The 57,671-nt window shown below is 71.8% G+C and carries 48 protein-coding genes and 1 pseudogene (3 of these 49 only partly in view); 16 read left to right on the top strand and 33 right to left on the bottom strand.

Annotation, left to right across the window (positions count from 1 at the left end):
* The 10 genes from OG788_RS17570 to OG788_RS17525 form a co-directional block, all read right to left on the bottom strand.
* A protein-coding gene (locus OG788_RS17570) for a hypothetical protein (protein WP_351546913.1) crosses the window boundary here: on the bottom strand, nt 1-1,209 show its 5' portion. It extends 126 nt beyond the left edge of the window; 1,209 of the gene's 1,335 nt are visible here — the first part of the coding sequence; it begins with the start codon at nt 1,207-1,209; its stop codon lies off the left edge, out of view.
* 78 nt (nt 1,210-1,287) lie between these two features.
* A complete protein-coding gene (locus tag OG788_RS17565; protein ID WP_406371887.1) occupies nt 1,288-2,304 on the bottom strand; it encodes a glutamate ABC transporter substrate-binding protein in 1,017 nt (338 codons plus the stop codon).
* A 14-nt stretch (nt 2,305-2,318) separates the two neighbouring features.
* Nucleotides 2,319-3,809, bottom strand: coding sequence for a hypothetical protein (locus OG788_RS17560; protein ID WP_406371885.1), 1,491 nt, complete (start codon nt 3,807-3,809; stop codon nt 2,319-2,321).
* A gap of 285 nt (nt 3,810-4,094) precedes the next feature.
* Entirely contained in the window at nt 4,095-5,054 is a 960-nt protein-coding gene (locus OG788_RS17555) for a BadF/BadG/BcrA/BcrD ATPase family protein (protein ID WP_351546992.1), read from the bottom strand.
* A 59-nt stretch (nt 5,055-5,113) separates the two neighbouring features.
* Nucleotides 5,114-6,379, bottom strand: coding sequence for a 6-phospho-beta-glucosidase (locus OG788_RS17550; protein WP_406371883.1), 1,266 nt, complete (start codon nt 6,377-6,379; stop codon nt 5,114-5,116).
* 2 nt (nt 6,380-6,381) lie between these two features.
* A complete protein-coding gene (locus OG788_RS17545; protein WP_351546934.1) occupies nt 6,382-7,275 on the bottom strand; it encodes a carbohydrate ABC transporter permease in 894 nt (297 codons plus the stop codon).
* Nucleotides 7,276-7,278: 3 nt separating this feature from the next.
* A complete protein-coding gene (locus tag OG788_RS17540; RefSeq protein WP_356755266.1) occupies nt 7,279-8,220 on the bottom strand; it encodes a sugar ABC transporter permease in 942 nt (313 codons plus the stop codon).
* A gap of 7 nt (nt 8,221-8,227) precedes the next feature.
* Entirely contained in the window at nt 8,228-9,565 is a 1,338-nt protein-coding gene (locus OG788_RS17535; protein WP_406371881.1) for an ABC transporter substrate-binding protein, read from the bottom strand.
* A 59-nt stretch (nt 9,566-9,624) separates the two neighbouring features.
* A complete protein-coding gene (locus tag OG788_RS17530) occupies nt 9,625-10,836 on the bottom strand; it encodes an ROK family transcriptional regulator (RefSeq protein WP_351546943.1) in 1,212 nt (403 codons plus the stop codon).
* A 222-nt stretch (nt 10,837-11,058) separates the two neighbouring features.
* Nucleotides 11,059-11,892: a hypothetical protein gene (locus OG788_RS17525; RefSeq protein WP_406371879.1), complete on the bottom strand. Its 834-nt coding sequence runs from the start codon at nt 11,890-11,892 to the stop codon at nt 11,059-11,061.
* A 478-nt stretch (nt 11,893-12,370) separates the two neighbouring features.
* On the opposite strand from OG788_RS17525, the gene OG788_RS17520 reads away from it, so the two are divergent.
* Complete coding sequence (locus OG788_RS17520) at nt 12,371-12,976, top strand: hypothetical protein (RefSeq protein WP_406371878.1); 606 nt, start codon at nt 12,371-12,373, stop codon at nt 12,974-12,976.
* A 171-nt stretch (nt 12,977-13,147) separates the two neighbouring features.
* Here the strand turns inward: OG788_RS17520 and OG788_RS17515 are convergent, their stop codons facing one another.
* On the bottom strand, nt 13,148-14,245 hold the full coding sequence (locus tag OG788_RS17515) for a mechanosensitive ion channel family protein (protein ID WP_406371876.1): 1,098 nt from the start codon (nt 14,243-14,245) through the stop codon (nt 13,148-13,150).
* Nucleotides 14,246-14,516: 271 nt separating this feature from the next.
* Here OG788_RS17515 and OG788_RS17510 point away from each other — a divergent pair, with 271 nt between their 5' ends.
* Nucleotides 14,517-15,053 (top strand): HNH endonuclease, encoded by a 537-nt coding sequence (locus OG788_RS17510; RefSeq protein WP_266758820.1) that lies wholly within the window; start codon nt 14,517-14,519, stop codon nt 15,051-15,053.
* 118 nt (nt 15,054-15,171) lie between these two features.
* On the opposite strand, the gene OG788_RS17505 is transcribed toward OG788_RS17510, so the two are convergent.
* The 4 genes from OG788_RS17505 to OG788_RS17490 all read right to left on the bottom strand — a co-directional run bounded on the left by OG788_RS17505 (nt 15,172) and on the right by OG788_RS17490 (nt 21,096).
* Nucleotides 15,172-16,512 (bottom strand): FtsX-like permease family protein, encoded by a 1,341-nt coding sequence (locus tag OG788_RS17505; protein WP_406371874.1) that lies wholly within the window; start codon nt 16,510-16,512, stop codon nt 15,172-15,174.
* Nucleotides 16,509-17,219 (bottom strand): ABC transporter ATP-binding protein, encoded by a 711-nt coding sequence (locus OG788_RS17500; protein WP_406371872.1) that lies wholly within the window; start codon nt 17,217-17,219, stop codon nt 16,509-16,511. The genes OG788_RS17505 and OG788_RS17500 overlap by 4 nt, the downstream gene beginning before the upstream one ends.
* Entirely contained in the window at nt 17,216-17,749 is a 534-nt protein-coding gene (locus OG788_RS17495; RefSeq protein WP_356755254.1) for a PadR family transcriptional regulator, read from the bottom strand. Before OG788_RS17495 ends, OG788_RS17500 begins: the two co-directional genes overlap by 4 nt.
* Before the next feature lie 107 nt (nt 17,750-17,856).
* Nucleotides 17,857-21,096: a beta-N-acetylglucosaminidase domain-containing protein gene (locus tag OG788_RS17490; RefSeq protein ID WP_406371870.1), complete on the bottom strand. Its 3,240-nt coding sequence runs from the start codon at nt 21,094-21,096 to the stop codon at nt 17,857-17,859.
* A 297-nt stretch (nt 21,097-21,393) separates the two neighbouring features.
* Between OG788_RS17490 and OG788_RS17485 the strand changes: the two genes are divergently transcribed.
* From OG788_RS17485 to OG788_RS17475, 3 genes are read left to right on the top strand one after another with little or no spacing between them, the layout of a single operon-like run.
* Nucleotides 21,394-21,663, top strand: coding sequence for a hypothetical protein (locus OG788_RS17485; RefSeq protein WP_351546964.1), 270 nt, complete (start codon nt 21,394-21,396; stop codon nt 21,661-21,663).
* On the top strand, nt 21,663-23,810 hold the full coding sequence (gene malQ / locus OG788_RS17480) for a 4-alpha-glucanotransferase (protein WP_406371868.1): 2,148 nt from the start codon (nt 21,663-21,665) through the stop codon (nt 23,808-23,810). Before OG788_RS17485 ends, malQ begins: the two co-directional genes overlap by 1 nt.
* A gap of 57 nt (nt 23,811-23,867) precedes the next feature.
* Nucleotides 23,868-24,107 (top strand): hypothetical protein, encoded by a 240-nt coding sequence (locus OG788_RS17475; RefSeq protein ID WP_351546969.1) that lies wholly within the window; start codon nt 23,868-23,870, stop codon nt 24,105-24,107.
* Between the two features lie 138 nt (nt 24,108-24,245).
* Here OG788_RS17475 and OG788_RS17470 read toward each other — a convergent pair whose 3' ends face one another.
* Nucleotides 24,246-24,974 carry a TetR family transcriptional regulator gene (locus OG788_RS17470; protein ID WP_406371866.1) on the bottom strand — a complete coding sequence of 243 codons (729 nt, stop codon included), beginning with the start codon at nt 24,972-24,974 and terminating at the stop codon, nt 24,246-24,248.
* Nucleotides 24,975-25,076: 102 nt separating this feature from the next.
* Between OG788_RS17470 and OG788_RS17465 the strand changes: the two genes are divergently transcribed.
* Complete coding sequence (locus OG788_RS17465) at nt 25,077-26,582, top strand: FAD-dependent monooxygenase (RefSeq protein WP_406371864.1); 1,506 nt, start codon at nt 25,077-25,079, stop codon at nt 26,580-26,582.
* On the opposite strand, the gene OG788_RS17460 is transcribed toward OG788_RS17465, so the two are convergent.
* On the bottom strand, nt 26,579-27,076 hold the full coding sequence (locus tag OG788_RS17460) for a MarR family winged helix-turn-helix transcriptional regulator (protein WP_406371862.1): 498 nt from the start codon (nt 27,074-27,076) through the stop codon (nt 26,579-26,581). The two genes, OG788_RS17465 and OG788_RS17460, sit on opposite strands and share 4 nt — an antisense overlap.
* A gap of 267 nt (nt 27,077-27,343) precedes the next feature.
* On the opposite strand from OG788_RS17460, the gene OG788_RS17455 reads away from it, so the two are divergent.
* Nucleotides 27,344-28,381 (top strand): EamA family transporter, encoded by a 1,038-nt coding sequence (locus OG788_RS17455; protein WP_406371861.1) that lies wholly within the window; start codon nt 27,344-27,346, stop codon nt 28,379-28,381.
* Here OG788_RS17455 and OG788_RS17450 read toward each other — a convergent pair.
* Nucleotides 28,378-28,854, bottom strand: coding sequence for a DUF1203 domain-containing protein (locus OG788_RS17450; RefSeq protein WP_406371859.1), 477 nt, complete (start codon nt 28,852-28,854; stop codon nt 28,378-28,380). The genes OG788_RS17455 and OG788_RS17450 overlap by 4 nt on opposite strands.
* Nucleotides 28,855-28,966: 112 nt before the next feature.
* Between OG788_RS17450 and pepN (OG788_RS17445) the strand changes: the two genes are divergently transcribed.
* Nucleotides 28,967-31,549, top strand: coding sequence for an aminopeptidase N (gene pepN / locus OG788_RS17445; RefSeq protein ID WP_351546983.1), 2,583 nt, complete (start codon nt 28,967-28,969; stop codon nt 31,547-31,549).
* Nucleotides 31,550-31,907: 358 nt separating this feature from the next.
* Here the strand turns inward: pepN (OG788_RS17445) and OG788_RS17440 are convergent, their stop codons facing one another.
* The 3 genes from OG788_RS17440 to OG788_RS17430 all read right to left on the bottom strand — a co-directional run bounded on the left by OG788_RS17440 (nt 31,908) and on the right by OG788_RS17430 (nt 34,231).
* Nucleotides 31,908-32,684, bottom strand: coding sequence for an SDR family NAD(P)-dependent oxidoreductase (locus tag OG788_RS17440; RefSeq protein WP_406371857.1), 777 nt, complete (start codon nt 32,682-32,684; stop codon nt 31,908-31,910).
* 60 nt (nt 32,685-32,744) lie between these two features.
* Nucleotides 32,745-33,050, bottom strand: a complete 306-nt coding sequence (locus OG788_RS17435) for a hypothetical protein (RefSeq protein WP_406371855.1) — start codon at nt 33,048-33,050, stop codon at nt 32,745-32,747.
* A 164-nt stretch (nt 33,051-33,214) separates the two neighbouring features.
* Complete coding sequence (locus OG788_RS17430; RefSeq protein ID WP_351548119.1) at nt 33,215-34,231, bottom strand: aspartate-semialdehyde dehydrogenase; 1,017 nt, start codon at nt 34,229-34,231, stop codon at nt 33,215-33,217.
* 305 nt (nt 34,232-34,536) lie between these two features.
* On the opposite strand from OG788_RS17430, the gene OG788_RS17425 reads away from it, so the two are divergent.
* Nucleotides 34,537-35,064: a sigma-70 family RNA polymerase sigma factor gene (locus tag OG788_RS17425; protein ID WP_266758790.1), complete on the top strand. Its 528-nt coding sequence runs from the start codon at nt 34,537-34,539 to the stop codon at nt 35,062-35,064.
* Nucleotide 35,065: 1 nt separating this feature from the next.
* The gene (locus OG788_RS17420; protein WP_406371853.1) at nt 35,066-35,833 is read left to right on the top strand and encodes a hypothetical protein; all 768 of its coding nucleotides are present in this window, start codon (nt 35,066-35,068) and stop codon (nt 35,831-35,833) included.
* Between the two features lie 199 nt (nt 35,834-36,032).
* Here the strand turns inward: OG788_RS17420 and OG788_RS17415 are convergent, their stop codons facing one another.
* Together OG788_RS17415 and OG788_RS17410 are read right to left on the bottom strand one after the other, a co-directional pair.
* On the bottom strand, nt 36,033-39,341 hold the full coding sequence (locus OG788_RS17415; RefSeq protein WP_406371851.1) for a S8 family serine peptidase: 3,309 nt from the start codon (nt 39,339-39,341) through the stop codon (nt 36,033-36,035).
* Between the two features lie 243 nt (nt 39,342-39,584).
* The gene (locus OG788_RS17410) at nt 39,585-40,190 is read right to left on the bottom strand and encodes a CGNR zinc finger domain-containing protein (RefSeq protein ID WP_406371849.1); all 606 of its coding nucleotides are present in this window, start codon (nt 40,188-40,190) and stop codon (nt 39,585-39,587) included.
* 128 nt (nt 40,191-40,318) lie between these two features.
* Between OG788_RS17410 and OG788_RS17405 the strand changes: the two genes are divergently transcribed.
* From OG788_RS17405 to OG788_RS17390, 4 genes are all read left to right on the top strand, one after another.
* Entirely contained in the window at nt 40,319-40,780 is a 462-nt protein-coding gene (locus OG788_RS17405; protein WP_406371847.1) for a VOC family protein, read from the top strand.
* Between the two features lie 14 nt (nt 40,781-40,794).
* Complete coding sequence (locus OG788_RS17400) at nt 40,795-41,814, top strand: pyridoxamine 5'-phosphate oxidase family protein (RefSeq protein ID WP_406371845.1); 1,020 nt, start codon at nt 40,795-40,797, stop codon at nt 41,812-41,814.
* A 258-nt stretch (nt 41,815-42,072) separates the two neighbouring features.
* Nucleotides 42,073-43,857, top strand: a complete 1,785-nt coding sequence (locus OG788_RS17395) for a TIGR03767 family metallophosphoesterase (protein WP_406371843.1) — start codon at nt 42,073-42,075, stop codon at nt 43,855-43,857.
* A 90-nt stretch (nt 43,858-43,947) separates the two neighbouring features.
* Nucleotides 43,948-45,099 carry a serine hydrolase domain-containing protein gene (locus OG788_RS17390; RefSeq protein WP_406371842.1) on the top strand — a complete coding sequence of 384 codons (1,152 nt, stop codon included), beginning with the start codon at nt 43,948-43,950 and terminating at the stop codon, nt 45,097-45,099.
* Nucleotides 45,100-45,164: 65 nt separating this feature from the next.
* On the opposite strand, the gene OG788_RS17385 is transcribed toward OG788_RS17390, so the two are convergent.
* From OG788_RS17385 to pepN (OG788_RS17375), 3 genes are all read right to left on the bottom strand, one after another.
* On the bottom strand, nt 45,165-45,731 hold the full coding sequence (locus OG788_RS17385) for an isochorismatase family protein (protein WP_406371840.1): 567 nt from the start codon (nt 45,729-45,731) through the stop codon (nt 45,165-45,167).
* A 184-nt stretch (nt 45,732-45,915) separates the two neighbouring features.
* On the bottom strand, nt 45,916-46,974 hold the full coding sequence (locus OG788_RS17380) for a hypothetical protein (protein ID WP_406371838.1): 1,059 nt from the start codon (nt 46,972-46,974) through the stop codon (nt 45,916-45,918).
* A 254-nt stretch (nt 46,975-47,228) separates the two neighbouring features.
* Complete coding sequence (gene pepN / locus OG788_RS17375) at nt 47,229-49,835, bottom strand: aminopeptidase N (protein WP_406371836.1); 2,607 nt, start codon at nt 49,833-49,835, stop codon at nt 47,229-47,231.
* 192 nt (nt 49,836-50,027) lie between these two features.
* On the opposite strand from pepN (OG788_RS17375), the gene OG788_RS17370 reads away from it, so the two are divergent.
* Nucleotides 50,028-50,696, top strand: a complete 669-nt coding sequence (locus OG788_RS17370) for a DsbA family protein (protein ID WP_406371834.1) — start codon at nt 50,028-50,030, stop codon at nt 50,694-50,696.
* 61 nt (nt 50,697-50,757) lie between these two features.
* Here OG788_RS17370 and OG788_RS17365 read toward each other — a convergent pair whose 3' ends face one another.
* On the bottom strand, nt 50,758-50,961 hold the full coding sequence (locus OG788_RS17365) for a hypothetical protein (RefSeq protein ID WP_351548159.1): 204 nt from the start codon (nt 50,959-50,961) through the stop codon (nt 50,758-50,760).
* Nucleotides 50,962-51,318: 357 nt separating this feature from the next.
* Here OG788_RS17365 and OG788_RS17360 point away from each other — a divergent pair, with 357 nt between their 5' ends.
* On the top strand, nt 51,319-51,945 hold the full coding sequence (locus OG788_RS17360; protein WP_406371832.1) for a histidine phosphatase family protein: 627 nt from the start codon (nt 51,319-51,321) through the stop codon (nt 51,943-51,945).
* 105 nt (nt 51,946-52,050) lie between these two features.
* Here the strand turns inward: OG788_RS17360 and OG788_RS17355 are convergent, their stop codons facing one another.
* Complete coding sequence (locus tag OG788_RS17355; protein ID WP_406371830.1) at nt 52,051-52,692, bottom strand: superoxide dismutase; 642 nt, start codon at nt 52,690-52,692, stop codon at nt 52,051-52,053.
* 188 nt (nt 52,693-52,880) lie between these two features.
* Nucleotides 52,881-54,275 carry an amino acid permease gene (locus OG788_RS17350; RefSeq protein WP_406371828.1) on the bottom strand — a complete coding sequence of 465 codons (1,395 nt, stop codon included), beginning with the start codon at nt 54,273-54,275 and terminating at the stop codon, nt 52,881-52,883.
* 175 nt (nt 54,276-54,450) lie between these two features.
* On the bottom strand, nt 54,451-55,341 hold the full coding sequence (locus OG788_RS17345; RefSeq protein ID WP_406371826.1) for a TauD/TfdA dioxygenase family protein: 891 nt from the start codon (nt 55,339-55,341) through the stop codon (nt 54,451-54,453).
* Between the two features lie 68 nt (nt 55,342-55,409).
* A complete protein-coding gene (locus tag OG788_RS17340) occupies nt 55,410-56,774 on the bottom strand; it encodes an LLM class flavin-dependent oxidoreductase (RefSeq protein WP_406371824.1) in 1,365 nt (454 codons plus the stop codon).
* A gap of 185 nt (nt 56,775-56,959) precedes the next feature.
* A pseudogene (locus OG788_RS17335) lies at nt 56,960-57,671 on the bottom strand (ABC transporter ATP-binding protein); its annotated part runs 17 nt beyond the window's last position; the annotation flags it as partial.
* Nucleotides 57,664-57,671, bottom strand: the end of a protein-coding gene (locus OG788_RS17330) for an ABC transporter permease (protein ID WP_406371823.1). The gene runs 1,087 nt beyond the window's last position; only the last 8 of its 1,095 coding nucleotides appear in the window; the start codon falls outside the window, past its right edge; the stop codon is at nt 57,664-57,666. The pseudogene OG788_RS17335 and the gene OG788_RS17330, both read right to left, overlap by 25 nt.

Genomic DNA, 57,671 nt, shown 5'->3' with positions numbered 1-57,671 from the left:
ACAGGGAGCGCTCCACAGCATGCGCCGGGCCGCGTCGTAACGCTCCACCAGGAACGGGTCCTCGGCGAGGCCGTGCCGGGCGACCTTCGCCTTGTACGCGTCGAGACGGCCGCGCAGCTCCGCACGGACCGCCAACGGCTGGGTGACCGCCGTCAACGACTCGCGGGCGCGCAGGAGTTCGTCCTCCGCCTTCTCCTCCAACGCCTCCAGGAGCGGCGACAGACGGTGCCACTGCGCGTGCCTGCGGTACTCCGCGGCCGCCGCCAGCTGCTCCTGCAACACCGTCGGCGGCCCGCTGACCGCCGGCACCTCGGACGCGGCGATCTTGGCGAGGACCTCACCGCGGGCACTCCTCGCCTCGGCGAGCGTGCGGTCCGCGCGGCTGAGCACGTCCCGCAGCTTCACCAGCCGCGCCTCCGCGTCCTGCCGCACGGTGAGCACCGCGTCGATCTCCCGGCGCACCTCCTCCAGGGCGCGCGCCTCACGGTCGTACACCGTGGTGTCCGGTCGTCCGCCGCCCGGGGCCGAACTCCCCTGCGCGGGAACCCAGAAGGCGAGCGGGTCGGAGACGACCCGCTCGCGCAGGGTGGTCAGCGTCCGGGTGATCCGCTCCAGGTCGTCGCCGGAGGGGTGCTCGCCGGGGCGCACACCCACGGAGTGCGCGAGCGTGCGGGTGCGCTGGAGCTCCGCGGCCAGTAAATCTATCCGGGCGGGCAGCGCGGACCACACGGCGTCCGCGGTGACGACCATGTCGAGCGAGGACGCGTACAGCTCGTTCATCCGGTCCACCAGGGCGGCCAGCGAGAACCGCTCGCTGAGCTTGCCGGTGCCGGCCAGGGTCGGCGCGTTCGCGGTGGCCGTGGTGGAACCGGCGACCGTGATGCCCGCACCGCGCAGCAGCTCGGTCAGCTCGACCAGGTCCTCACGGCTGGACCAGCGTCTGCGGGAACGGATCTCGCGCGCGGAGCGCAGCGCGTCCGTGTACGCGTCGAAGTACGCCCACAGCAAGGTGATCGAGGCCTCCGCGGAGGTCCAGCGCTCCTTGGTGGTGCCGGTGAGTTCGGCGCCTTCCAGGAGCCTGCGGCCCGCGTGGTCCTGCAGCGCGAGGAGCGAGGTCTCGATGGCCTCGTACTCCGCGCCGAGACGCGCCAGCGCACGGTCCGCCTCGTCCCGGTCCATCACCGGCCCGGAGGGTCCCGTGACGCCCATCGATCACCTCTCGTTCTCGTGCGTTCCCCGCGCGCTCGATGTGCGCGCCCGGGCAACTCTCCAGTGGTATCAGGTCGGTCACTTGTACTGGGCGGGGGGCGGGTTCTCCGAGGGGGAGTTCGCCCCGAGGGTCGGAGCGAGCCACTTGTCGTACGACTTCCGCCAGCCGTCCTCGCGGTAGTCCGCGAGGATCCGGTTGACCCGGCGTACCAGATCGTCGGGGCCCAGTTTCATCGCCACGCCGTAGTACTCGGTGGTGAAGGTGCGGCCCTTGAGTTCGACCGTGGGGTCCTGGGCGGCCTGGCTCGCGGCGAGCGCGCCGTCGGTCACCACCGCGTCGGCCTCGCCCAGCTGGAGGCGCACCAGACAGTCGAGCTGGTTGGGCACGGGAGGGGCGATGATGGCGGAGGAGACGAGCTTGCGCGCGTTCCGGTCCGCCGTGAGCCGCTCGTACGCGGTGGAGGTCTTCGCCGAGCAGATCCTCTTCTTGGCGAGGGTCTTGTCGTACCCCTTGATGTCGGACGTCGTCGGGGCCAGCACTTGCTGGCCGGTCTTGAAGTAGGGCGCGGAGAACGCGACCTGCTCGAGACGGTCACAGGTGATCGTCATGGTGCGCACCACCATGTCGACCTTGCCGTGCTGGATCGCGGGGATGCGCTGGCTGGTCGGGACGGCCCGGAACTGGACGGCGTTCGCGTCTCCCAGGATGTCCTTGGCGATCGCGTGGACCAGGTCGATGTCGAAGCCCTCCAGGTCGCTGCCCTCCGGGTTGTTCGGGTCGCGGTAGCCCCAGTGGTAGCTGTTCTGGTCGACGCCGACGATCAGCCGCCGGTCCTTGCGGTTCTTGATGGCCTCGATCGTCGGCCCGTCCGCGCCCGACGGGGCGGGACTCCGGTTCTGCGGGTCGGTGCACTCGGCGGCCCTGGCCTGGGTACCCCGGGCCAGGCCCTGCCCGCCGACGCCGGTGCTCCCGTTCCCGTGCGCGTCGCCGAGCGGGAGCGTCAGGGCGAGGACCACGGCCATCACGCAGGCCACGGCCATCGCGCCCACGCCGCCCCAGCCCTTCAGGCGTGTCCTCAGGCGTCGTGCGGTCATCGCCGCTCCCCCTCTCACCGGTACTCCGAAAGCCTGCGTCCGACGCCGAGCACCGCGCCCGCGGCGGCCAGCACGGCGAGGACCGCCGCACCGGCCGGGAGCCCCGTCATGGCGCCCAGTCCGTCGCTCGCCGCCCGCTGGAACTCGCTCTCCTCATGCGTCAGCGCGAGCGTCAGGTTGTGGTCGACGCCGTCGAAGCACTGGCCCGTGGGCTCCTTGTCGGCAGTGCCGATCACCCGGTCCAGGGCGAGCTGGTACTTGCCCTCGTCGTCGGCCTTGCGGGCGTCCTTGTGGCGTAGCTTCCATTCCTTCATGTTGGACGTCGCGGCCTGTACGGGCTTCGTGCCCGACTGGTCGTCCGCGAGGTCCGCCGCCTCCGCGAGGCGCTTGGTGAGCGCCTTCATGTCCCGTTCGAAGTCGTAGTCGTACAGGTCCACGGACGTCTTGTCGGCCAGGGTCTTGGTCTCGGCGCCCCGGCTGACCAGGGTGAGGTTCTCGTTGCCGCGGGCCTTCAGGGACGCGATCTGGGCCTGGTGCAGCACGTTCAGGGAACGGACCCCGTGGTCGTAGGACTCGCTCAGCCCGGCCCGGGCGACGCTGTGCCCGACGACGAGCCACAGCAGCACGACCACGGACGCCGCGGTGGCGGCGGCCATGCCCTGGTTCAACACCCGGTTCGTACGGTGGTAGTTGCGCCGCTGGGCCCACAGGAGGCCGCCGAGAGCGACGACACCCAGGGCGATCGCGGCCCACGGATAGGGCTTCGCGTCGGCGTAGTCGGCGCTCAGCCGCTGGTTCTCCCGCTGGTAGAGCTTCTCGGCCTTCGGGAGCATCTCGTGCTGCATCTTCTCGTTCGCGTACCGCAGATACGCGCCGCCCAGCGGATAGCCCTGCCGGTTGTTCGCGCGGGCCCGCTCGATCAGGCCCTTGTACTCGGGCAGCAGCTTGTTCAGCTGGGAGATGGTCTCGGCCGAAGGAGAGCCCGGCTCCGAGCTGCCGGCCGCGGTGATCAGCTTCGCGGCCGCCGTCCTGATGTCCTGCTCATAGCGGTTGCGGGAGTCCTTCGTCTCCTGACCGCCCGCCAGGAAGCCGCTGGAGGCGACGGTGTTGGCGTCGGCGAGGGAGCGGTAGATGTCCGCCGCGCTCGCGCTCAGCGGCTGGCTGCTGTGCAGCACGTTGTCCGCGGCGTCCGAACGCTGTGTCATCTGCAGGGCGGTGACCGCGCCGAACGCGACGACCAGCAGGGCGAGGACGGCACCGATGATCCGCAGCCGCCCAGGCTCCGTCGTCGCCGCGGCCCGCAGTCGGTCCACACCCTCCGCCCACGCCGTACGCCGCGGCGCCGCGCCGGGGGACGGGGCGAGGCCCTGCGGGGCACCGAACTCGGCCTGCGGCACGACGGATCCGCCCGGCGGCGCGGGAGGCCCGGCCTGCGACGGCACGGCAGGCATCGTCGGCGCGCCCCGCCCCGGTGGCGCCGCGTTGCCCTTCGGCGGGTGTGTCACTTTTGACCTCCCCCATGGTCATCCGGTCGGTCACGCTCGCCGCGGGCGCGGGAAGCGCGGCCGGCCGGCGTACGTGCACGGCGGCAAGTATCGCCGCCGGGACCGGCATCCGCACAGGCCTTGCCTGGATCTTGTTCGGATCACGGCGCAGCACGATTCCCCCGCGCCACCCCCCTGCCCATGAACACGTGTTCCGGTTCTGTTTGGTTCCCGCCCCTCACGGCAGGTCATGAACGGTCCGGGAGCCTCCGCGCACCGGCGTCGGCCCCCCGCGTCCCGCGGGCCTCACCGGCCCCGTTCGTAGAACGCCCGCACCCGCGCGTGGATCTCGTCCCCGGCCCGGACATGGTCCAGGCCCAGGAGCGCCGCCCCCAGCACCGGAGGGACCGTGACCACCCGGGGGACCGCCTTGGGCGCGCGGGCGGCCAGGAGTTCGTGGATGCGGTCGTCGAGCTGGGGATGGCGGGCGGCGAGGATGCTGCCGCCGAGGAGGACCGGGGTCTCCTCGGCGAGGAGGCCGAGGCGGGTCAGGGCCACGGCCGCCATCGCGACCACCTCGTCCGCGAGCCGGTCGACGAGTCCGCGGGCCACCGGATCGCCGTCCACCGCCGTGGCGAACAGCACCGGGGTCAGCTCGTGGCGCCGCGCGTTGCCGATGTGTTCCAGGTGGAGCGCCTCGATGAGCGCGTACATGGAGTCCAGGCCGAAGTGCGCGGGCAGGGTGCGGGCCAGGGCGGTCGGTCCGCCCCGGCCGTCCTCGGCCCGCGCCGCGTGCCACAGGGCCTCCTCCGCCAGACCCCAGCCGCCGCCCCAGTCGCCGGAGATACGGCCGATGGCGGGGAAGCGGGCGGTGCGGCCGTCGGGCCGCATGCCGACGCAGTTGATGCCGGCCCCGCAGACGACGGCGACACCGCGCGGTTCGGCGATCCCGGCCCGCAGGATCGCGAAGGTGTCGTTGCGCACCTCCACTCCGGCGCCCCACGCGCGCGCGTGCAGCGCGGCCGCCAACTGCTCCTCCTCCACGGGCAGGTCGGCGTTGGCGAGGCAGGCGGAGACATGGTCGACCGAGGTGACGCCCGCCTCGGCGAAGGCCCGTCGTACGGCGTCGGCGACCGCGTCCACCGCCGCCTCCACGCCGACCGCCGGAGGCCGGAACCCGCCCCCGCGCGCGGTGCCGGTCACCCGGCCGTCCGCGGCCACCACGGCGACGTCGGTCTTGCTGTTCCCCGCGTCGATGGCCAGCACGAGGCCCGCGGTCGCGGGGCCGGACCCGGCGGCCGTCCCGGCGCCGGATTCCGTTGACGTCATGCCCACGCGAGGTGCTCCCGGTTGTGCGCGATCAGCTGGTCGGTCAGGGTGTCGGCGTAGGCGTACTGGCCGACAAGGGGGTGGGCGAGCAGGGCCCGGAAGACCCGGTCGCGGCCGCCGCGCAGGGCGGCCTCCAGGGCGAGGTCCTCGTACGCCGTCACGTTCGCCATCAGGCCCGCGTACAGCGGGTCCACGGCCTGCACCGGCAGAGGGGCGGGGCCCTTGGCGTTGATCGCGGCCTGCACCTCGATCACCGCGTCGTCCGGCAGGAACGGCAGGGTTCCCCGGTTGTACGTGTTGACCACCTGGTAGGGGCTGCCGCCCCCGCCGAGCAGCGACGCGGCCAGGTCCACGGCGGCCTCCGAGTAGAAGGCGCCGCCGCGGCGGGCCAGCAGCTCCGGCTTCTCGTCGAGCGCCGGGTCGCCGTACATCGTCAGCAACTCCCGCTCCATGGCGTCGACTTCGGCCGCGCGCGAGGGCTTGGTGCGCAGCTCCTCGACCACGGCGTCGTGCGCGTAGAAGTAGCGCAGGTAGTACGAGGGGACCACGCCGAGGCGGTCGACGAGGCTGCGGGGCAGCCGGAGGTCGTCGGCGACGGCGTCCCCGTGCTCGGCGAGCAGCTTGGGCAGGACGTTCTCGCCCTCGGGGCCGCCGAGGCGCACCCCGGTCTCCCAGGTGAGGTGGTTGAGGCCCACGTGGTCGAGGTGCACGTCGGCGGGGGAGACGCCGAGCAGGCCGGCGAACTTCCGCTGGAAGCCGATCGCCACGTTGCACAGGCCGACCGTCTTGTGGCCCGCCTGGAGCAGGGCGCGCGTCACGATGCCGACCGGGTTGGTGAAGTCGATGATCCACGCGTCCGGGTTGGTCCGGCGGACCCGCTCGGCGATGTCCAGCACCACCGGAACCGTGCGCAGCGCCTTGGCCAGGCCGCCCGCGCCCGTCGTCTCCTGTCCGACGCAGCCGCACTCCAGTGGCCAGGTCTCGTCCTGCTGTCGCGCGGCCTGGCCGCCGACGCGCAGCTGCAGGAGCACCGCGTCGGCGCCCTCCACGCCCGCGTCCAGGTCGGAGGTCGTGACGATCTTGCCCGGGTGGCCCTGCTTGGCGAAGATGCGCCGGGCCAGGCCTCCCACCAGCTCCAGGCGTTCGGCGGCCGGGTCGACGAGGACCAGCTCCTCGACGGGCAGGGTGTCCCTGAGCCGTGCGAAGCCGTCGATGAGTTCGGGGGTGTAGGTCGACCCTCCGCCGACCACGGTGAGTTTCATGGTTAACCCTTCACTCCGGTGAGCGTGACACCCTCGACGAACGCCTTCTGCGCGAAGAAGAACACGAGGATCACGGGGGCCATGACCAGGACGGTCGCGGCCATGGTGAGATTCCAGTCGGTGTGGTGCGCGCCCTTGAACGACTCCAGGCCGTAGGAGAGGGTCCAGGCGCCCTGGTTCTCGGAGGCGTAGATCTGCGGGCCGAAATAGTCGTTCCAGGCGTAGAAGAACTGGAACAGCGCGACGGCCGCGATACCCGGCTTCGCCATCGGCAGGACGACCTTCAGCAGGGTCCGCAGATCCCCGCACCCGTCCACCTTGGCCGCGTCGAGGTACTCGTTCGGGATGGTCATCAGGAACTGGCGCAGCAGGAAGATGGAGAACGCGTCCCCGAACGCCATCGGGATGATCAGCGGCCACAGGGTGCCGGACAGGTCGAGCTGCTTCGCCCAGAACAGGTACATCGGGATGATCACGACCTGCGGCGGCAGCATCATCATCGAGATGACCAGCATCAGCGACAGATTCCGGCCGCGGAAGCGGAACTTGGCGAGCGCGTAGGCGACCGGGATCGACGAGACGACCGTCAGAACGGTGCCGAAGCCGGCGTAGAGCAGGGTGTTCTTCCACCAGGTGAGGAAGCCCGGGGTGTCGAAGACCTTCTTGTAGTTGCCCCACTCCCAGGTGTGCGGGATCAGGTCGCGGCTGAGGGCCTGGGTGTCGCTCATCAGCGAGGTCAGGAACACGAACACGAAGGGCAGCACGAAGAAGAGGGCGGCCGCCACGCCGAGCGCGTGGACCGCGACCCACTCCAGGAGGGCCTTGCGGCGAGCGGTGCGCTCGGCGGGGGAGACCTGTGCGGCCAACTCCACGGGCTTGTCGAGTACTTGAGTCATCGGTCAGTCACCTGCCTGGATGAGACCGCCCCGGCGCCGCATCAGGAACGCGGTGAACACCATGGACAGGGCGAACAGCACGAGCGCGACCACACAGGCGGAGCCGTAGTCGAAGCGCTGGAAGCCGAGGTTGTAGACGAGCTGGGGCAGGGTGAGCGTCGACTTGTCGGGGTAGCCGGGCTCGAACTGCGTACCGGCGCCCTGGATGACGCCCGAGGCGACCTTCCCGGCGATCAGCGGCTGTGTGTAGTACTGCATGGTCTGGATCACGCCGGTGACCACGGCGAACATCACGATCGGCGAGATGTTCGGCAGGGTGACGTACCGGAAACGCTGCCAGGCCGAGGCGCCGTCCAGCTCGGCGGCCTCGTACTGCTCGGTCGGCACGTCGAGCAGCGCGGCCATGAAGATGACCATCAGGTCGCCGATGCCCCACAGGGCCAGCAGGGTCAGGGCGGGCTTGGACCAGGTGGGGTCGTTGAACCAGCCCGGAGCCGAGATGCCGGCCTTCTCCAGGAGCGAGTTGACCGGCCCCGTACCGGGGTTGAGCAGGAAGGCGAAGGCCATGGTGGCCGCCACCGGCGGGGCGAGGTAGGGCAGATAGAACAGGGTGCGGAAGACACCCGTGCCCGTCTTGATCTTCGTGATCAGGAGACCCACGCCGAGCCCGAACAGGACCCGCAGGGTGACCATCACGAGGACCAGCCACAGGGTGTTGCGCAACGCGGGCCAGAACAGCGGGTAGTTCTCGAAGACGTAACGCCAGTTCTTCGTCCCGGTCCACGTCGGCGGCTTGAAGCCGTCGTAGTGCATGAAGGAGAAGTAGACGGTCGAGATCAGCGGGTAGGCGAAGAAGACCGCGAAGCCGATCAGCCAGGGCGACATGAAGGCGAGGGTCCGAAGCGCCGACCTGCGGCGCTTCGAAGCCGGCGTGACAGTGCTCATCGTGTGGCTACTTCGCCTGCGCGATGTCCGTGTCGATCTGCTTGGCGGTGGACTCCAGGCCCGCCTTCAGATCCTTGGTCTTGCCGCTCTCGTAGTCGTATCCGAACTGCTGGAGCGTCACGAGGTAGGTGCCGCCGTTGATGGACGCCGGAGTCGTCGTCGAGTTCGGGTTCGAGGCGATGTCCAGGAACGTCTTGAACCGCGGGTCGTACTTCAGCTTCGGCGACTTGAGGGCCGCGAGCGTGGAGGGCACGTTGTGGATGTCGTTGGCGAAGCCGACCACCGCGTCCGTGTTCGTGGTCATGTACTTGACCAGCTCCCAGGCCGCGTTCTGCTTCTTGCTGGTGGCGGCGACGCCCGCGATCGTGCCGGTGATGTAGCCCTTGCCGTACTGGTCCGCCTGGTCGTCCGGGACGGGCAGCGGGGCGACGCCGATCTCGAAGCCGGGCTTGGCCTCCTCGGCCATCCCGAGCCGCCACTCGCCGTCCAGCTGCATGGCGACCTGACCGGTGTGGAAGGGGTGCTTGGGGCCCCACTCGTCACCGAGCTTGGAACGGTAGGTCTCCAGCTTCTTGTAGCCGCCGAGTACGTCGACCAGCTTCTTCTGGAGGGTGAACCCGGCCGTGAAAGCGGGGTCCTTGGCGATGTTGGACTTGCCGCTGCTGTCGAAGTACGTCGGCGAGAACTGCCCGAAGTAGTGCTCGGTGGTGGACTCCCAGCCGTGGTAGTTCGGCATGAAGCCGAGCTGGGAGTAGGAGTCGCCCTTGGCGACGGTGAGCTTCTTGGCGTCCTTCTCGAACTCCGACCAGGTCTTCGGAGGGGAGGCGATCCCGGCCTTCTCGAAGGCGGTCTTGTTGTAGTAGAGCCCGTACGCGTCACCCAGGAGCGGCACCGTGCAGCGGTTGCCGTCGAACTGGGTGTACTCGTTCATCGCCTTCGGGAACGTCGTCTCCGGGTCGATGCCCGCCTTCTTGAAGAAGGGGTTGAGGTCGACGAAGGCGCCGGACGAGCAGAACTTGCCCACGTTGTTGGTGGTGAAGGAGGACACGACGTCGGGGGCCTTGTCGCCGCCCGCGCGCAGCGCCTGGTTGATCTTGTCGTCCGTCATGTTGCCGACGACGTTGACGTGGATGTTGGGGTGCGCCTTCTCGAAGCCCGCGACCAGCGACTTCACTGCCTTGACCTCGTTCGGCGCGCTCCAGGCGTGCCAGAAGTTGATCGTCTGCTCCTTGGACGCGTCGTCACTCGCGCCGGAGTCGGACTGGCCGGTACAGGCGGTGGCGAGGAGGGCTATCGAGGCGGAGGCGGCGAGCGCGACAGCCGCCTTTCGGGACATTCCGGGCATGACGAGGTCTCCCTGCGAAGGACGGGGCGGGACGGGGGAGTTGCGGGCTTGGGACGGGTTCAGCGGGAGGTGTCGAAGACCTCGTCGCGGGTGGCTGCCAGGGCGCTCTCCAACGCGCCGCGCAGCACGGGGTGTTCGTGTACGTCGCCGACGACGAGCCGTGGCCGGGACGCGGCCAGCTCCTCCAGTTCGGCCTGGACCAGGGCGCGCAGCGGTTCCCCGCCCGCGGTGAGCGACGATCCGCTGAGGACGACGAGTTCGGGGTCGAGCACGGAGACGAGGGAGGCCAGACCGGTGGCGAGCCCGGTCGCGTACGTCTCCAGGAGCTGCCGGTAGGGGCCCTCGTCGACGGCGGCGGCCCGTTCGACGACGGCGGCCGCGACCTCGGCGTACGGACCCGTGGGCAGGTCCTTGATGCCGAGTTCGCGCGCCAGCTTGGGGACGGCCTGCGAACCGGCCAGTTCCTGGTAGCCGCCGCTGTTGGCCTTGGTCACCTGGCGCACCAGGGGCGCGCCGGGCACCGGCAGGAAGCCGACCTCGCCCGCGCCGCCGGTCCAGCCGCGGTGCAGCCGGCCGCCGAGCACGAGCGCGGCACCGAGACCGCCCTCGTTCCACAGCAGGACGAAGTCCTCGTGGCCCCGGGCGGCACCGAGCCGCTGCTCCGCGATGGCGACGAGGTTGACGTCGTTCTCGTACTCGACGGGCATCGGCAGCGCGGCCGCCAGCTCGTCGAGGAGGGTGGGGGTGTGCCAGCCGGGCAGGTGGGAGGCGTAGCGCAGCCGGCCGGTGTTGGGGTCGAAGGCGCCGGGGGTGCCGATGACCAGGCGGCGGACGTCGTCCCGGGCGAGCCCGGCCGCCTTCACCGCGCCGTCGAGGGCGTCGGTGACCTGGCGCACGACGGGCTGGGCCGGGCGGCGGCCCGGGGTGGGCAGCTCGTACTCGCCGATCGTGCGGCCGGTGATGTCGGCGACGGCGGCCAGGATGCGTTCGGGGGTGACGTCCAGGCCCGCAGCGTGACCGGCACCCGGATTGACCACGTACAGCTGGGCGTTGGGGCCGGGCCGGCCCTCGCTCGTGCCGGTGGCGAGCACGAGTCCCGCCGCTTCCAGGCGGGCGAGGAGCTGCGAGGCCGTGGGCTTGGACAGCCCGGTGAGCTTCCCGATCCGGGTCCGTGAGAGCGGGCCGTGCGCGAGCAGCAGATCGAGAGCGGCGCGGTCGTTCATCGCGCGCAGGACGCGCGGAGTGCCCGGCGTGCCGGCGGATCCTGCCATGTCTGTCGCCACCTGCCCTTCTTGGCCGACCAGCTTCCCAGGGGTGCCTTCGGGAAGTCCACCGCAAGATCATTGTTAGGAAAGTTTCCTATTGCTGGTGCGAGGAAAGTAGGCCGGTGGAGGCGGGGGCGTCAAGAGAAACCGCCCCCGAGGCAACAGAGTCGTTACCTGCGAGGGCGGTGTGTCGGTGCTGGACAGCGCGCGTTCGTGGCGCGCCGCGGCCTACTTCACGTCGACGTAGTCACCGGTGGCCGCCTTGGCCCCGGTGGTGGACGTTCCGGCGAAGGAGAAGCGGTAGGTGCCGTCGGCCGAGGCCTTGACGGTGGTCTTGAGTGCGCCGGAGGTGCCGGACGTGACCGTCTTGACGGTCGTGTAGGTGCTCGCGCCCTTGGCCTTGAACTGGAGGGCGACCGGCTGGCCCGTGTAGCCCGCGTACTCGCTGCTGTACCAGTTGGCCCGGGTCAGGCTGCCGGTGACGGTGAGGGTCTTGCCCTTGGTGACCGGCTCCGGGCCCGCGTTGACGGTGAGCTTGGCGGCCCGCTTGATCTGCACGGAGGCCAGGGGACCCCACAGGTCGTCGGCGTAGTTGACGCTGACGTGGCCGTCGGAGTCGTCCTCGTCCAGGTCGAGGCGCCCGTAGTAGCCGGCGGCGTGCCAGGTGGTGGCGTCCGCCGCCTCGTACAGCGAGGCCCACGGGTCGAGGTCGATCGTCTCCTTGCACGACTCCGTCACCGTCGTGGCGGTCGTGGCGGTCGTGGTGCAGACGGGGAGTTCGCCGTTCTCGATCGTGTTGAGGCTGTGGGCGAGCGTCCCCCGGTAGAGCAGGACGCCGGCGGCCTTCGTCTTGTTGTCGAGCACGATGTCCGAGGGGCGGGTCAGGGTGTACGTGACCGGAATCTTCACCACGTTCGTGGTGCCGACGACGATCGGCTTGCCGCCGTTGACGACCACCTTCGAGAAGGCGAAGTCCGGAGTGGTGGCCGACGCGGCCGGCACGGCCAGGACGGACAGGGCCAGGGCGCCGGAGACGACGGCGCCTATGGCGAACTTGCGCATGGATTACCCACCTTCGAAGCGGACCCCTGGGCGTTGCGCTCCAGAACAAGGGCCCCGCTGTTGAGGGTGACCATATGGGGCGGGTGAATGTGGCCGCCATGCGGGTGACCTGTGAAGACGGGCCATGGCGGCCGGGGGCGTGCGACGGCTCGGGACCCGGCCCGGCGGGCGTCACGAGTTGATCACGATCGCCCGTCGGCGCAGGTCGTGGGCGCCCATCGCCCGTTGCCGCCCATCTGTCCGGTGTTGCGGTGGATTGCCGTGGCGTCGAAGCACAGGTCCGTCACAGACGTGAAGGGGGCGAGTGGGCTTCCGTCGCGCGGGTCAAGGGTGCCGGCGCCGCCGGAGATCACCGGCCGATGACAAGGGCCTCCCCGCGCGGACCCTCGCACAGGTCTTCGCTTCCTCGATGACATACGGTGCCGGGCCAGGGCCTCGGCCCTCCGCAACCTGGGCCGAACCATCCGGAAGTGACTCCATGAAAGCGAACCGTCGAACGACACGGGAGGCGCTGACCCGTCTGCTCCTGGCCTGCTGGGGCACGGCCGTGGGCCAGTGCTTCCCGCTGGCCGCCACCAAGACGCTCATCGACCTGATGGACGACGACCTCAGCTGGACCGCCGTCGGCGGGGAGATCGCGGGCACGGTCCTGGTGTGGGCGGTCGGCAGCCTCGTCATCGCGGCTGTCGCGGTGCTGCTGCTGTGGCGGCGGGCCCGGGCCTCCGGCCTGTCGCTCTCCGGCGAAGCGCTGGGCAGACGACAGCGGCTGCCGCTGCGGCCGATGCCCCTCGCGGACGGGTGGCTGGAGCGGGTACGCGCGGAACTGACTTCGTCGCAACGGGTGTTCCTCGTCGCGGAGAAGGGCGACGAGGAGATCCACTTCCGGTGGCGCCCCGGACGGGGGGACGGCTCCGTGTGGGGATCGATGACCTTCGACGCCACGGCGGGGACGGTGCTGCTCGACCTCCGTGAACAGGAAGGGCTCCTGGGGGTGGCTGGACTGCGGAGGGGCTCCGCGTTCGCCGCGGCCTGCCAGATAGCGCGGCTGACCGGACTGGAGTCGCCGGGGACGGCGTCGGCCTGACCTCCCGTCGCGGGGATGTCTCCCTCCCCGCGACCGCGACCGCGACGCCGCGCGCAAGGGCGGCATCAGGCTTCCGGCGCGCAGGAGACGGCACCGGAAGCACCACGGCGGAAGGCGGCGCCCGGAGAATCCCGGGCGCCGCCTTCCGCTCGTACGGTCGAGTCCGCGCGCCTACTTCGGCACGGGCGTCGGTGTGATCGGCGAGGCCGCCATGGCCTGCGGGGACGCCGGGTTGGCCTGGGCCGACGGCGCGGCCACGTTCTCCGTCGGGTCGGGAGCCGGCTCCTCCTCCGGCTCGGCCACGCCGCCGCCGACGATGCGGATGTCCGCCGCGTCGAAGGCGCGCTTGATGCGCCAGCGGATCTCGCGTTCCACGGAGAGGGCCTTGCCGGGCATGGTCTTCGCGGAGACCCGGACCACCATGGAGTCGAGGAGGACGCTGTCCAGGCCCAGGATCTCGATCGGGCCCCACAGGCGCTCGTTCCAGGGCTCTTCCTTGCTGAGGGTCTCGGCCACCTCGTCGATGACGGACCGGACGCGGTCCAGGTCCTCCGAGGCGCGGACGGTGACGTCCACACCCGCCGTGGCCCAGCCCTGGGAGAGGTTGCCGATGCGCTTGACCTCGCCGTTGCGGACGTACCAGATCTCGCCGTTGTCGCCGCGCAGCTTGGTCACGCGCAGGCCCACCTCGATGACCTCGCCGGAGGCGACGCCCGCGTCGATCGTGTCGCCGACGCCGTACTGGTCCTCCAGGATCATGAAGACGCCGGAGAGGAAGTCGGTGACCAGGTTGCGGGCACCGAAACCGATCGCGACACCGGCCACACCGGCCGAGGCGAGCAGCGGGGCCAGATTGATCTCGAACGTGCCGAGGATCATCAGCGCGGCCGTACCCATGATCAGGAAGGACGCGACGGACCGCAGGACCGACCCGATGGCCTGGGAGCGCTGCCGACGGCGCTCCACATTCACCAGCAGACCGCCGAGCGCCGTGCCGTCGACGGCCTCCGCGGTGCGGCTCATCCGGTCGATGAGCTTGGTGATCGCCCGCCGCACGAACACTCTCAGTGCGGCGGCTATCACCAGGATCAGCAGCACGCGCAGACCTATCGAGAGCCAGGTCGACCAGTTCTCCTCGACCCAGCTGGCAGCGTTGGTCGCACTTTCCTGGGCGTCCTGAAGCGTGGGGGCCACCGGACCGGTCGACGTCGAGGGAGACGGCGACGGGGTCGAACCGGTGGCCAGGGCCAGTAGGACGGGCAGGGACACAGCAGGTACCTCCAGGCGTAGCGGTCTGCCCACGGCCGGGGACATGAGGGGCGCCGTTCGGGCAGAACCACCACACTAACGGGGCATCGTGTGTGGATTGTTGCCATGTTCGGGGGAGAGGCGGTGCTCACCTGGGGATGAAGGGGGTGTGGTCGAAAACACTCCCAGCCCGTTACCGGGACATGGTGGCGCTTCCACCAGGCATGAGGGGAGACTGACTGCAGATCGTCCCGGCGCGAGCCACGCGCCGCCGGCGTACAAGGAGGCATCCGTGCCGCATGTCCTGGTCCTCAACGCGTCGTACGAGCCCCTCGGCGTCGTACCGCTCCGCCGCGCGCTCGTCCTCGTCCTTGAGAACAAAGCCGTCTCTCTCGAGGAATCCGGCGCCTTCATGCACAGCGCGACCGTTACTGTCCCCGCACCCAGCGTGGTCCGGCTGAAGAGGTTCGTACGGGTTCCCTACCGAGGGCCCGTCCCGCTGACCAGGCGAGCTCTGTTCGCCCGCGACGGCGGCCGGTGCATGTACTGCGGTGGCGTCGCAACCAGCGTCGACCACGTCATCCCGCGCTCCCGCGGGGGTCAGCACGCCTGGGACAACGTGGTGGCGTCCTGCCGCCGCTGCAACCACACCAAGGCCGACCGCCACCTGGTCGAGATCGGCTGGCGCCTGCGCCACAAACCGGCCCCGCCGTCGGGGCTCGCATGGCGCATCATCGGAACCGGGCACCGGGACCCACGCTGGTTGCCCTACCTGCAGCCGTACGGCGCGGACGACGCGATGGCCCGGATCGACGGCATTTCCGCCTGACGATCCGGGCTTTTGTGTCGGCTCGCGGCACCGTGACCGTGCCCTGTTCCGGCTCCCCAGGGGGACCCCCGTGCCTCCCGGGGAGCCGGCCGTGCCCGTGGGCCGGACAGGGCGGCGTTCAGAGGTGGCGCAGCTCCGCCGGTTGCACCGAGCGCCGCAGCAGGGGCAGGGACGTGGCCGCGGCCAGCAGACAGACCGCGTAGACGGCCACGGGGACGACCGCCGGCAGCACCGGCACCGTTCCACCGCCCGCGAGCAGCCCGTACCCGATGCTGATCCCGAGGCCTCCCGCACCGGCCAGCGCGACCGCCGGGGCCAGCGGCAGGGCCGTTTCCAGGAGCAGGGCCCTGCCGAGCACGGCCTGCGGCACCCCGGCGGCGGCCTGTGCGGCGAGGCCACGGCGGCGGGTGGCCAGCGATTCGGCCGTCCCCACGGCCAGCCCGGACAGGGTGATGGCGAGGGCGAGCAGGATCGCGGCGCCCGTGAGGTCGATACCGGTGGTGTAGAAGGACAGGTTGTCGGCGTACGCGGCGCGGTCGCGCCCGGTCAGGGTCTCGAGCAGCACCTGCCGTACGCCCACGAAGCCCGTCCCCACGACGGTCACCAGCAGCACCGCCGCATGGGTGCGGGCGCCGGCCCAGGGATCGTCCCGCAGCCGCTCGGCCGCGATCAGGGTCGCCGGGTTCCCGGTCCGCCCGGCGAGCACGCGGCCGGTCAGGCGGGCGCTCGTACCGACGGCCCAGATGGCCCCGAGTCCCGTGAGAATCACCACGGAAAAGACGAGCACCGGGGCCGGGGCGAGCCTGCCGAAGCTTCGCGGAGCGATGGCGAGTCCGGTGAGAAGCATCACGAGGGCCGCCACGAGGACGGCGGGACCCGGACCCGGCCCGCCGCTCGGGCGCACCCGGCGTACCCAGCCCAGGGGTGAGGCGACCACCCGGCGCAGGGCGAGCGTGCTCACCAGGGCGCCCAGTACGGGCACGGCGACCGCGATCCCCGCGCATCCGGCCCAGAGGGCGGCAGGCGGGTTCTGCCACTGGCGCAGGAGGATCCACACGGAGAGGGCGGTGGCGACGGCCGAACCGATGAGGCACGCGAGGCCCGCCTCCAGCGCGGCGATCCGCCGCACCTGCGCCGGGGTGGCCCCCGCGAGGCGCAGTCCGGCCAGTCTGCGGTCGCGGTGCACGGCACCGATGCGGGCGCACTGGCCGAGGAGGCCCAGTACCGGCACCAGCAGGAGGAGCAGGGTGAGGATCACGCCCGCGCGCTGGCCGGGCTGCTCGAGCAGGCCGTCGGCGAGGGGCAGGTGGTACTGCCCCTGGAGCGAGGCGATCGCGGCGGCGGCCAGGGAGAGCCCGGCGGCGAGGGCCGCTCCCACGGCCGTGAGGGCGACCCGCCACCACTCACGCCGGTCGGAACCGCTGGTCAGGAGCAGCGCGAGCCGGAGGTCGGTTCTCACAGGGACACCTCCGCCGCGGCCGGGGCCGCCGACAGCGGGCCCGAGTCGGCCACGGTGCCGTCCCGCAGGGAGACCTCCCGGTCCGCGTACGCCGCCACCTGGGCGTCGTGGGTGATCAGCAGGACCGCCGTGCCCGCCTCCCGGGCGGTGTGGATCAGGGCGGTCATCACCTGCTCCCCGGCGAGCGAGTCGAGCGCGCCGGTGGGCTCGTCCGCGAAGACGACCTTCGGAGCTGTCACCAGGGCCCGCGCCAGCGACACCCGCTGTGCCTGGCCGCCGCTCAACTCGCCGGGGCGCAGTGCCTCCTGCCCCTTGACGCCGAACCGCTCCAGCCACTGGCCCGCCTGCTCCCGGGCCGCCGCGCGGGAGGTGCCCGCGAGCAGCAGGGGCAGCGCCACGTTGTCGGAGGCGGTCAGCTCGGGGATCAGCTGCCCGAACTGGAACACGACCCCGAAGTCCGTGCGGCGCAGCTCGCTCAGCCGCTTCTCGGGAAGCAGGTCGAGGCGTTCACCCCCGTACTCCACCGTGCCGCTGTCGGGCTTGACGATGCCCGCCAGGCAGTGCAGCAGCGTGGACTTGCCGCTGCCGCTGGCCCCCGTGACGGCGAGGACCTCGCCCGCGGCCAGCTCCACCGAGGCACCGCGCAGCGCCGGGGTGGGACCGTGCGCCTTGACCAGGCCCCGGGCGGCCAGAAGTGGGTTGTTCATGCTGCGTCGACCTCCGCGGTCAGGGTGGTGAGCCGGGCCGCCGTGGTGTTCATCCAGCGGAGGTCGGCGTCGAGGTGGTTGAGGGCGTAGTCGGCCGAGAGGACGGTCGCGAGATCGGCGCCGGGCGCCGTCTTCACCGCCGTGAGCTCGCGCATCCGCGCCATGTGCGCGGCGCGCTGGGCCCGCAGGTAGCCGGCCGCGTCCGCGGCGGCGAGGATCGAGACGACGACCTTGGCGAAGATCTCGTTCGTCACGAAGGGCGCGGGCGGCGCGATCTCGCCCGCCCACTGGGTCAGTTCACGCGATCCGTCGTCGGTCGAGCGGTACAGCGTCCGCTCGGGACCGCCGTCCGAGTCGGTGCCGTCGACCTCGGCGAGGCCGTCGCGGACCAGGCGCTGCAAGGTTGTGTAGACCTGCCCGTAAGCCAGCGGGCGGGCCTGTGGGAAGCGTTCGTCGTGCCGTCGCTTGAGGTCGTACCCATGGCTGGGCCCCCCGGCGAGCAGCCCCAACAGGATGTGACGGGTGCTCATGGAGATCAGTATGTACTCAAGATATGTACTGAGTGAATAGCTGGCGGAGGATTGCTGAAGATCGATCACGGAAGGGCGCTGCCCCGCAGGGCGGTCCGGACCGGGCGTCAGTCCGCGACCGCGTACGCCTCCACCGACCACAGCGAGTACCCGTACCGCGTCGCCCGCTCGACCCCCTGGACGCGTACGTGGCGGACGTCCCGTTCGTCGAAGCGGAGGGATTCGCGGCCGCCCCGGCCGTCGGTCACGGTCGTCGCCGTGCGCCAGACGCGGCCGTCGGCGGAGACCTGGACCCGGTACGCGGACGGGTACGCGTCCTGCCAGCTCAGCACGAGCCAGCCGAGGCGCGCCGGCTCCGCGAGCCGCACCTGCCACCAGGCGCCGTTCTCGACGGGGGAGGACCAACGGGTCCCTGGATCACCGTCGTTGGCCGCAGACGCCGGGAAGTCGGGGGTCTCGTCGCCGGACGAGGAGGCCGTGCCGGTGCGGGCCAGGTCGGGGCCCGCCGTGCGCGGGAAGGCGCGGACGGTCAGCGTCCGGGTCCGCGAGCCGAAGGCGACCGTGACGTCGTACGAGCCCGACGGCGTCCCCGGCGGGACCGTGACCTCGACGAGGCTGTCGACGACGGCGCCGCGCGGGAGGGTCGGCGAGGGCTGCGAGACCTTGACCTCGATGCCCTTGGGGGCCCGCGCGGTCAGTTCACCCCTGACGTCGGAGGGACGCAGCGACGTCAGCCGGGCCGTCACCCGCTGCGTACCGCCGATCTCCACGTCCGTCACGGAGCGGGCCAGCTCCAGCGCCACGGCGGGGGAGTCGGCGAACCACGGGACGAGATGGCGGACCTGGGAACGCGTGGGACCGCCGACCCGGAGCGCGTCCGCGCGCACGCCCGCCGCGCCGATCTCCGTGGCACCCCCGGCGTCGAGCGCGCCGAGGTACCGCCAGCCCTCGCCCGGGACATGCGCCTCGACGAAACCCGCCGTGCCCGGTTCGGTCAGCACGCTCACCGCGGTGAGCGTGCGGGGGCGCGGGAGACGGACGACGCGGCCGTCCTGACCGGCGCCGCCGTCCTGCGGCAGACCGTTCCCGGGAGTCCCGCCGTCGTCCGGGGGAGCGTCGCCGTCCGCCGCCGCGTCGTCGCCGGTCCTCGCGCCGTCGTCCGCCGTCGCTCCGGTGTCCTTCCCGGTGTCGCGGCCCGCGGCGGGCTCGTTGCCGAGGCCCGCCCACTGCTCGTACGCCGTGCGGGCCTTCGCCAGGAACGGGTCGAGCACGCCCTTGCCCACCGTCACCCCGCTCGCCGCGAGTTCGGCGCGCTGCCGGTCCAGGGTGCGGTACGCCGTCCAGGCCGCCGTCGCGTCACCGCTCGACTGGGCACTCAGCAGGGCGACCGCCGTCTCGCCGGCCGCGCCGTAGCGCGCCAACTGCTCGGTCCAGGGCTCCACTTCGGTGGCGATCGGACGCCCCGCCAGTCGCTGGGGCGTCTCGCGCATGACCGTGAACGCCGCGCCCAGCCGCTTGGCCGCGCTCTCGTTCGCGGCCCGGTCCGTGGTCGTACGCGCCTGCCAGAACGCCTCGATGAGCGGGCGCAGATACGCCGACTCCTCGCCGCCCAGAACGGAGGAGGCGTCGTTCCCGGCCAGCGCGCGCAGCGCGTCCGCGCTCCGGGCGTCGCCGTCCGCGAGGTCCTCGATCGCGGCACCCCAGGACTCCTGGGGCCGGTAGTCCCGAGGGTTCCACGCGTAGTCGGCCGCCGTGAACAGGGGGATGCGGGAGGCCTCCGCCTGGGGCATCGCGTTCGCGAGCAGTGCCGCCGAGCCGGTGGCCACCGCCGGTTCGCGCCCCTGGTAGGGGCCGAGGAACACCCGGTCCTGCGCGTAGTCGTTGACGGGGTAGTTGTCCATGGTGACCAGCGGATGGCTGCCGAACACCTCGCGGGTACGCGCCAGTTCGCCGCCCGTGATCGTCCTGGGCACGACACCGACGCCCGTCCACGCGACCTCGACGCCCTCGTCCAGGGCGCTCGCCAGCTCCCGGCGGTAGGCGGTCGAACCGTCCTCGTAGTACTCCGTCGGCATCAGGGACAGGGCGGCAACGTCCGGGTGGCGTGCCGCCAGATGGCGGGCCACGGCGTTCGCTACCCGCGCCTGCGCCTTCGCCGCCGACTCGGAGCCGGAGCCGAACGCGTCCGCGTCCGCCCCGCAGTGCCACTCCGTGTAGCTGACGTCCTGGAACTGCAGCTGGAAGGCACGGAATCCGAGAGCCCACATGGCGTCGAGCTTGCGGGTGAGTGCCTTCACGTCGGCGTCCGAGGAGAAACACATCGCCTGCCCGGGAGCAACCGTCCAGGTCAGCGTGACGTGGTTGCGGCGCGCGCGCTCCGCCAGGTCCCGGAAATGGGCGCGCTGCCCGGCCGGGTACGGCTCACGCCAGCGCGCCTGCCGGTACAGGTCGTCGCCGGGTGCGTAGACATAGCGGTTCTGCTTGGTCCGCCCCATGAAGTCCAGCTGCGCGAGGCGCTGTTCGGGGGTCCAGGGACTGCCGTAGAACCCCTCGGTCGTGCCGCGCACCGCGGTGCCGGGCCAGTCCCGGACGACGGCCCCGGCGATCTGCCGGCCGGCTCCGAGGAGCTGACGCAGCGTCTGCACCGCGTGGTACAGGCCGTCCTCGCCGACTCCCGCGAGGGCGACGGTGTCCCGGCCGTCGGCCCGGCCGACGGCCAGCCGGTATCCGCCGGCGGGCAGATCGGCGCGGGGCGCGGCGCCGAGCGCCGTGAGCGCCCGCTCCAGGGAGCCGGATGTGGCCGGCGCACCGGAGAAGGAGCTCGCGCCTCGCGCGCCCGGCCCCCCGGTGTTCGCCGACTCCGTGCCCGCGCGCACCACCAGGGCGTGCGCCGGGAGAGCGTCGCCGTCGCGCGCCGTCGTGATCCTGCGGGCTCCGGCCTGGCGCAGCAGGCCGCGCAACGCTTCGAGGGCGTACGGGTCGAGCGGGGTGTCCGAGGCGTGCGGGTCGATGGCCACCCCGGGGGCGTACGGGGCGAGAGGAGCGCCGGGGGAGTACGAGCCGGCCGGAGAGCCGGAGAGCGCGACGCGGGGCGAGCCGGACGCGGCCGGGCCCGTCGTGCCGGTGATCAGGACGACCTCGTCCGTCACGGCGACCGGAGTGCCGTTCGCGCGCAGGGACTGCGGGCGGGGCCAGACGGCGGGCACCCCGCTGCCGACGGGCTCGCGGTCGTCCGCGGTGGCCGTCGGGCCGGGAGGCGCCGCGACGGCGGCGGGAGCCGTGCCGATCGCGCTCGCGACGACGGCGAACGCGAGCGCGGTCGCCCCTTTTCCACGCCGGAGCCGCACGTTCCCCCCTGGTGTCTCGCCGCCCCGACCGCAGCGTCGGAGTGGCGACGAGCCCACCATCCGGGCGGTGAAGGTGTCAACGAGAGTGGCCGAAGTGCCGGGATTGCCCCAGCCTGGAGGGGCGGCCCGGAGGTGTGGGACGGCGACAGAATGTGACCAGAAGCACGATGTTCGTCCGTGTGCGTCTGCCGTCGCGCCCACGGGGTAGGGCTGCGGTAACCGCCAGGGCATCCGTTTCCGGCACGATCTGCCGGAATGCCCTCGGCCGCCGTAACCGACCTCGACAAGGAGGCCCCCGTGGCCGCATCGGCACACCTTCTCCTCTCGGCCCTGTCCAAACGCGGAGCGGAGCCGTCCGTCCCCGGCCAGCGCGCGGGACGGGCGTCCGTCGAACCCGAGGGTGCCCACCTGTGCCTGCTCAGCGCGGAAGGCGCCTGCACCGATGTGCCGCTGACCAGCGAACCTCCGCTGCCCGACGCGGAACCGCTGACCAGCGAGCCGCCGCTGGCCGACGCCGCGCACCTGACGAGCGAGCCCACCTCGACCGGCGCCGCGTCGGGGGTCTGATGGCACCCAGTGGGCCCGCCGACCCGCCGCGGACGCCATCGGAGCCGGCGCCGCGGACCTCCCTGTCCCGGCTCGCCGAACTGCACGGCGTCGCCCCCGCCTACAGCCCCTCCCCGGACCGCACCGTCGCGGCCTCGGACACCGCGCTCGTCGCGATCCTGGCCTCGCTCGGTGTCGACGCGAGCACCCCGGACGCCGTACGCGCCGCCCTCGCGCACCATGAGGCCGAGACGGCGGAGCGGCTGCTGCCGCCGACGCTGGTGAGCTGGGACGGCCAGGCTCCCGCCGCGCTGGCCGCACTGCCGGACGGAACCCGGCTGCGCGTCACCACCGAACAGGGCGAGACCCGCGCCTCCGTCGAACACCTCCCGCCCGGCGTCCACGCGCTGCACGCCACCGCACCCGACGGCCGCACCGCCGACGCCCACCTCGTCGCGGCTCCCGCCCGGCTGCCCGCGCCGCCCGGACGCACGTACGGCCTGCTCGTCCAGCTCTACTCCCTGCTCTCCCGCCGCTCCTGGGGCATGGGCGACCTCGGTGACCTCGCCGAGCTGACCGCCTGGGCGGGCCGGGCGCTCGGCGCCGGATTCGTCCAGGTCAACCCCTTGCACGCGGCGGTGCCCGGCGACCCCACCGACCCCTCCCCGTACCGGCCCTCCTCCCGTCGCTTCCCCGACCCGGTGCACCTGCGCGTCGAGGACATCCCCGAGTACCCCTACGCCGAGGACCGTGACGGTCTGCGTACGGTGCTGGAGCGCGCCGGACTGCTGCGCGACTCCGTCCTGGGCAAGGACGCGCTGATCGACCGCGACGCCGTGTGGGACCTCAAGCGCGAGGCGCTCGAATCGGTCCGCGCGGTGCCGCTCGGACCCGGACGCCGGGCCGCGTACGCCGACTTCCTCGCCGAGGAGGGCCAGGCACTGGAGGACCACGCCACCTGGTGCGCGTTCGCCGAGGTGCACGGCTCCGACTGGCGGAGCTGGCCCGCGGGACTGCGCGACCCCCGTTCGTCCGAGACCGCCCGCGCGCGGGGCGAACTGATGGACCGCGTCGACTTCCACAGCCGGCTCGCCTGGCTCACCGACGCCCAGCTCGCCGCCGCCCAGCGCTCCGCTCGCGACGCGGGCATGACCATCGGGCTCGTCCACGACCTCGCCGTCGGCGTCCACCCCGACGGGGCCGACGCCTGGGCCCAGCAGGAGTACTTCGCGGCCGGCATGTCCGTCGGCGCGCCCCCGGACGCCTTCAACGCGCGCGGCCAGGACTGGGGCCTGCCGCCCTGGCGCCCCGACCGGCTCGCCGCCTCCGGATACGCCCCCTACCGCCGCCTGCTGCGCGCGCTCCTCCGGCATGCCGGCGCCCTGCGTATCGACCACGTCATGGGCCTGTTCCGGCTCTGGTGGATCCCCCGGGGGCAGCCGCCCACGGAAGGCTCGTACGTCCGCTACGACGCCGAGGCGATGCTCGCGATCCTGGTGCTGGAGGCCTCGCGGGCCGGAGCGCTGGTGATCGGCGAGGACCTCGGCACGGTCGAACCCGGGGTGCGCGAGACGCTCCAGGAGCGCGGCGTGCTGGGCACCTCGGTGCTGTGGTTCGAACGCGACTGGGAGGGCGACGGCATGCCCCTGCCGCTCGACCACTGGCGCGCCGACTGCCTGGCCACCGCCACCACCCACGACCTGCCGCCCACCGCGGCCCGGCTCACCGGCGAACACGTCGAACTCCGCGACCGGCTCGGCCTGTTGACCCGCTCCCTCGACGAGGAGCGGGCGGCCGCCGCCGCGGACACCCGGGAGTGGCTGGCGCTCCTCTCCCGGCTGGGGCTGCTGCGGAGCGCGAGCGGTGGGGCCCCCGCGACGGCCGAGGAGGCCGAGATCCAGGCCGTGCACCGCTTTCTGCTGCGCACTCCGGCCCACATGATCGGCGTCTGGCTCCCGGACGCCGTCGGTGACCGACGCCCGCAGAACCTCCCCGGCACCTCGGACGAGTACCCCAACTGGCGCCTGCCGATCGCCGATGCCGGGGGCCGCCCGGTGACCCTGGAGGAACTCGCCGCCTCACCCCGGCTGCACGCCCTGATCGACGTGGTGCGGGCGGAGAGCGGCCCGGCCGGGGCGCCCGGGAGCCCTCCGCGCCGTGCCCCGTGACCTCCGTACGGCACCCCCGGGCGCGCGGCTCAGTCAGCTGTTCGCTACGTTTGCACCGTGGACAAGAAGAACGCTCTGCGCGCCGGTGCCCTGGCCGCCGGTACGACGCTGATGATGCTGCTCATGTCGTCCCCCGCGCTCGCGCTGACCCGCGACGACGGCGACGACCCCGGCTCCGGCCTGAGCGTGATCGAGACGCTCGGCCTCTACGTCGTGCTGCCGATCGCGCTGTTCCTGGTCATCGCCGGTCTGGTCATGGTCCTGGACAAGTCCCACAAGCAGCCGAACCAGGGCTGAGCCCCGCTCTTCGCCCCGGCCCCCATCTGTTCGTCGAGGGAGTCCGCGCACCCACCGGTGCGAGGACTCCCTCGACGCGTTTCACGACCACGGTGTCCGCCCGGACGGGGGCTGCCGGACGGTTCCGCCGGACGGGTTCTAGGGGTGCGGCGCCGTCAGATACCGCTGCACCGTCGGGCCGAGCCACGCCACGATCTCCTCGCGGTGCAGCGCGACGGCCGGGGACAGCCGCAGGATGTACCGGGCGAGCGCGAGTCCGAGCAGTTGTGAGGCGCAGAGCGCGGCGCGGGCCGGAGCCTGTTCGGGGTCGGGGCAGGCGCGCCGCGCCACCGGCGTGAGCTGGTCCCTGAAGATGCTCTGCATCCGTTCGGCGCCGGTCTGGTTGGTCACGCCGACCCGGAGCATCGCGGTGAGGACCTCGTTCTCCTCCCACAGGTCGAGGAAGTGGCTCACCAGGACGCGGCCCACGTCGTCGGGGTCGAGGGCAGCCGGATCGGGCAGCCGCAGATCGACATCGAGCACGGCCGCGAACAGCCCCTCCTTCGAGCCGTAGTAGCGCATGACCATCGAGGGGTCGATGCGCGCGTCCTTGGCGATGGCGCGGATCGTCGCTCGCTCGTAGCCGTCGGCCGCGAAGCGCTCACGGGCGGCGGTGAGGATGGCGCCGCGGGTGGCGTCGGAGCGGCGGGGTGCCGCCGCGGGCGCGGCGCCGGCTGCCGGGACCGCGGGCGGGCCGGCGGCGGACACGGGCGTCGCAGGCGCCGCGCCGGACCCCCGCAGTGCGCTGGACCTGGACCTGGACCTGGGCTTGGACCCGGACCCGGACCCGGACCCGGACCCGGCTTCGTGCTGTTCCTCGACTGGCATGCCAACGACCGTAGGCCAACATGTGTTGACAGTCCAGTGGTGCCCTCCTATGTTGGCAAACAAGCGTTGGCCAACAGGCGTTGGCATCACGAGGAGGCCGTCATGACCGGCAACACGCACACGCCCCCCACCACCCCCACCCCTGGTCGGGTGGTCGTCGTCGGCTCGGGTCCGACCGGCCTGCTGCTGGCCGGTGACCTCGCTGCCGCCGGCGTCCCGGTCACCCTCGTCGAGAAGCGTCCCCGCGGAATCAGCAATCTCTCCCGCGCCTTCGTCCTGCACGCCCGCACCCTGGAGCAGCTCGACGCCCGCGGGCTCGCCGACGACCTGGAGCGCAAGGGCCAGGCCCTCGACCGCATCCGGCTCTTCGGCGGACTCGCGCTCGCGCTGGACACGCTGCCCTCCCGTTTCAACCACCTGCTGGTGATTCCGCAGTACGAGGTGGAGGAGGTGTTGCGGCACCGGGCGGAGGAAGCCGGGGTGCGGTTCGCGTACGGGACGGAGGTGACCGGGCTGCGGCAGGACGCGGGCGGAGTGACGCTCGAGGTCCGGGGCGCGGGCGGGGAGCCGGAGGAGCTGGCCGCCGACTACGTCGTCGGGACGGACGGAATGCGCAGCGCGGTGCGGGCGGCGATCGGGCTGCCGTTCCCCGGCAGGTCGGTCATCCGGTCCGTCGTTCTCGCGGACGTCCGGCTCGACGAGGAACCGGAGTCGCTGCTGACCGCCAACGCCGTCGGTGACGCCTTCGCCTTCATTGCGCCCTTCGGCGACGGCTACTACCGCGTGATCGGCTGGCACCGCGGCCGGGACATCCCGGACAGCGAGCCGGTCGGACTCGACGAGGTCAAGGAGATCGCCCGGCTCGCACTCGGGCGCGACTACGGCATGCGCGACGCCCGCTGGATGTCCCGCTTCCACAGCGACGAGCGCCAGGCGCCCGCCTATCGCGTGGGCCGCGTCTTCCTCGCGGGCGACGCCGCGCATGTGCACACCCCGGCCGGCGGTCAGGGCATGAACACCGGGCTCCAGGACGCGGCGAATCTCGGCTGGAAGCTGGCGGCCGTCTTCAACGGGCAGGCGGAGGCGGCCCTGTTGGACACCTATCAGACCGAACGCCACCCCGTCGGCGCGTCCGTGGTGCGCAGCAGCGGCGGCATCGTGCGGCTCGCGATGGCCAAGTACCCCTGGACACGGGCGCTGCGCGCGGGAGTCACGGCGGTCCTCGGCCGTGTCGGCCCCGCGCGCCGCAGGGCGGTCGGCCGGATCACGGGCATCGGGTACGCGTACGGCGCGCCCCGCGGCGCGCACCCGATGGTCGGCACCCGCGCTCCCGATGCCGCCCTGAGGGGCGGCCGGCTCTACGAGGCCCTGCGGGGCGGGAGGTTCGTCCTGATCGCCCCGCGGCCGTACGAGGCCGGGGAGATCGGGCGGGCCGGGGAGGCCGCGGAACGTACGGGCCGTCTCGCCGTGGAGTGCTGCGCGGGTGGGGCGGGTACGACGGTGCTGGTGCGGCCCGACGGATACGTGGCCTGGGCCGCCGAGTCCCCGGACGCCGCCGCGGTCGAGGCCGCCCTCGTCGCCGCCCTGGGTGCGCCGGACGGGACCTAGGGCGCGGTGGCGGCCAGCAACGGGCGCAGCAGGCCGGCCAGTTGGGCGGCCTGCTCGCTGTCGAGGGCCGAGAGCGCCGCCGTCTGGACGTCGAGCCCCGCTCCGACGGCCTCGTCGATCAGTCGCAGGCCCTCGTCCGTCAGGGTGACCTGGAGGCCGCGCCGGTCGTGCGGGTCGGGGGAGCGGCGGAGCAGTCCCGCGCGCTCCAGCTTGTCCAGGCGCCCGGTCATGCCGCCGGTGGTCAGCATGAGCGTGGCCGAGAGCTCGCGCGGCGAGAGCGTGTAGGGGGCGTCGGAGCGGCGCAGTGTGGCCAGCACGTCGAACTCCCCGCGGGAGATCCCGTACCGCGCGTACGCCTTCTCCATCCGGTCGCCCATGGCGCGCGAGAGCCGGAAGACGCGCCCGAAGACCTCCATCGCGGCGGTGTCGAGGTCCGGCCGGACAGCGGCCCACTGCTCGATGATCGCGTCGACGGGGTCCTTGGGGGTGCTCATGGGGGCGAGTATCCGCCGCGTCGCAGGTCGGCCGCAAGAAAGTAGCTCGGAAGGGAGTGGGTCGGGAGGAAGCGGCTCGACAGGAACTGGATCACCAGAAAGCAGATCAGCAATAAGCGGCTTGATTCTAAGTAGATTAGAGCTAAGCTACTTAGTGCCGACCCGCTCTCTCCCGTCTCCTCCGGTGACCTGCTTCCGCCGTGTTCCTGCCGTCGATCCCTCTCCCGCCGGCCCTCATCCGCCGGTCTCCTCGAAACCGGGTGTCCCGTGGACGCGAACCGCTCCGCCCTCATAGCCCTCACCGCGCTCGCCCCCGTCTCCTGGGGCAGCACCTATGCCGTCACCACCGAGTTCCTCCCGCCCGACCGGCCGCTGTTCACGGCCGTGCTGCGCGCCCTGCCCGCGGGGCTGCTGCTCCTCGCGCTCGCGCGGGTGCTGCCGCGCGGCGTCTGGTGGGGGAAGGCGGCCGTGCTGGGCGCGCTGAACATCGGCGCGTTCTTCCCGCTGCTGTTCCTCTCGGCGTACCGGCTGCCCGGCGGAATGGCGGCCGTGGTCGGGTCGACCGGTCCGCTGTTCGTGGCGGGCCTCTCCTTGCTGTTTCTCGGCGACCGGCCGACCCTGCGGACGCTCCTCACCGGCGTCGCGGCGGCCCTCGGCGTCAGCCTCGTCGTCCTGAAGGCGGCGGGCGCGCTCGACCCCGTGGGTGTTCTCGCGGCCCTCGCCTCCACCGCGTCGATGTCCACCGGCACCGTGCTCACCAAGCGGTGGGGGCGGCCGGACGGAATCGGCCCACTGGCGCTGACCGCCTGGCAGTTGACGGCCGGCGGACTGCTGATCGCGCCGGTCGCCCTGGTGGCCGAGGGCGCGCCGCCCGCGCTGGACGGCCGGGCGATCGGCGGTTACCTGTACCTCGCGCTGGCGAACACGGCGGTGGCGTACTGGCTCTGGTTCCGGGGCATCGGCCGGCTCACCGCCACCCAGGTCACGTTCCTCGGCCCGCTCTCGCCACTGACCGCGGCGGTCATCGGCTGGGCGGCACTGGGGCAGGCGCTGACACCGGTGCAGGTGGCGGGCATGGCACTGGCGTTCGGCGCCACGGTGTTCGGCCAGCTGAGAGTCCGTCCGGCGGCCGCGGTGCCCCTCCCTGCCGCCGCCGGCTCCGCCCCGCTCGTCCGGGAGCCGGCCGGGGCGCCCCGGGCCCCGCTCGTCCGGGAGCCGGCCGGTTCCGCCCCGGCCGGAGCGGAACCCCCGGCCCCGCCGTATCCCGTACCGGGACGGCCCCGCTGCCCCTCGTACCGGAACTAGCCCCGGCGTACCTCGTACAGGAAGCAGCCGTACTCCACCGCCCGCACATGGACCAGTGCCACCTCCGGGTCGGTGAACGCCGCCGTGAAGGCCTCGTCGAACGCGTCCGCCGTGGATACCAGCCGTCCGCCCAGGATGTGCCCCTCGGCCGAGTAGCGGCGCACCGTGCGGTGGGCGTTCGCGAAGGGGAGCTCGTCCCCGGCCGGGCCCGCGCACGCGTCCGCGTGGATGAAGACCGGCCCCTGCTCGTCGTACGCGCCCGGTTCGGCGCCCGTGCCCGCGGCCCAGCGGCGCAGCGGCGCGTAGGAGACCAGGGCGATGCGCTCGCCGGGCTCGCTGCGGCGAAGGCAGCAGCGCAGCGGGGCACCGCCCTCCTCGTCGGTCAGCGGGGCGAGCGGACGGCCCGCGTCGTCGGTGTCGCGGAGTTCCTTCAGGGCGGCCGGGCCGATGGGGTGTGCGGTGTACGTCGTCATACGTCCAGGCTCGCGCCCGCGCGTGCCCGGCACCGGCGGGAAACGGACATCGCGTTCCGTGCGGGTCCCGTGGAAGGATGGCGCAACCCACACATAACGAGGAGATGACCGCGTGCCTGGCACAAACCTGACCCGCGAAGAGGCGCAGCAGCGCGCGAAGCTGCTCACCGTTGACTCGTACGAGGTCGATCTCGACCTCTCCGGCGCGCAGGAGGGCGGCACCTACCGGTCCGTGACCACGGTGCGCTTCGACTCCGCCGAGACCGGCGCGGAGTCCTTCATCGACCTGGTGGCCCCGGCCGTCCACGAAGTCACCCTCAACGGCGACCCGCTCGACCCGGCCGAGGTCTTCAAGGATTCGCGGATCGCGCTGCCCGGTCTCCTGGCGGGACGCAACATCGTCCGCGTCGTGGCGGACTGCGCGTACACCAACACGGGTGAGGGCCTGCACCGGTTCGTCGACCCCGTCGACCAGCAGGCGTACCTGTACACCCAGTTCGAGGTGCCGGACGCGCGCCGCGTCTTCGCGTCCTTCGAGCAGCCCGACCTGAAGGCCACCTTCCAGTTCACCGTGAAGGCGCCGTCCGGCTGGACGGTCATCTCCAACTCGCCGACCCCGGAGCCCAAGGACGACGTCTGGGTCTTCGAGCCGACGCCGCGGATCTCGACGTACATCACCGCGCTGATCGTCGGCCCGTACCACTCCGTGCACAGCGTGTACGAGAAGGACGGGCAGTCGGTGCCGCTGGGCATCTACTGCCGTCCCTCGCTCGCCGAGTTCCTCGACTCGGACGCGATCTTCGAGGTCACCCGGCAGGGCTTCGACTGGTTCCAGGAGAAGTTCGACTACGCGTACCCGTTCGAGAAGTACGACCAGCTCTTCGTTCCCGAGTTCAACGCGGGCGCGATGGAGAACGCGGGCGCGGTCACCATCCGCGACCAGTACGTCTTCCGCTCCAAGGTCACCGACGCCGCGTACGAGCTGCGCGCCGAGACGATCCTGCACGAGCTGGCCCACATGTGGTTCGGCGACCTCGTGACGATGGAGTGGTGGAACGACCTCTGGCTGAACGAGTCGTTCGCCACCTACACCTCCATCGCCTGCCAGGCCTACCACCCCGACAGCCGGTGGCCGCACTCCTGGACCACCTTCGCCAACTCCATGAAGACGTGGGCCTACCGGCAGGACCAGCTGCCCTCCACCCACCCGATCATGGCCGAGATCCGCGACCTCGACGACGTGCTCGTCAACTTCGACGGCATCACGTACGCCAAGGGCGCCTCCGTCCTCAAGCAGCTCGTCGCCTACGTCGGCATGGACGAGTTCTTCAGCGGCGTCCAGGCCTACTTCAAGGCCCACGCCTTCGGCAACACGCGGCTGTCCGACCTGCTCGGCGCCCTGGAGCAGACCTCCGGCCGCGACCTCGGCACCTGGTCGCAGAAGTGGCTCCAGACCGCCGGGATCAACATCCTGCGCCCGGAGATCGAGACCGACGCCGACGGCGTCATCACCTCCTTCGCCATCCGCCAGGAGGCCCCTGCGCTGCCCGCCGGCGCGCAGGGCGAGCCGACGCTGCGTCCGCACCGCATCGCGGTCGGCCTGTACGACCTCGACGAGGGCGGCAGCGGCAAGCTCGTCCGTGACGAGCGCCTGGAGCTGGACGTGGACGGGGAGCTGACCGCCGTACCGCAGCTCGTCGGCAGGCGCCGCCCCGACGTGGTCCTGCTCAACGACGACGACCTGTCGTACGCCAAGGTCCGCCTCGACGAGGACTCGCTGGCCTTCGTCACCGAGCACCTCGGCGACTTCGAGTCCTCCCTCCCGCGCGCCCTGTGCTGGGCCTCGGCCTGGGACATGACCCGCGACGCCGAACTCGCCACCCGCGACTACCTCGCGCTGGTGCTGTCCGGCATCGGCAAGGAGTCCGACATCGGTGTCGTGCAGTCGCTGCACCGGCAGGTGAAGCTGGCGATCGAGCTGTACGCCGACCCGACCGCCCGCGAGGCGCTGCTGACCCGCTGGACGGACGCGACGCTCGCCCACCTGCGCTCGGCCGAGGCCGGCGGCGACCACCAGCTGGCCTGGGCGCGCGCCTTCGCGGCGACCGCGCGCACGCCGGAGCAGCTGGACCTCCTGGAGGCGCTGCTCGAAGGCCGCGAGACCATCGAGGGTCTCGCCGTCGACACCGAGCTGCGCTGGGCGTTCGTGCAGCGGCTCGCGGCCGTCGGACGCTTCGACGAGGCGGAGATCGCCGCCGAGTACGAGCGCGACAAGACGGCCGCCGGTGAGCGGCACGCGGCCACGGCCCGTGCGGCCCGCCCCTCGGAGGAGGCCAAGGCGGAGGCGTGGGCCTCGGTCGTCGAGTCCGACAAGCTCCCGAACGCCGTGCAGGAAGCGGTGATCGCGGGCTTCGTCCAGACCGACCAGCGTGAGCTGCTCGCCCCGTACACGGACAAGTACTTCGCCGTGGTCAAGGAGATCTGGGACACCCGCTCGCACGAGATCGCGCAGCAGGTCGCCACCGGTCTCTACCCGGGCATCCAGGTCGCCCAGGAGACCCTCGCCGGGACGGACGCGTGGCTGGCCTCGGCCGAGCCCAGCGCCGCCCTGCGCCGACTCGTCTCGGAGTCCCGCTCCGGCGTCGAGCGGGCCCTGAAGGCGCAGGCGGCGGACGCGCAGGCGACAAGCGCGTAGTCCGTGAGCGCGTAGTCCGTGACCGGGCGGTCACGGACGCGCGGTCTGCGGACGCGTGGTCCGGGACCGCGTGATCCGCGGACAGCGGGTCCGGGAACTCAGGGGCGCCGACCTGCCGGTCGGCGCCCACGGCGGCGGGCGGGAGACCGGACAGGTCTCCCGCCCGCCGCCGTTCGTCTTTCCACCACCGCTTGCCGTGCGGGCGTCCGCCCACGCTCCTCGCCGGCGCGCCGACCCGGCCGACCGACCCCCGGCCACTCCGCCACGCAGCGCCCCGGTTCCGCGGCGGTCCGGGCCGCGCCCGGCGGGGTCCACGTGCCGTGGGCGCGCAGCTGGTGGCGGGGGCGCAGCCCCGGAGTCAGTGGGGGACCATCCCGCCGGTGACGTTGACGAAGGTGCCGGTGATGCCGCCCGCCAGGTCGGAGGCGACGAAGGCGGCGGTCGCGGCGATCTCGGCCAGGGTGGGGTTACGACGGGTCATGCGCATGCCCGCGAGGTTCGCGAGCAGCCCCTGAAGGGCCGCGTCGTCGAGGTCCAGGCGGCTGTCGACCGCGAGAAGCTTCTCCCGGGTCAGCGTCTCGGGCACCCCGGCCGCCCACAGGCCCACGACCCGCAGTCCGCGCGGTCCCAGCTCCGTCGCCAGATTTCGCACCAGGGTGTCGATCGCGGCGTCCGCCGGTCCGGTGCCGCCCATCATCGGACTTCCGTGCGCGGAACCGCTGTTGAGCGTGAGCACCACACCGGAGCCCGCCTCGGCCATGCGCCGGGCGGCGGCGCGGGCGGTGATGAAGTTGGTGCGGACGCCCGTCTCGACGGGCCGTACGAAGTCCTCGACCGCCATGTCGACCAGGGGGACGCCCTGCACGTCGCCGCGGGTGACGAGGTTGAAGGAGATGTCGAGGGCGTCCAGCGAGGCGATGTGCGCGTCGACCGCCGTCTCGTCCAGGGCGTCGAGCACCGCGGTCCCGGCCTGTCCGCCGGCCGCCGCGATGTCCTTCGCCACCGCGTCCAGCGTCTCGCCCGTGCGCCCCACCAGGTGCACGCGGGCCCCTTCACGGGCGAAGGTACGGGCGACGGCGCCGCCGATGGATCCGCCGGCGCCGTAGACGACCGCCGTCTTGTCGGTGAGCAGCATGATGATCTCCTGAGGTGTCCGCCGTACGAGTCGGTCGTACGTGTCGGTCGTACGTGTCGGTCATGCAGACGTACGCGTCCTCCCGGACTCATCGGCCACCCGGGCGACGCGGCGCAGCCGTCCCACCGAGGAGGCCAGTTCACTCACGCCGGAGTAGAAGACGGACGGCGGCTGCGGCACCAGCGCCTCGACCTGCCGTCCGATGTCCTCGATCAGCCCGTGCACGGTGTCGGCCGGAGCTGTCCGACGGTCCCGGTAGGCCTTCTGCCGGCAGGCCGCCGAGCAGTACAAGGAGCTGCGCCCCGTGCGTCCGGCCCGCCCGGCCAGCGGCTTCCCGCAACTACGGCACACGGTATCGACGACCACGGGGACCTCCGGGCTTTCGTCACGCGGGTACCACGTGACGGTATCCCTTGCGCCTCCCGAGACGCCGTGGAAGCGCCGCATCCGGCGGAATCCGCGAGGGGCGGGGCACCGGCCGGTGCCCCGCCCCTCGCGGACGCGTGGTGGATCCCGGTGGGATCCGGATGTCAGCCCTTGAGCTCGGCCGCCACCAGCTCCGCGATCTGGACCGCGTTCAGCGCGGCGCCCTTGCGGAGGTTGTCGCTGGAGACGAAGAGCGCGAGGCCGTGCTCGGCGGTCTCGTCCTGCCGGATGCGGCCGACGTACGAGGCGTCCTTGCCGGCGGCCTGGAGCGGGGTCGGGATGTCGGAGAGGACGACACCCGGGGCGCCCGCGAGGAGCTCGGTGGCGCGCTCGGCGGAGAGCGGGCGCGCGAAGCGGGCGTTCACCTGGAGGGAGTGACCGGAGAAGACCGGGACCCGGACGCAGGTGCCGGAGACCTTGAGGGCGGGGATCTCCAGGATCTTGCGGGACTCGTTGCGGAGCTTCTGCTCCTCGTCGGTCTCGTTCAGGCCGTCGTCGACGATCGAACCCGCGAGGGGGAGGACGTTGAAGGCGATGGGGCGCTTGTAGACGGCGGGCTCGGGGAAGTCGACCGCCTCGCCGTCGTGGGTCAGCCTGTCCGCGTCGGCGACGACCTTCAGGGCCTGGCCGTGCAGCTCCGCCACACCGGCGACGCCGGAACCGGACACCGCCTGGTAGGTGGCGACGACCAGAGCCTCCAGCCCCGCCTCCTCGTGCAGCGGCTTCAGGACCGGCATCGCGGCCATCGTCGTGCAGTTCGGGTTGGCGATGATGCCCTTGGGGCGGTCGGCGATCGCGTGCGGGTTCACCTCGGAGACGACGAGGGGTACCTCGGGGTCCTTGCGCCAGGCGGAGGAGTTGTCGATCACGACCGCGCCCTGGGAGGCGACCTTCTCGGCCAGTGCCTTGGAGGTGGCGCCGCCCGCCGAGAACAGCACGATGTCCAGGCCCGAGTAGTCCGCCGTGGACGCGTCCTCCACCGTGACACCGTCGACGACCGTCCCGGCCGAACGGGCCGAGGCGAACAGACGCAGTTCCTCGACCGGGAAGTCCCGCTCGACGAGGATCTTGCGCATGGCTGTGCCGACCATACCGGTGGCTCCGACGATTCCGACCCTCACGGCGACTCCCTTGACGTGCGTTCTACGTGGTCCAGCGCTTCCATCATGCGTCTGACCCGGGTCCGCGTGTCCAATCCTTTCGCCGCGCCGCTCGAGGGATGGGACACCGGGACGCGCGCGGACGAGCCCGATCCTGCGGCGGCCGGGCGTGCCCGTACGAAGAAATCGCCCGGAGACGGAAGGGAACCGCAAGCCGTACGGTGTGGGCGCCGTCATGGTTTCGGGCCCGGTGTGACGTACGACTCGAACCGGGCCGAACGTTTTGGCCCGCACCGGCGTCGTAGAGGAAACGCGGGAGGGGAGGGGTGGCTGTGCTGCGCAGAAAGCCACGCCGCGCACCGGGGGCGGACGATCCCCTGGACGCGGCGCAGGAACGCCGGGTGCGTGCGGTGCTCGCGCTCGGCGGCGTACCGCAGGCTGACCTGCCGGACGGGGTGCAGCAGGTCCGGCTGCGGCTGCTCGAGCGGGCCGCCAAGGGGGACGAGGCGCCGCGGGACGTGTCCGCCTGGGCGGCGGTCGTCGCCTCGAACCTCGCGATGGACTGGCACCGGGCCAGGCGCCGGCAGGACCGGCTGGGCGAACGTCTCGCCTCGCTGCGTCAGCTGGAGCAGCCCTCCGACGAGGAATCGAGCGTGCTCTCGCTGGCCGTCGCCCAGGGGCTGGACGAACTGCCTGACGCCCAGCGCCAGGTCCTCGTCCTGCGGTTCTACGCGGACCTTCCCGTGCGGGACATCGCCGACGAACTCGGGATACCCGAGGGCACGGTCAAGAGCAGGCTGCACACGGCGGTCCGCGCGCTGCGCGTCCGCCTGCACGAGGACGAGGTGGTGTGACGTGGCCGAGTACGAAGGTGTGGACGCGCTGCTGGCCGCGATCACGGACGCTTCACTGCCGGAAGGCGCTCGCGACGATGTCGCGTTCATGGCCGAGCACCGGGCGGCACGCGAGGACGTGGACGTGCTCCGGGAGCAGCTGGTCATCATCGGGGACGCGCTGGCGGACTCCGGGAAGACGGCCGAACCGGCCCGCGCGGCCCAGAAGTCCAGGAGGTCCCGAGGGTCACGGAGGTCCGGGGACGGGCGTCCGGAGGGCACCCCGAAGAAGCGCTCCCGGCACCGCGGCGCCCTCGCGGTCGGGGTCGGTGCCCTGGCGGCGGCCGCGGTGGCCTCGATGGTCGTCGGGATGGGCTGGCTGGTCGCGCACAACGGGATGGGCGGAGCGAACGACCAGGCCTCCGACGCCAAGGCGGACAACGGCGCCGGCGGCAGCCTGCTCAGCGGTCCCGGCTACATCGCCTGCTCCCGGCTCCTCGCGGAGGGCACGGTCACGGAGGTGGTCCGGGTCCCCGGCACCGAACAGGACCGGATCACCCTCGACGTGTACCACTACTACAAGCCGGCCAAGGGGGAGAAGGAGGTCACCTTCCTGATGGACCAGTACGTCGATCCGCGGCTGCACAAGGGCGACGAGGTGCTGGTCGGCATCGGGCAGCACGCGGTGTCCCCCGACATCTGGACGACGGGGGAGAAGAACATCGCCCGCGACCGGGCCTGGATCGTCAAGGCGTTGCCCGAGGCCCGGGCCATGAGGTGCGAGCGCTGAGGCGGCCCGCGCTCCGGGACGGAAGGCGCGGCGCGGTACGGGCTCCGGGGTACGAGGCACGGTACGGGCTCTGAGCTACGAGGCACCCGTACGGCCGGGCGGCACGCGAAGGGGCCGGGCGGCACACGAAGGGCGGGCGCCCGTTTCCGGACGCCCGCCCCGTGCCCCGGGACCGCTCACGCGGCCGGGGGCCACTCCGTTACGGCGTGACCTTCTCGATCTTCACGCTGCCGAGGCCCGCGACCGTGCCGCGCGCGTTCACCAGCTGGACCTGTCCGAAGAACTCGCGTCCCTCGGGCGCCGCCGCGGCTGCCGTGACCGAACCGGACACCGTGGCCGAGGCACCGGTCGCGAGCTTCACCGGGGTGGAGTCGTCGACCGAAACCGTGCCGAGCGCGGACGAGAAGAACACGTCCTGGTAGTCGTACGCGGTCGAGCCCGACGGGACCGAGTAGCCCGCGACTTCGATGGTGTACGTCCCGGCGGCGGGGGAGGCGATGGAGACGGCCTCCTCCGAGTCGCCGTCCGCGGACGAGCCGACGACGGTCCCGGCGGCGTTCTTCACCGTCAGGTCGAGGTCGGCGGCGTTGTCCGAGACATTGCCGATGACCACGTCGAGCGACGCGGCGCCCGCGGGCACCTCGACCGTGCTGATCTGCGTCGCGCCGTCGGCGATGGTCGGCCGCGCGTTCTTCGACGAACCGAGCGGGCCGCCCTTCAGCTTGCCGTCGAGCGCGGCGAAGTTGTTCGTCACCTTCCAGGAGGCGGTGGCCGGGGTGCCGACCTTGGCCTCGGGGACGGTCACGACGGCCGGGTCGAAGGCCGCGCCGAGCACGGCGACGTCGAGCTTGTACGGGTTGTCGAGCAGCGGCGACGTACGGCGCGCCTCGACCTCGATCTCCCAGACGCCGGGCTGCGGGTCCGCGTACGAACGCACGCCGGGCGCACAGCCGTTGCCGTCGAGGTAGTTGTTGTAGCAGTACGGGGTACCGGTGTTGTCGACCGGGACGCCGTACGGGTGGATCGCGATGAACCGGGTCTGGCTCTTGTCCTTCAGCCCGCCGATCGCGACCTCGAGGGACTTGGCGCCCTCGGGGACCGTGACGAAGTACGAGGTGGTGCTGTTGCGCTGCACCGAACTCGACGCCGCGTAGGTGTACTTGACGGGGGCCGAGACCACGACGGTCGACAGGATCTGCTTGTCGACGCCCTCGGTCCGCGGGTCGTCGACCTCGAGGATCGCGCTCTTGAGACCGGCCGACTTCGGCGCGGCCTGGACCTTGACGGTCACCGGCTGGTTCAGCGGGAGCCTGACCTCGTCCGAGCCGACGATCCGGAAGGTGTCGGCGGCGTTGTTCTCGAAGTACAGCTCGTGCCGGATCGCCCGGTCCTCGCCCGACGTACGCGTGATGGTGATGTCGTACGTCTTGCGCTGGCCGGCCTTGAGGCCGCCCTCGCGGTCGTACAGGCCGGTGCCGAAGCCCGGCGTCTTCAGCGCGAAGTCGATCGCGGTGTCGACCGGGGCCTTCACGGTGTAGTCGTGAGCGGTGGCGCCGTCCTTGATGGAGTCCCAGGCGTCACCGATGTTGATGAGGCCCGCGCCCTCCTCGTACGCCTGAACGCCCTTGATGTGGTCGGCGGTCGACGTGAGCGCGGTGCGCAGGGTGGCCGGGGTGAGGTCGATCCCCTTCTGCTTCGCCGCGCTGAGGAGCAGCGCCGAGGCGCCCGCGGCCTGCGGGGACGCCATCGAGGTGCCCTGGAGCATCGAGTAGCCGGCCGGAAGGGTGTAACCCGCCTCGGCGACCGGGGAGCCCGGCAGCCAGGTCTGGGTGGAGTTGATGGAGGCGCCGGGCGCGCTCAGCGTCGGCGTGAAGCCGCCGTCCTCACGCGGGCCGCGCGAGGAGAAGGGCAGCATCGCGTACTTCTTCTCCACCTGCGAGCCGTAGTTGGCGGCCCAGGTCTCCTTGGAGATGGTCGCGCCGACCGAGATGACCTTGTCGGCCAGACCCGGGTCACCGATGGTGTTCGCACCGGGGCCGGAGTTGCCCGCGGAGATCACCAGCTGGACGCCGTAGGTGTCGATGAGACGCGTGTAGAGCTCGGCGCGCGCGTTGTTGCCGTCGTTGAGCGCCGGCAGACCGCCGATGGACATGTTGACGATGTCGACGCCGCGGTTGGCGACGAGGTCGAACATGCCCTCGGTGAGCGCGATGTTGGTGCAGCCGCCGGTCCAGGTGCAGGCACGGGAGGAGACGATCTTCGCGCCGGGGGCGGCGCCGTTCATCTTCCCGCCGAAGAGCCCGTTCGCCGAGGTGATGCCGGCGACGTGGGTGCCGTGCTCGGACTCGATGACGCCGATGTTGACGAAGTCGGCCTTCTTGCCGACCCAGGACCCGCCGTAGGGGTCCATCGGTACGTCCTTGCGGATCTCCACGACGAACGGCTGCCGCTCGACGACATCCGTCGCCGGGTTGTCAGTGCCGAAGTAGCCGATCTGGAAGCCGTCCTTGTACGGCTTCATCGGCGCGTCGTCGGTGAAGTCGCTGTTGTTGTTCAGGTCGACGGTGACCGTGCCCGCCGCCGGGTCGTAGAGCACGCCCCACGCGTCGGTGGTGTCACCGTCGCGGTTCGCGTCGCCCGCGGCGTCGCCGCCCGTCGTCGCCGACTCCCGGAACGTGCTGATCTCGTACGAACCCGCCGGCGCCGTCCATGTCTTGCCGCTGTACGTGAAGGTCGGCCCGGCCACGGGGGTGATCATCGGGCGCCAGGTGGCGTCGCTGTCGAGGATCGGGTCGGTCGAGGTGACCCAGTCGACGATCTTGCGCTCTCCGGTGGTGGTCTTCTGCAGGGCGGGGTGGCCCAGGTCGACACCGGAGTCGAGGATGCCGATGGTGATGCCCCGGCCGTCCGCCTTCGGGTGATCGTCGACGAAGTCGACGGCACCCGTCTCGAAGGACGGGTTGTACGGGTTCTCGGCGGGGGTCTTCTTGCCGGGACCCGCGTAGGTGGCGGCCGTGGCGGTGTTGCTCCCGTGCTTGGCCGTGTCGGCGCTCGGGGTCGGGTCGTCCAGCGCGATCTCCTGGCGCAGGTCGATCCCGTGCACCGAGGACAGCTTCGCGGCGGCGGCGATGGCCGAGTCCGCCCTGCCCGTCGGGACGGTCGCCCGGACGTAGCCGAGCTTGTCATAGGTGCGGCCCACCGAGCCGCCCTTGACCGCGTCCAGCTCCTTGGCGACCTGCTCGGTCTGGCCGGGAGCCGTGGCGATCATCATGGTGACGTTCTTGTCGCCGTTCGCCTTGGCCTCGGTGAGGAGTTCGGCGTCGGACGAACCGAGCTTGGCGGCGGCGGACTTGGTGCCCGGGTCGGCCGTGGGCGCGTCCGTGTCCGCGGAGAAGGCCATGGGTATCGGCCCGGCCGCGGAGAGCGCGGCCACCAGGCCCGCGGCCACGGCAATGCGGGCCACGCGTCTCGCGCCCGATATCGGAGCGCGCTGAGGGTCGGAGGTCATCTGCATCCCTTGTAGGTAAAGGAACGAGCGTGGAGCGGCCGATTCCGGCGTTGCTGACGGATCGGTCGTGTCAGTCCGGTATGTGGACCCGGATGACCGCTCAGCTTTACCCAAGGGACAGTTGTTTGGGGAGGGTTGACCGTGGCGGGATGGAGCCATGGCGCACTTCCGCCATGCGTCATGTCGGTGTTAGCGCCCTATGCGTGGATATCCCGGACAGAGTGGATGTCTCCCTTTGTCGATTCAGCTCTCTTTTGTGCGCGCGTAGTGGCGGGACGCCTTCGCGCGGTTACCGCAGGCCGCCATCGAGCACCAGCGGCGGGTGCCGTTCCGCGAGGTGTCGAAGAAGTGCAGGATGCACGCGTCGTGGGCGCAGCGGCGGATGCGGTCCGGGGCGGTGTCCAGCAGCTCCAGGTAGTTGCGCGCGGCGAGCCAGGCCGGCCCCCAGGAGGGGTCGTCGAACTCGGGTGTCTCGCCCGGCCCCCGGGGGGTGAGCGTCAGTCGGACGCGCCCGTGCGTCAGGAGGGCGTCGACGCGGGCGGCGGCTTGAGCCGGGAGGTGGGGGTCGGCGTCCGCCGGGTCCGCGTCGCTCCCGGTCCCGCCCTGCCCGTCGCCCGGCCCTCGGGGTGCGTCGATCACCGCGCGCAGGGCGTCGCGGGCTTCGAGCGTGTGCCGCAGGACGGTGCCGTCGGCCGGGAAGTCGAGCCCGTTGCCCGCCAGCCACACCGCGAGGCCCTCGGTGTCGTCCAGCAGGTCCCGCACCACGCCCTCGTGGTTCCAGCGGGTGTTGAGGAGGTCGAGCGCGACCGGCTCGCCCGTGAGGGGGCGGGGGTCGGTGCTGGTGGACATGGAGGATCTCCCTTCACTGCTAACCGCTCAAGAGTAGGTCACCGGTTGACGCTCTCGATCCTAACCTTTAATGTCAATGACAAAGGTTAGTCTCTCTTGGAGGCTGCCGACGACAGAAGGGGACTGTCATGACTCTGCGCACCGGCCACATCGGTCTGAACGTCACGGACCTCGACCGCTCGCTCGCCTTCTACCGCGACGTCCTGGGCTTCGGCGTGCTCGGCGAGGGCAAGGAGGGCGACGACGGGGAGCGGCGGTACGCGTTCCTCGGCTCCCCGGCCGGGGACGGCCGCCCGGTGCTCACGCTCTGGCAGCAGGCGCGGGGCGCGTACGACACCGGCCTGGCGGGCCTGCACCACCTCGCCCTCGAAGTCGACTCCGTCGAGCAGGTCAGGGAGTACGAGACGGCCCTGCGCGCCTACGGCGCCACGTTCGCCCACGAGGGCGTGGTCGCCCATCGTGAGGGCGCCGCCTCGGGCGGCATCTTCTTCCACGACCCGGACGGCACCCGTCTGGAGATCTTCACGGCGACCGGTGCCGAGGAGGCGCCGGTGCCGAACGCCACCGCGCCGACCTGCGGTTTCTTCTAGAACGAGGAGCGGTCATGACGTATCACTCGGGCTCACGGGCGATGCAGGACCGCGTCGGCGTCCGTGATCTCGCCGATCACGTGGGCCGGGCCATCGGTCAGGGCATCCGCCCGGTGGCCGCCGCCTTCCTCGAACTGCAGCCGATGCTGGTCGTCGGCGCGGCGGCACCGGAGCGCGGCGCGGAGGCCGGAGGCGGCGGCTCCGGGATCAGCACCGGCCCCGGCAGGGGCTTCGGCCGGGCGGTCCCGGGCGGGGGCTCCGGCTCGGAGGACGACGCCGTCCCGGGAAGCGGCACCGGCTCCGGGAGCGGGGCCATCTCGGGAAGCGGCAGCGTATGGGCCTCGCTGCTCACCGGGCAGCCCGGATTCGTGCGCGCCACCGGACCTCGTCAGATGTCGGTCGCGGGCGGGCTCCGGGCCGGCGATCCGCTCACGGACGCGCTCGCCACCCCGGGTACTCCCGTCGGTACCATCGCCCTCGACCCCCGCACCCGCCGCCGTATGCGCCTCAACGGCCGGGTCCGGCCGACCCCGCGCGGCTTCGCGGTCGAGGCCGACCAGGTCTTCGCCAACTGCCCCAAGTACCTCCAGAAGAGGGAGGTGTACGAGACGGTCGACCGCACGGCGGGCGTTCCCCGGAGCGGCACGGAACTCACCTCGTCGCAGCGGGAGTTCGTCGAGGCCGCCGACACCTTCTTCCTCGCCACGGTCCACCCGCACGGTGCCGACGCGAGCCACCGCGGCGGCAACCCCGGCTTCGTGCGCGTCGACGCGCCCGGCGAACTGAGCTGGCGCGACTACACCGGAAACGCCATGTTCCTGACCCTCGGCAACCTGGCGGCCGACCCGCGCGCCGGTCTGCTCTTCCTGGACTGGACATCGGGGGCGGTGCTCCAGCTGACCGGCACGGCCCGCACGGAGTTCACCCCCGACGGCGAACGGACCGTGAGGTTCACCCTCGCCGAAGCCGTCGAGACGCCCGCCGCCAGCCCCCTGCGCTGGTCCGCCCCCGCGTACTCGCCGGCCAACCCGTGAACAGGGGGCGACAGCCCCGGAATCACCTCCCCTACCCCGGAAGATGAACACGGAGTGACCGGCCACCGGCCGTTCGGACAGGACTCCATGGACGGGCAGGGTGCGCCAAGATCCACGTACGGTGATCGGCGCTGCCCGTTGCAGCCCAGTTAACGCGCAGGTCATCCCCGATGCCAACGATCCAGTATGAGCGGGGAGTTCGCCAGCCGAGCGCCCCGCGGCCACTGCCGACGCGTTCGTACTCGGGGAGACCGCGCCATGCCGCGCATACGCTCTGTCGCTGCCGTACCCGCCCTCAACCGCCGCACCCTGCTGGCCGCCACCGGGGCGGTGTCCCTCTCCGCGGGGATCGGACTCGCCCTGCGCCCGGAGTCCCCCGCGCACGCCGCGGTTCCGGAGCAGGCCACCGTCGCCGACTCCGTCGCCCGCTCCAAGGCCCAGGCCGGCACGGCCGGTCCGCACGCACCGGCCGAGCTGGTCCCGTACACGCGCGGCACCACGCTGAGCGGCGTCGCCGCTCCGCGCTCCGGCTCCTCCGGGTACCGCCGGCTCGGTGACGGCGCCGGCTGGAAGCGGGTCGTGCGCGACGAACTGGCCGCCGGCAAGAACGGCCGAGCCGACCGGCGCACCGCGCTCGCCGCGTTCGTGCAGCTCACCGACCTGCACCTGACCGACACCCAGCACCCGCTGCGCCTGGAGTTCCTGCGCTCCCAGAACACGAGCGCCTGGCGTCCGCAGGAGACGCTGACCGTCGCGGGCGCGGTCTCGCTGGTGGAACGCGTCAACTCCCTGCGGGGAGCCCCCGTCACCGGCTCCGCGCTGCACTTCGTCATGACCACAGGGGACAACACGGACAACAACTCCAAGACGGAGCTGGAGTGGTTCCTCAAGGCCATGAGCGGTGGCCGCATCAGCCCGAACAGCGGCGACCCGCGACACTACGAGGGCGTCCAGGCCTCTGGCCTCAAGACCTACTGGCAGCCCGACGCGGCCCTGCGTGACGCCGACAAGCAGCGCGGCTTCCCGCGCATCCAGGGCTTCCTGGAAGCGGCGATCCGCGAGCTGCGCAGTCCCGGCCTGAGCCTGCCCTGGTACTCCACCGTCGGCAACCACGACGCGCTCCCGATGGGCTGCTACGCCACGCGCGGCGACTCGTACCTCACCGAATTCGCCGTCGGCGGCAAGAAGCTGATGTCTCTCGGCTCGGCGGAGTGCGCCGCGCTCGCCAAGAGCCTGAAGAAGGGCACCAGCCCGAAGGGCAAAGAGGTCCGCGACCTGCTCAGGGCCCACACCCGGCAGATGCGCTCGGTCACACCCGACGAGAAGCGCGCCCCGTTCACGCCCGCCGAGTACGTCAAGGCGCACCTCGACCCGGCGTTCACGGGACCGGGCCCGATCGGACACGGCTACTCCTCCGCGAACCTGGCCGCGGGCACCCAGTACTACACCTTCCGGATCGCCGAGGACGTCATCGGCGTCAGCCTCGACACCACCGACCCCGGCGGCCACTACGAGGGCTCCATCGGCACGGCGCAGCTGCGCTGGCTGGAGAGGACGCTGCGCGAGAACGAGGACAGGTACGTCGTCGTCTTCAGCCACCACACCAGCAAGACGATGCGCAACACCTACGCGGACCCCGCCCGCCCGGCCGAGAGGCGGCACGGCGGCGACGAGGTCGTCGCCCTCCTCGCCAGGTTCGGCAACACCCTCGCCTGGGTGAACGGTCACTCCCACAAGAACCAGATCACCCCGCACGCGGCCCCCGGCGACCGCTCCTTCTGGGAGATCTCCACCGCCTCGCACGTCGACTTCCCCCAACTCGCCCGCGTCATCGAGCTGGTGGACAACAAGGACGGCACGCTCTCCCTGTTCACCACCCTCATCGAGTCCGCCGCCCCGCACGCCACGGACTTCTCCGACCTCACCCAGACCGGCCTCGCGGCGCTCTACCGGGAGATCTCCTTCAACACGCCCGGAGCCCGCACCGACCTGTCGGGCACCTCCCGTGACCGCAACACCGAGCTGATCCTGAAGAAGGGCTGAAAACGGCTCAACGCGTCCCGGCCGGGCAACCCGTGAGCGCGCCCTCGTGTCCGTCCCGTCGACCAGGTCGAACGGCGAGATGGGGACGGCATGAGGGTACGTACGGGACTGGTGGGGGCGACCGCCGTGGCGATCGCGGCGACACTGGCGGGACCCGCGGTGGCGGCTCCCGCGAAAGATGACCATGGGAAAGGGCACCACGCGCCGACCCGGCAGGCCGTCGAGGCGGCCGTGCGCGACGGCGTGCCGGGCGTGACCGCGACGGCCGAGGACCGGCACGGGGCATGGTCCGCCACGGCGGGCGTGGGCGACCTGCGGACCGGCGCACCGCGTTCCGCTGCCGACCGCTACCGCGTCGGCAGCATCACCAAGACGTTCGCCTCCACCGTCCTGCTCCAACTGGAGGCGGAGGGACGGCTGTCACTGGACGACACGGTGGACCACTGGCTGCCGGGCGTGGTGCGGGGCAACGGGAACGACGGCACCGGGATCACCCTCCGGCAACTCCTCAACCACACCAGCGGAATCTTCAACTACACGGCCGACGAGGACTTCGGCCGCACGTACTTCCTGAAGGACGGCTTCCTGCGGCACCGCTACGACACGTCGACACCCGGGCAGCTCGTCGCGATCGCCCTGTCCCACAAGCCGGACTTCGCGCCGGGCACGTCCTGGAACTACTCGAACACGAACTACGTCCTGGCCGGCATGGTGATCGAGAAGGCCACCGGCCGGTCCTACGCCGCGCAGATCCGGGAGAGGATCATCGAACCCCTCGGCCTGCACGCCACGTCGGTCCCCGGTACGCGGGTGACGGTCCCGCGGCCCAGCAGCAGGGCGTACTCCAAACTGGCCGAGACGACGAGCGGACCGACGTACGACGTCACCACCCTGAACCCCACCCTCGCCTCCTCCGCGGGGGAGATGATCTCCGACAGCGCCGACCTGAACCGCTTCTACACGGCACTCCTGCGGGGCAGGCTCCTGCCGCGCGAGCAGCTCAAGGAGATGAGGACGACGGTCGAGGTCGAGGGCATCCCGAACGCCCGCTACGGCCTCGGCCTCATCGACCGCGAGCTGAGCTGCGGCGTCCACGTCTGGGGCCACGACGGAGGCATCCACGGCTCGGTCTCCTCGGCCGTCACCACGGCGGACGGCCGCCACTCCCTCGCCTTCAACTTCAACGGGGACTGGTCGGGCGACAGCGACGCCGTGATCGAGGCGGAGTTCTGCGGGAAGTAGACCGCCCCGTCGAGCCGTTCACGCGGCCGGGCCGGCTCTCGGCCCGGCCGTGGACCGGCGCCCCCCTAGCCCGCGGCGCCCGTCGCGAAGCTGACCTTCGCCGTCTCGACGGTGTCCCCGCGTCGGCCGGGCGCGCTCTGCCACTTCCAGTAGAGGTTGGTGTGCGCGACGACCTCGGCCGGGGTGGGGGCGCCGTACGCCGTGAGGTCCTCCGTGGTGTGGGCGTCGCCGACCAGGGTGACGTCGTACCCGCGGGTGAAGGCGCCGTGGAGGGTGGAGCGGATACAGACGTCGGTCTGGGCGCCGGTGACGACGACATGCCCGACGGCACGCTCGGCGAGCAGCTCCTCCAGGTCGGTGGCCTCGAAGGAGTCGCCGTAGTTCTTGTGGACGACAGGCTCCCCGTCGCGGCGGACCAGCTCTGGCACGTACTGCCAGGCCTCGCTGTCCCGCTTCATCCCGTCGTCCGAGTGCTGCACCCAGATCACCGGCACCGCCTCGGCGCGGGCCTTGGCGACGAGTGTGTTGATGTTCGCGATCACGCTGTCGACGCCGTGGGCGCCGTCCACCGCTCCGTGCTGCATGTCGATCACCAGCACTGCGGTGTTCGGGCGATCGGGCAGGGTCGTCATGAGGCTCTCCTGAACTCTCGTCTTGCTCGTCACGGCGGCCGCGTCCGGCCGGGGAACTCCTGCTCGCCCCACAGTAGATCGGGGCACCGACAACGCCACCGGAACGCGGGAAGGGGCCGGCGGGGCCACCTCGCGGACCCTCGCCGGCCTCTTCCCTCCTCGCCTGGCACCACCCGGTCCGTCACTACCGGGGCAGCACCACGACATGCGCCGCCGGATCGCGGTCGTTCGAGGCCATCAGCGCGGTGCGCACGACCGCGGCCTGCTGCTCCATCGCCGCACGGAGTTTCCTCGGGGTGATGTGGACGACGGTGATGCCGAGCCGCTCCAGGTACTCGCGCTTGCGGGCGTACTCGGACCGCACGGCGTCCTTGTCCTGGCGCGGGGTGCGGATGTCCAGCTCGACCGCCACCGCCTGCTCGGGCCAGTACGCGTCCAGACCCCCGAGGTGCGGGCCGCCGGGCAGCCGCAGGTCGACGTTCCAGACCGGGTCGGGCAGCCCGTGCTCGTGGACCATCCGGTACAGGTGGGTCTCCGCGATCGCCCTGCCCTCCGCCTTCAGCGAGTCCACGGCGCCCATCACGTGCGGGCGGCCGAGCAGCCGCGCCGCCGTCAACTCCTTCACGACCGAGGCCGGTTCGCAGTGGCCGTCGCGCACCGCCTCGGTGAGCAGTTGGTGCACGGCGCCCGCGTCGGTCAGTTCCGCGACCGCGTCGGCCAGGGCCCGGGGTACGGCGGCGACCGGGACGCCGGTCACGAAGGAGGGGGCCGGCAGCGAGGGGGTGCGGACGATGCGGACGCAGCCGGTCGAGCGCAGCCGGCGCATGCGGGGGACCAGCACGTCGATCGTGTCGAGGGAGAGCAGCGGCGCGGCGGAGGTGAAGCCGTGCAGGGCCAGCGCCGCCAGCCCGGTGATCAGCGCGTCCGCGTAGGGCTGGGCGGCGTGCGGATCCTCGGCACCCGGCTGGACGGGGATGTGGACCGCCCGTGCGGGGGCGGGGGCGTTGGAGCGGGCGGCGTACAACAGCGCCGCGTGCACCCGCTCCTCGGCGGTGGACGGGCCGGGATGCAGGAGGAAGACGCCCGGAAGGATCCGCTGCCAGGGTCCGCCGGGCCGGCAGCGTTCGTTGGCGTCGGCACCGGTCACGCCCTGGCCGCGCAACTGGGCCGCGGTCAGGACCCGGCGCCGTACGTGGGACAGGTGGCGCAGGGGGCGGGGGGAGAGCGGGGGGATGTGGGTCATGCCCCGGGGTTTCCCGCCGGGAGGCCGCCCTCTAACCGCTGTTACCCGCCCGTCGGCAAATCGGGACAAGCGCGCCCTGAGGTACGGGCGTTCGAGTGCCGAAAGGCGCTGGTCCGGCGGGTGATTAATAGGGGTTACGGCTCTGAATACCTGAATTTCGTAACCAGTGCGCGCATGTGATCATTTCACCGGAGAGGGCGCCGGACGCGGGTGGCGCCGGCGCCCTCTCCGGTGTGGTTCGCGTGGGGCGGGTGTCAGCCCGCCGCGGCGATGTCGCAGGCCTGGCCCCGCAGCGCCCGGGCCAGATCGTCCCGAGACTCCAGCACGAGCCGGCGCAGGGCGGGCGGCGCGTCCTCGTGCGACGCGAGCCAGGCGTCCGTCGCCTCCAGGGTCTCCGGGGAGTCCTGGAGCGAGGGGAACAGTCCCCTGACCACGTCCATGCCGATCTGGATGGACCGCTCCGCCCAGACGCGGTCGATCGCGGCGAAGTACTTGGCGGTGTAGGGCGCGAGCAGCTCCCGCCGGGACGGCTGGGCGAAGCCGGAGATCGTCGCCTCGACGAGGGCGTTGGAGAGCGCGTCGGACTCCACGACGGCCGCCCACGCCTGGGCCTTGACCGCGGCCGAGGGGCGGGCGGCGAGGCAGCGGACCTGGTGCCGTTTGCCGGACGCCGTGTCGTCGCGGGCGAGTTCGGCGGCGAGGACGGACTCGTCGGCGGCCCCGTGCGCGGCCAGCGGCTCCAGGAACGCCCAGCGCAGCTCCTGGTCGACCTCCAGCCCGTCGATCTTGGCGGTCCCCTCCAACAGGCCCTGGAGCAGCTGGAGATCGGCCTCGCCCGACGCGATGTCGGCGAAGAAGCGGGCCCAGGCGAGCTGGTGCTGGCTGCCCGGCTCGGCGAGCCGCAGCTCCTTCAGCGCACCCTCGGCGAGCAACTGCCCGCCCTCCGCGCGCCAGTCGGGCGCCACGTAGTGGACGAGCGCGGAGTTCGCCCAGGCGTGCAGCATCTGGAGCACACCGATGTCGGACTCGCGGCCCGCGAAACGCAGTACCAGACCGATGAAGTCCCGGGCGGGCACGATCGCGTCGCGCGTGAGGTTCCACAGCGCCGACCAGCACAGGGCCCGGGCGAGCGGGTCGGTCATCTCGCCGAGTGCGTCCCGCAGCGTGGCCAGCGAGCCCTCGTCGAAGCGGATCTTGCAGTACGTGAGGTCGTCGTCGTTGACCAGGACGAGCTCGGGGGCCTCCGCGCCGACCAGTTCGCCGACGACCGTGCGCGGCCCGTCGACGTCCACCTCGGCGCGCGCGTAACGGACGAGCGAGCCGTCCCCGCCCTCGCGCAGCGACTGCCGCCGGTAGAGGCCCACGGCGACGCGGTGCGGGCGCAGTCGAGGGTGCGACTCGGGGGCCTCCTGGAGGATCGCCAGCTCGGTGACGCGTCCGTCGGAGCTCAGGATCACCTGCGGGGTGAGGGAGTTGACGCCCGCGGTCTGGAGCCAGGACTGTGCCCAGGCGGCCATGTCCCGCCCGCTCGTCTCCTCCAGGACCGACAGCAGATCGCCGAGCCGCGTGTTGCCGTAGGCGTTCCGCTTGAAGTAGCGGCGGGCGCCCTCCAGGAAGGCGTCCTGTCCGACGTACGCCACCAGCTGCTTGAGGACCGAGGCGCCCTTGGCGTAGGTGATGCCGTCGAAGTTCAGCTTGGCGTCCTGGAGGTCACGGATGTCGGCCGTGATCGGGTGGGTGGACGGCAGCTGGTCCGCGCGGTACGCCCAGGCCTTGCGGCGGTTGGCGAAGGTGATCCAGGCGTCGGTGAAGCGGGTCGCGCCGACGTTGGCGAACGTGCCCATGAAGTCGGCGAAGGACTCCTTCAGCCACAGGTCGTCCCACCACACCATGGTGACCAGGTCGCCGAACCACATGTGCGCCATCTCGTGCAGGATGACGTTCGCCCGGGCCTCGTACGACGTCTGCGTCACCTTGCCGCGGAAGATGTACTCCTCGCGGAAGGTGACGAGACCCGGGTTCTCCATCGCGCCGAGGTTGTACTCGGGCACGAACGCCTGGTCGTACTTCCCGAAGGGGTACGGGTAGTCGAAGTGGTCGTGGAAGAAGTCCAGACCCTGCTTGGTCACCAGGAACACGTCGTCGGCGTCGAAGTGGGGGGCCAGGCCCTTGCGGCACATCGCGCCGAGGGGGATCTCCAGCGTCGTACCGTCGTCGAAGGCGCGCGTGTAGGAGTCCGTCACATAGTGGTACGGGCCGGCCACGACCGCCGTGATGTAGGTCGAGATCGGCTTCGTCTCGGCGAACTTCCACACACCGTCGGCGAGTTCACCGGCGCCGTTGCTCCAGACGGTCCAGCCCTCGGGGGCGCGCACCTCGAAACGGAACGGTGCCTTGAGGTCCGGCTGCTCGAAGTTGGCGAAGACGCGCCGCGAGTCGGCGGGCTCGTACTGCGTGTACAGATACACCTCGCCGTCCTCGGGGTCGACGAAGCGGTGCATGCCCTCGCCGGTGCGGGAGTAGGCGCACTGGGCGTCCACGACGAGTTCGTTCTCGGCGGCGAGGTTCTCCAGCCGGATGCGGGAGCCGTCGAAGACCTCACCCGGGTCGAGGTCCCTGCCGTTGAGCGTGACGGCCGTCACGCGCGGAGCGATCAGGTCCGCGAAACTCGCCGCGCCCGGCTCGGCGCAGCGGAAGCGGAGCGTGGTGACCGAGCGGAAGGTGCGGGGCCCGCCGGCCGTCTCTCCGGGCTCGGTCTCCCCGACGGCCGAGCGCAGGTCGAGGGAGACGTCGTAGCTGTCGACGGACAGCAGTGCCGCCCGCTCCTGGGCCTCGTCGCGGGACAGATTCTCACCGGGCACGACTGCACTCCCTCATGGCGTCATAGACATGTGCGAACAGGGCCGATCCTGCCATGTGCTCCTTACGGCGGGCGCTGCGACGGCGCAGACACAGGGGAATCCCTCGGACCCGTCGGAATCGCACGGACGCACGGGAATGGCGCGGGCGAGTGCCGGTGTTGCCACGGGAAAGACCGCGTTCCGAGGAGAGCCATGCCCGAGCAGACCGTTCAGACCAGTTCCGGCAAGACCCCCGTCGACTTCTGGTTCGACCCGCTGTGCCCCTGGGCCTGGATGACCTCGCGGTGGGTGCTGGAAGTGGAGAAGGTCCGCGACATCGAGGTCCGCTGGCACATCATGAGCCTCGCCGTACTGAACGAGCCCAAGCTGGACGAGCTTCCCGACCACTACCGCGAGATGCTCGCGACCACGGCATGGCAGTCGGTCCGGGTGGTCACCGCCGCCTGGCAGAAGCACGGCGACGACGTCCTCGGCCCGCTGTACACCGCGCTCGGCACCCGCTTCCACAACGACGGCATGGGCCCGACCAAGGAGGCCATAGCCGGCGCCCTCGAAGAGGTCGGACTCCCCGCCGACCTGATCGACTACGCCGACCAGGCCGACTTCGAGTTCGACGCCGAGCTGCGCGCCTCCCACAAGGAGGGCATCGAGAAGGTCGGCCAGGACGTCGGCACCCCGGTCATCGCCGTCCCCGGCGCCGACGGCGAGCAGCTCGCCTTCTTCGGCCCGGTCGTCACCCCGGCCCCCAAGGGCGAGGAAGCCGCCAAGCTCTGGGACGGCACGCTCATGGTCGCCTCGGTGCCGGGCTTCTACGAGATCAAGCGCACGCGCACGGCGGGACCGGACTTCAGCAACCTGTAGGCGGCTGCGGTCCGGTGCCGGTCCGGGGCGCCGGTCCCGGGGGTCCGCCACCGGGAGCGGACTACTTGGCGTCGGGCTCGGGGAAGTTGTCGCCGTCGCGCCAATTGCTCCAGCGCTGGAAGCGGCGGCAGCCCGGACGGGTGCAGCGGTGGTAGGCGGCCGGGTCGTCCACCTGTTTGATCTTGCGCACCGCCGCTTCCTCGTCCTTGGTGAGCTTGCGGAACTTCTGCAGCGGTCCTCCGCAGTTCGGGCAGTGCACGTCCACGGCGACTCCTCCGTGTCAGAACGGACGGGAAAGGTCGAGAAGCATCCGGGTGCCGAACGCCGGCCCTGCGAGCGTAAGGGCTCGCGGGTCCGGAATCGGTCCGGCCGCGTCCCGGGCCCGTCCACTCGTCTCCTCTCGTGCCGGCTCGTCCCGGTCCGGATACCTCATGCAGGTGAAAAGCTCGGCGCGCGCTGAGATTTCACCGCCCGGAGTGCGTGATAACAGGTGCGGACGGCGTGCTCGGCGATGGTGTGGGAGGTCCGGATTGCGTACGAGGACGACAGTGCGGGAGGTCCGGACCGTGGACGACGGCGACGCGTGGCCGGGTATCGGCGCGGGCCTGGATACTGCGGCGTCATGAGTACTACGAGCCGCAGCACGACTCTCCTCCTGGCCCGGCACGGGCAGACCGTCTGGCACGCGGAGAACCGCTACGCCGGAGTGAGCGATGTCCCCCTCACCGACGAGGGCCGCGCCCAGGCGGAGGCCCTCGGCCGCTGGGCCGCCGCGCACCCCGTCGACGCGATCTGGACCTCGACCGTGTCGCGTGCCGTCGCCACCGCCGAGCCGGCGTGCCGCGTCCTGGGGCTCGTCCCACAGCGCGAACCCGCCCTGCGGGAGTGCGACTTCGGGGTGCTGGAGGGCCGTACGCTCGCCGAGTTCGAGGCCGAGAACCCGGTCCGGGCCAAGGCGTTCCGTGCCGATCCGGTGTCGTACCCCTTCCCTGAGGCGGAGGACCCGCGCACCGCGGCGGCCCGTGGGACGCGCGCCCTGCGCCACATCGCGGCGGCCCACCCCGGCGAACGGGTGCTGGTCGTCGCGCACAACACCCTGCTGCGTCTGGTGCTGTGCTCCGCCCTGTCCATCCCGCTGGGCGAGTACCGCCGTGTCCTGCCCAGCCTCGGCAACGCGGCGGTCACCGAACTCCGGGTGGAGGACGGGTCGGCCGCCCTGCTGTCGCTCAACGTGCCGTGCGCGCCGTGACGGGAGGGCCCCCGAGAGTCATGTCCTCGCGGGGGCCCTCCCTTCCTCCGCCTGCCACGTGAAGGGTGAGAAGACGATCACGAGCAGGACGCCTGATGTTCCCCCTCAGCGGGCCAGGAGCAATACGTCCCGGCGGGCCGTGGCCGCTTCGTGACGACGGGCCACGTCCTGCCAGTTCACGACCTGCCACATCGCCTCGACGAAGTCCGCCTTCTGGTTCCTGTACTGAAGGTAGAAGGCGTGCTCCCAGGCGTCGAACACGAGGATCGGCACCGAGCCCTGGCCGACGTTGCCCTGGTGGTCGTAGACCTGCTCGACGACGAGCCGGCCGCTGAGGGGTTCGTAGGCGAGAACGCCCCAGCCGGAACCCTGGGTGGTCGCCGCCGCCTTGGTCAGCTGGGCCTTGAAACCCGCGTACGAGCCGAACGACCCGGTGATGGCGTCCGCGAGATCGCCCACCCCGTCGGCGGCCAGGGGCTCGCCGCCGCCGTTCCCCGTCATGTTCGTCCAGTAGATGCTGTGCAGGATGTGGCCGGAGAGATGGAAGGCCAGGTTCTTCTCCAGGCCGTTGACCGACCCCCACGACTCCTTGTCCCGCGCCTCCGCGAGCTGCTCCAACGCGTCGTTGGCGCCCTTCACATAGGCCGCGTGGTGCTTGTCGTGGTGCAGCTCGATGATCTCGGGGCTGATCACGGGCGCGAGCGCGGAGTAGTCGTACGGCAGTTCAGGGAGTGTGTAGACGGGCATGACGGGTCCCCTCCGACCTCTTATTGCAACTTACTTGCAACTGCACACTAACAGCAAGAAGATGAGGGGGCGTGTCAGGGCCCGCGCGGGTCCCGAGGGCGCCGGGGCCCGCGCCCGGACACGCGAAAGGGCCCCCGCGCGACACCGTCCTTCGCGCGGGGGCCCCTTCGACGAGGCGGGTGCACCGGTCAGGCGCGGGCGCGGGCCCTCTGCCGGGCGTAGCCGACGGCGGCCAGGAGCAGTGTCATGGCCCCCGTCGAGTACAGCTGCACCCGGGTGTCAGGCTCCCGGGCCATCAGGACGAAGATCGCCACCATGCCCGCCAGCGCGACCCAGGTCAGCGCCGGGAACGCCCACATCCGGACGACGAGCTTCTGTGGGGCCTCCCGGTCCAGACGGCGCCGCAGCCGCAGCTGCGAGACCGCGATGAACATCCAGACGACCAGGATCACCGCGCCGATCATGTTCAGCAGCCAGGGGAAGACATCGTCCGGACGCCAGTAGCTGAGAACGACACAGCCGAAGCCGAAGACACAGGACACGAGCACCGCGACACGCGGCACCCCGGACGAGACCCGGCCCAGCGCCTTCGGGCCCTGGCCGCGCTCGACGAGGGAGTAGGCGATGCGCGAGGAGCCGTAGATGTTGGCGTTCATCGCCGACAGCAGCGCCACGAGCACGACCACGTTCATCAGCTGCCCGGCGCCCGGGATGCCGAGGTGTTCGAGGGCCGCGACGTAGGGGCCCTTCTCGACGACCGCCGCGGAGTCCCACGGGACGAGGGTGACGATGACCGCCATCGAGCCGATGTAGAAGAGCGCGATGCGCCACATGGCGGTGCGGACGGCGCTCGCGACGCCCTTGACCGGGTCCTGAGACTCGGCCGCCGCGATCGTCACGGTCTCCAGGCCGCCGTACGCGAACACCGACGCGAGCAACCCGATCACGAGCCCCTCGCTGCCGTTCGGCAGGAAGCCCCCTTCGCCGGTGAGGTTCGCGGTGCCCGGCGCGTCCGTGCCCGGCAGGACACCGGCGATGGCCAGCACGCCGAGCACCAGGAACAGCGTGATGGCGCCGACCTTCAGTGCCGCGAACCAGAACTCGAACTCGCCGAAGTTCTTCACGGCGGCGAGGTTGGCCGCACAGAAGACGACCATGAACAGTGCCACCCAGGCCCACTCGGGCGTGCCGGGCAGCCAGCCGGTGACGATCTTCGCGGCGCCGATGCCCTCCAGCCCGACGGCCGTGCAGAGCAGCACCCAGAAGGACCAGCCCGCCGTGAAGCCGGCCCAGGGGCCGATCGCCCGCTCGGCGTGCGCGGAGAAGGAACCGGACGACGGATACGCGGCCGACATCTCGCCGAGCATCCGCATCACCAGCATGACGAGCAGACCGGAGACGGCGTACGCGATGACGATCGAGGGACCGGCGGCGGCGATGCCCGCGCCGGAACCGACGAACAGGCCGGCGCCGATGACACCGCCGAGGGCGATCATCGACAGGTGGCGCTGCTTCAGGCCGTGGGAGAGGGGAGCGTCCGCGGCGGCGGTACCGGGCGGCGCGTCGAGGGTGGTACGGGACATGAGAGTGGGGGGTCCCTTACAGACGAGCGGCAAAAACGCCCACAGTCTGGGCAACCCCTCCGGTCGGCAGAAGGGGCCGCCCAGCATGCGGACGTGATCCATACGGAGTGTAAGGGTCCGTTCACGCCCGGGTTCCGGGCGTCCTGGGGGCGGTCCGCCCCCTACGTCATCCGCGTCACGCCACCGACGTGTAGTGCGAGGCGTCGCCCGCGATCGAGTGGCTCTCCTTGCCCTCGATGCCGACCGGCACGTCACCGGCGACCGTCACCCGGTGCAGACGGCGCGGCGCGCCGTCGTAGTTGTCGATGGCGTAGTGCTGGGTGATCCGGTTGTCGAACAGGACCAGCTGGTTCGGGGACCAGCGCCAGCGCAGGATGTTCTCGGGCCGGGTGACGTACGCCTGGAGCAGGTCGAGGATCTTGCGGGACTCGCCCACCGACAGCCCGACGATGCGCTGCGCGAACCCGCCGATGAACAGGCCTCGTTCACCGGTCAGCGGGTGGACCCGGACGACCGGGTGCGCGGTGCGGAACTTGATGGACGTGAACTGGGCGCGCTGCGCGGCCTGTTCCTCGTCGATGTTCTCGTCCGGGACCGCGTAGTCGTAGTCGTTGGTGTGCTCGGCCCACAGGGTGTCGGCGAGCGCGCGCAGCGGCTCGGGCAGATCACGGTAGGCCGCCGCGGAGTTGGCGATGAGCGTCTCGCCGCCGTACGGCGGGACGGTGATGCTGCGCAGCGTGCTGGCCTGCGGCGGGTTCAGCACGAAGGTCACGTCGGTGTGCCAGTGGTTGGCGCGGCCCCGCTCGCTGTCCACGGGCAGCACGTTCGGGGCGCCGTCCACGGCGGGCACGGTGGGGTGCGCGGTGGTGAGGTCGCCGAAGTGGCGGGCGAAGGCCTGCTGGCCCTCGTCGTCCAGGTCGACGTCGTCGAAGACCAGGGCCTTGTGCTCGTTGAGGGCGGTGCGCAGGGCGGCGGCGGTGATGTCGTCGAGCGGCTTGGAGATGTCGACGCCAATGACGCGGGCACCGATGTGCGCGGTGACCTTCTGGATCTCGATGTCTGCCATGAGGTGCGGGTCCTTTCGGATCGGCGGATCGGCTGATCGGGTAGGGGCGGTGACGGTCGGGGGCGGGTTCAGGCGAGGGCGGCCGCGGGTGCGGCGGTCGTGGACGGGGCCGCGTACTGGTTGGCCGGGCGCGGCAGGCCGTAGCGCTCCCGCAGGGTCTGCCGGGGCCCGTACTCCCGGCGCAGCAGGCCCCGGTCGCGCAGGATCGGCACCACGTGGTCCACGAAGAGGTCGAGGCCGGAGGGCAGCACGGCGGGCATGATGTTGAAGCCGTCGGCGGCGCCCCGCAGGAACCACTCCTCGATCGCGTCGGCGACCTGCTCGGGCGTGCCGGCGAAGGTCAGATGCCCTCGCCCGCCGCCGAGCCGGCCGATCAGCTCGCGGACGGTGAGCCGCTCGCGCCGGGCCAGCTCCACGACGAGGGTGTAGCGGCTCTTGGCCCCCTCGATCGCGTCCTCCGGAGGCAGGTCGGCGGGCAGCTGCGCCTCGAGAGAGAGGGTGCCCGGCTCCAGGTGGAGCAGGTGCTCCAGACGGTTCAGCCCGTGCTCGTACACGATGTGGTCCTCGAGGACGCGTTCGTGGGCGCGCGCCTCGGCCTCGGTCGAGCCGATGACGGGGACGATGCCGGGCAGGATCTTGATGTGGTCCGGGTTCCGGCCGGCCCGTTCGGTACGCGACTTGAGGTCGGCGTAGAAGTCCTGGGCGTCCGCGAGGGTCTGCTGGGCGGTGAACACCGCTTCCGCGTACCGGGCCGCGAACCGCTTGCCGTCCTCCGACGAGCCCGCCTGCACGAGGAGCGGGTAACCCTGCGGCGTACGGGGCACGTTGAGGGCGCCCTCCACGCTGAAGTACGTCCCCTTGTGGCGCGCGGGATGGATCTTGCCCGTGTCGCCCCAGACGCCGGCCGCCTTGTCCGCGACGACCAGATCGTCCTCCCAGCTGTCCCAGAGTTTGAGCGCCACGTCCAGGAACTCGGCGGCGCGCTCGTAGCGGGTGGCGTGCGCGGGCTCGTCGTCGAGACCGAAGTTGCGGGCGGCCTCCGCGCCCGCGGTGGTGACGATGTTCCAGCCCGCGCGGCCACCGCTGATGTGGTCCAGGGAGGCGAATCTGCGGGCCAGGTTGTAGGGGGAGTTGTAGGACGTGGAGGCGGTGGCGATCAGGCCGATGTGCTCGGTCGCCGTGGCCAGCGCGGTGAGCAGGGTGATGGGTTCCAGGGCGCCGGACGGGCGCTGGCCCACGCTGCTGAAGAGGACCGGGCCGTCGGCGAGGAAGAGGGAGTCGAAGGTGCCGCGTTCGGCGATCCGGGCGAGACGCACGAAGTGGGCCGTCTCGACATGGGCGTACGGGTCGCTCTCCGGGAGCCGCCAGGATGCCTCGTGGTGGCCGGTGTTCATCAGGAACGCGTTGAGATGGAGTCGGCGTGGGCTGGTCACGGGTGCTTCTCCTCCTGGTGCGCGGGCACACCGTGCCCGGCTGTGTGGTCCGCGGCCGTGTCCCGTCCGTCGACGGGGCGTCCCGCCGTCCCGTCCGGTTCCGCGACCGTGTGTTCCGCCGCTCGGTGTTCCGTCACTCCGTGTTCCGTCGCTCCGGCGTCCGCCCCTTCCGGTCCTCCCGTCACGTCCTCGGTCACCCCGAGGGCGCTCAGCAGGCGTTCGCGGTACTCCCCGAGCCGCGGATCGCGGTACGAGCGGGGGTGCGGGCGGTCGATGGTGAGGTCGACGCCGATACGGCCCCGGTCGAGCACGAGCACCCGGTCGGCCAGCACGATCGCCTCGTCCACGTCGTGCGTGACGAGCAGGACGGACGGCCGGTGGCGCTCCCACAGCTCGCGCAGCAGCACATGCATCCGGATCCGGGTGAGCGCGTCCAGCGCCCCGAACGGCTCGTCGGCGAGGAGCAGTTCGGGCTCCCGTACGAGAGAACGGGCCAGGGCGGCGCGCTGGGCCTCCCCGCCGGACAGCTCGTTGGGCCAGGCCCGTTCACGTCCCGCGAGTCCCACCTCGGCGAGGGCGGAGCGGCCCTTCTCCGCCGCCTCCCTGCCTTCCGTGCCGAGCAGGACGTTGTCGAGGACGCGGCGCCAGGGCAGCAGCCGCGAGTCCTGGAAGACGACGGACACCCTTTCGGGAGCGGTGAGTTGTCCACTCCCGGCGACGTTGTGATCGAGGCCGGCGATCGCGCGCAGCAGCGTGCTCTTGCCGGAGCCGCTGTGTCCGAGCAGGGCGGTGAACTGGCCCGCGGGGAGGTCGAGGTCGATGCTGTCGAGGACCGTACGCCCCTCGAACGACCGCGTGAGGCCGCGCAATTGGACGGTGTTCTGACGGGTCAGTTGC

The sequence above is a fragment of the Streptomyces sp. NBC_00647 genome, from assembly GCF_045207245.1.
In the GTDB taxonomy this organism is placed as follows: Bacteria; Actinomycetota; Actinomycetes; order Streptomycetales; family Streptomycetaceae; genus Streptomyces.
Note: the sequence above shows the minus strand (reverse complement) of the source record. Positions and strands in the feature narration are given on the sequence as shown.

Excerpts from the sequence above, each read along its gene's own strand:
- OG788_RS17565 (WP_406371887.1), bottom strand. The coding sequence starts at position 2,304 with ATGACCGCACGACGCCTGAGGACACGCCTGAAGGGCTGGGGCGGCGTG.
- OG788_RS17550 (WP_406371883.1), bottom strand. The coding sequence starts at position 6,379 with ATGAAACTCACCGTGGTCGGCGGAGGGTCGACCTACACCCCCGAACTC.
- OG788_RS17545 (WP_351546934.1), bottom strand. The coding sequence starts at position 7,275 with ATGACTCAAGTACTCGACAAGCCCGTGGAGTTGGCCGCACAGGTCTCC.
- OG788_RS17540 (WP_356755266.1), bottom strand. The coding sequence starts at position 8,220 with ATGAGCACTGTCACGCCGGCTTCGAAGCGCCGCAGGTCGGCGCTTCGG.
- OG788_RS17535 (WP_406371881.1), bottom strand. The coding sequence starts at position 9,565 with ATGCCCGGAATGTCCCGAAAGGCGGCTGTCGCGCTCGCCGCCTCCGCC.
- OG788_RS17530 (WP_351546943.1), bottom strand. The coding sequence starts at position 10,836 with ATGGCAGGATCCGCCGGCACGCCGGGCACTCCGCGCGTCCTGCGCGCG.
- OG788_RS17525 (WP_406371879.1), bottom strand. The coding sequence starts at position 11,892 with ATGCGCAAGTTCGCCATAGGCGCCGTCGTCTCCGGCGCCCTGGCCCTG.
- OG788_RS17520 (WP_406371878.1), top strand. The coding sequence starts at position 12,371 with ATGAAAGCGAACCGTCGAACGACACGGGAGGCGCTGACCCGTCTGCTC.
- OG788_RS17500 (WP_406371872.1), bottom strand. The coding sequence starts at position 17,219 with ATGAACAACCCACTTCTGGCCGCCCGGGGCCTGGTCAAGGCGCACGGT.
- OG788_RS17495 (WP_356755254.1), bottom strand. The coding sequence starts at position 17,749 with ATGAGCACCCGTCACATCCTGTTGGGGCTGCTCGCCGGGGGGCCCAGC.
- malQ (WP_406371868.1), top strand. The coding sequence starts at position 21,663 with ATGGCACCCAGTGGGCCCGCCGACCCGCCGCGGACGCCATCGGAGCCG.
- OG788_RS17470 (WP_406371866.1), bottom strand. The coding sequence starts at position 24,974 with ATGCCAGTCGAGGAACAGCACGAAGCCGGGTCCGGGTCCGGGTCCGGG.
- OG788_RS17465 (WP_406371864.1), top strand. The coding sequence starts at position 25,077 with ATGACCGGCAACACGCACACGCCCCCCACCACCCCCACCCCTGGTCGG.
- OG788_RS17460 (WP_406371862.1), bottom strand. The coding sequence starts at position 27,076 with ATGAGCACCCCCAAGGACCCCGTCGACGCGATCATCGAGCAGTGGGCC.
- OG788_RS17450 (WP_406371859.1), bottom strand. The coding sequence starts at position 28,854 with ATGACGACGTACACCGCACACCCCATCGGCCCGGCCGCCCTGAAGGAA.
- OG788_RS17440 (WP_406371857.1), bottom strand. The coding sequence starts at position 32,684 with ATGCTGCTCACCGACAAGACGGCGGTCGTCTACGGCGCCGGCGGATCC.
- OG788_RS17415 (WP_406371851.1), bottom strand. The coding sequence starts at position 39,341 with ATGACCTCCGACCCTCAGCGCGCTCCGATATCGGGCGCGAGACGCGTG.
- OG788_RS17410 (WP_406371849.1), bottom strand. The coding sequence starts at position 40,190 with ATGTCCACCAGCACCGACCCCCGCCCCCTCACGGGCGAGCCGGTCGCG.
- OG788_RS17405 (WP_406371847.1), top strand. The coding sequence starts at position 40,319 with ATGACTCTGCGCACCGGCCACATCGGTCTGAACGTCACGGACCTCGAC.
- OG788_RS17400 (WP_406371845.1), top strand. The coding sequence starts at position 40,795 with ATGACGTATCACTCGGGCTCACGGGCGATGCAGGACCGCGTCGGCGTC.
- OG788_RS17395 (WP_406371843.1), top strand. The coding sequence starts at position 42,073 with ATGCCGCGCATACGCTCTGTCGCTGCCGTACCCGCCCTCAACCGCCGC.
- OG788_RS17390 (WP_406371842.1), top strand. The coding sequence starts at position 43,948 with ATGAGGGTACGTACGGGACTGGTGGGGGCGACCGCCGTGGCGATCGCG.
- OG788_RS17385 (WP_406371840.1), bottom strand. The coding sequence starts at position 45,731 with ATGACGACCCTGCCCGATCGCCCGAACACCGCAGTGCTGGTGATCGAC.
- OG788_RS17380 (WP_406371838.1), bottom strand. The coding sequence starts at position 46,974 with ATGACCCACATCCCCCCGCTCTCCCCCCGCCCCCTGCGCCACCTGTCC.
- OG788_RS17370 (WP_406371834.1), top strand. The coding sequence starts at position 50,028 with ATGCCCGAGCAGACCGTTCAGACCAGTTCCGGCAAGACCCCCGTCGAC.
- OG788_RS17360 (WP_406371832.1), top strand. The coding sequence starts at position 51,319 with ATGAGTACTACGAGCCGCAGCACGACTCTCCTCCTGGCCCGGCACGGG.
- OG788_RS17355 (WP_406371830.1), bottom strand. The coding sequence starts at position 52,692 with ATGCCCGTCTACACACTCCCTGAACTGCCGTACGACTACTCCGCGCTC.
- OG788_RS17350 (WP_406371828.1), bottom strand. The coding sequence starts at position 54,275 with ATGTCCCGTACCACCCTCGACGCGCCGCCCGGTACCGCCGCCGCGGAC.
- OG788_RS17345 (WP_406371826.1), bottom strand. The coding sequence starts at position 55,341 with ATGGCAGACATCGAGATCCAGAAGGTCACCGCGCACATCGGTGCCCGC.